Here is a 46,768-nt window from a genome sequence, read left to right as displayed (position 1 = left end):
CGCCCGCGAACGCATCCGGCTTGAAGGTGGAGGCTATCGCCGCGACCACCTGCGCGCGCTGGCACAGCGCGTCGAGGTCGCAGAGGGCGAGGTTCGTATCATGGGATCGAAGTCCCGTCTGCTACAGACGCTTGTGGCGGGCGTTGGCGTAAACTCAGTGCCCACTCAGGGATTGAATGGCGGGCCGAAGCCGACGAAACGGAGAACTACACCTACGCTATAACCCTCTAAATAAGGCCCGAGCGAATGGCTCCGGTGGAGTGCGAAGCGGTCGGCAGGCTTCAGGCTGCTGCGTAGGGTCGGCAGCCCGTCATCTGGTTTACGGCCTCGTAGGCAACACAACGATATTTGCGACAGCGAGGCCAGCCGCTCAGCAGCCAAAGCTTGATTGTCGATGTTCCGCGCTACGAGTTCAGTAGGTAGTTTTGTTGCGGAAATGTTCTGACTTCTCTATACAGCGACAGAAACGGTGAACTCCGCACAGGCGATTGGTTCACCATCATTTCCGCGTGTGCGAGGGGCGAATGGAGCATGTGCTTGTAGCCGATACGAATCTCTTTTTCGAGTGCAAGCGCCTAGAAGAGCTTCCTTGGTCTGACCTCGCCGTAGATCCGGTTGTGATCGCACTGACCAAACCCGTTTTGGCGGAGATCGACAAGCACAAAAAGGGCGGCGGCAGAACACGCAAGCGGGCAATCGAGATTTCGGGGCGCATACGTGGAATGCTTGCGGCCCTTCCGCCGGAAGTCGTTATTCAGGAAGCCGGACCACGCGTCCTGCTCCGGCTGATGCCCATCATCCAGCCCGCCCCCGAACTCGCGAGCTCACTTGACTACGGCATCAACGACGACCGGATCGTCGGAACTGTCGCCACCCTTTCGAAGGACGAAACATTCGCCTCCGTCAAGATGCTCACAGATGACAGTGTTGCGGCGTCCACCGCGCAGGGACTTGGGGTTTCCTTCTTTCTGATCCCGGAGAGTTGGAAGCGACCGCCGGAACAGACGACCGAAGCAAAGCGGATCAAGGAACTCGAAAAAGATCTATCGATCTATAGATCGCAGGAGCCTGTCATTAGCATCGCGAACGTCTCAGGCGAGGCAACAGCGGCTAATGTGGTCCGCCGGATCGCATTGGCACTTGAGCCCTCCGAAATTGACCGACTGATCGACAAACTAAAAGCGCGTCACCCCCCAACGGAGGATTTCTCTGCTCCGGAAGCCGAGATTCAGGCCGATGGAACCGAAATTTCCTACGAAGCGCCGGATGCTGAAGCGATCAGGAAATACTCTTCCGCAGCCTACCCAAAATGGATCGACGCGTGCCGCTCAATCTTTGAATCGCTGCATAAGGGCCGCGTCGAACCTGAGGCCGAAGTGGCGCTAACATTTGGGGTCGCCAACGGTGGAACTCGACCGGCCTCGAAGATGCGCGTCTCGTTTGAGGCTGTCGGCAACATCGATTTGAGCCGTGACGCAGATGATCCAGACGATCATGAGGATGGGAATGATGACGATGGGCAACCCACACTTCCCCCCATTCCTAGGCTGCCCGCACCGCCTGTTCCGCCAGCGGTTCGACGCATCGTGAAGCGGCCGCCTTCTGCGACGAAAGGTGTTGATATCGCTACACTGAGAATGCCCGGCAGTGGTCTGAGGATTTCTGAGTTGGAGAAGGCTTCGCGCGGAGTGATGAGCGGTCTCGGTCCCCAACTGGCAGCGATACGTAGCGCGCAGTCGATGTTTGACAACCTTCACGGCACAGGAGCGCTCGCTGACCTAGCGCGTGGCATAGGGCCAATGTCGGACATCATGAGAATGGCAGAGGAGCATGACCGCCTGCGTAGATCGCTTATTCAACCCACCGGCATTGCTAGGTCAACATATATCGATGTCCCTGCTTTCCGTATGCCGTTGATGCCCGAGAAGCACGATCCGGAGGGATTTTACTACGACCGGTGGCCAAAAGGGAAGCCGACCAAGCGTGGCGCTCTGACTTGTGATCTGTTCCGCCATCAGCGCGGAGAGGAGTTTTTCGAGATCGACGTACTGTTTCCTGACGAAGGAGACGTCACTGGCGCAGTGCGGTGTACAGTCGAAGCCGAAAACCTCACTAAACCGGTGGAGCTTCTGATCCCTGTCAGCAGAAAGGTTGAAGCATACAATCTCATGGTGATTGCGGATGAGATCGTCGAGCACTGCGGCCGCTAGTTCGCTCCTTATCTTGCTCGCCCGCTACTGAAGTAACCGATTCTGGGGGAAGCGTTGGCAGGACTCAAAGATATCATCGGCAGCATAATCGCCGAATTGAAAGCGATACAGGTTGAGGACGAATTTCCCGGCCCAAATCACGGATTTCCCGGCCTGATTGACGGGGGCGACCGTGGCTCGCTGCTCGTGAACGAAAACATTGAGCGTTCAATCACCGAACTATCGAAGTTGCTTCTTGAGAACGATACCGCCGCAACGCGTCAATTTTCCAATGCCGAATGGCGAGCGCTGGTTCGGAAGTCGCTCGGGCCGCCTTTGGCGTCGATTGACCTGGACGATCCCCTTGCGGTTGACACCGTGAGGAAGGAGTTGCGTAAGGCACTGGACGAGGCAAGGTCGAAGAATGGGGATCGGGAATACGCGGTAGGCTGCACGCTGTTTGAAAGCAACGATGACATCGAGCCCATCCGCGTCGGCCCGGTTGTTATTGAGGCTCGCCACCAGTGGCTGGGCCGCATGGAGACCGAGCAGAAAATCGGCAAGGTTACGGCCAAAAGGATCAGGAGAAAGTGGGCGGGTGGCAAGCTCGCCAAGCGGAAGGATGTCGTTGACCAGATCAGGGAGAAGGACGTTCTAGCTGTCGTCGGTGCATGCCCATTCGTGTGTAGTGTAAAGACCAAGGGACTTCCGCCCGAATCCGGAAAGCAGAAGGCGATCACTGCGGCGCGAATGGCACTCGCCATTGTCGCCCTTGCTTGGGACAAACCCTCTTCGGCTCTTGACGGGTTCCGGCTCCTTATCGACCAGAATTTCCGGCAGGTTCGTGTCCTGACATTTGAACCGGGCAAGATCACGCTCGCTGGCTCAAAGCTCTCGCATCTACCTTCGGGGTACACTTTCAAGCCCGGTGAATGGCAAGTTCAGGCCAAGAGGCTGGCCCCGCTGTTTGGTGCTGCGGGCGAAGTGTTGGACTTCGTTACTCACGCGACAGGGCGGGTTTCTCGCCCCGCCCTGAACAATGTGCTCATGCAGGCGGTACTCTGGTTTCACGAAGCATGCCGTGAAGCTGTCGATGCAATGGCAGTCGTCAAGTTTGTCGCGGTACTGGATGGGCTGGCCTGTGGCAACGGCGAGCCAGAGATTCGAGCACTGTTAACGGCACGAGTGGGATGGGACGATGACGACAACATCTACAGGAGCGGCGGACCCACATTGAAGCAAGCTGTCGCCCGGCTATATGGCGAAGGGCGCAGCCGAACTGTCCATGGAACCAGCGAACGGTTGGCGCAGGATTGGTCGGAAATGCGCGGGCTGGCAGAAACCCTTTCCCGGCTGGCGTTGCTAGGCTGCCTAAACTGGTTCGAAAAGAACGCGTCAGGTGATGATCCGGCGCAGTTGAGGGTACGTTAAAGTGATCGATATTGCGTGGTGTCTTGCTCGTCAGCCTTTAGGCGGCCGAATGCGTAATCCAACGTTCAACCAGCCCATTTTCGTCTAGTGCCCTAGGATGGTCTGCATCCTGCCTTGAAGCGTAGCAGTTAGAGCGCCGCGCCCTTCGACATTGTTAAGGTAACGGACATGGCGAAGGTGTCGTAGATCGAACGGAATATCGTGCTCGCTCTGCGTGATAAGAATCACCTCACGCCCAAGCGTGTGCGCAATGCCCGCCTCATAGAACACGTTTGGGTTTCTGCCGGTGCAGTCGCATACAACGACGCGCGAACGGTCGATGAGGGAAACCACGTCCTGAATGATTGCCGGGTTCTCCCAAATATCGTCCGCCCGCCTGCAACGAAGGCCAGCATTGCCAGCACCAAGTTGGATGGCAGCATAGACATCATTGAAGCCCGCATCGAACGGCATCATCACTGATGCTAAGGCAGGCTCGATGTTTTCATGTTCGGGGATTTGGAACACGGCCGGGCGCTGACGGCGGGGACGCACGTTGCGGAGCAAGAATCGGTAGAGGTCTACGTCCTTCACCGCCCAGTGATTCCGCGAAAACTCGAAGTCGTGAGGCATGTGCAACTCTGCCCGGTTCGCATGAATCATGCTGTTTTGTAGCGGTGGCACTTCCCCGTCGAAGTTGACTTCAAGAGACACATCCCTGCCGACGATGCGCGCGCGGTTGATCTGACCGACATAAGCGGCTTCATCCGTCGTGCCCTCTTCGCAGAACAAACACGGCAGAGCGGCGAGACGATCTAGAAGAGGGTTCCCGCCTTCACGGAACTGTTCGGTTATGTGGTCATCCGTGTATTCAAACATCCGCCCCACCGGAACGGTGACTCTGCCCGAGTGCCAATCGACGTTGAACATCAAGAGATTGAACATTGCTCCCCCAAGCAATTTGGAATGGGCTTAGCTTCAACGCTTCTTGTAGAGGCCTGCCCTGATCCAATCAGCTTGCATCGAACTGCGCATAGTGCCTAGCGCCACCGTTCCTATCAGCGTAGCTGAGCCGGCTAAACTCGCTCGGCCAGTTAGCCATCGCGTGCTTCAATGCAGAAAGCTTATATGGGATGTGAACGACACAGCCCTTGTCGCGAATGATTGCGGGACATCTGTTGCTATCTTGTCGATTGGTTTCATTCAAATTTGCCGCAATGATCGGCAGGCCAAGCTCAAGGGCAAGCTCCAATTCCCATCGCACATACTTGTATAGATTTTTTGTTTTTTCACCTATCAAGACAACAACAGCGGACGACTGCCTCATTCTCTCGCGCAGCTTCGACTTGACGTATTGCTCATCTTGGGCGCGACCCGTCATTGTATCCAGATCGTGCGCATTCTGATACGTGAAATCTATATTTCTGTTGGCCTTCCAGCCGTTCATATAGGCGTACGCCCATTTATCATTGTCGCCGTCAAATACGACATAAGCAGCGCCAGACATCTATTCCCCCTTAGTCCGATTGCCTTGCAAGCCACAAGGTATGTTCTCTTGAAAATGCTTTTTCCGCATCATTCACAAATTCTGAGAACTGGCCATCAGATTTCATGTCGTCTATTAGTGCTTTAATCAAGCCGATTTCATGTGCGGTTACTGTGTAAGCGGCAGATAACTCATTAAATTTTTTAATTTGCATCCACCCTACGATTGAAGCTGCGACGACAATGAGCGGCTCTATTGGCCAATACTGCCAACTTGGTAAAGCGATACGACTCAAGGCCATCGAACCCGCGATGACGTAACAGGCACCACTCACCCATACCCACATCCGGGAAGCATTGCGATTAGCCTTAGATTTTCGCCTATACCAACTCCGCTGATCCTCGACACGATGCTTTATATAATACGCCATTCTGTCTTCGCGAGTTTTAACTCGCACGGCGTCCATAGCCCGGGTGATTTGGTCATTTCCAGACCAATCGTCCGTGATGCGTTTCGCGGTTTCTATGTTTTCGCGAAAAATTGCATTCAACTGGTCTCGAAACTGCACCCTTGCTTGTGCATCTTCTCCCTCGAACGGCGCGGCGTGCATCATATACCGCCAAGTCAATGTTTTGACGCTTTCGGCTAATGCACGACACCTATACCACCACTGCTCCGGTTTACTTTGTGCGCGAGCTATGAGGATGACTAGTCCAACAACAAAAACTCCCGCGTAAAGCACGTAGTAGATGATATCATTCATGAAGCTCATAGAAAATATAGCTGCAAAAAACAACGCAACGTATTCGCCACGTATGAGCCGCAGAAACGTTCTTTGATACATATTGGAAGCGTTGTCTGCGTCTAGAAACAGCGCAGGGTAATCGTCGTGCTTCATCATGCCCCTCCCGTCACCGTCGCAAATATTATTGTTGCGTCCTGCGCGCAGAGGCAAGCGCCATCGCGACAGTCCCCTAGAAATGCCAGAAGATTCTGGCATGTCCATCCCCCGGCGCTCCGCGCCGCTGGCTGCCCTCCGGCTCTCTACGGCGCAATATGGAAGCGCGTTCGCCTCCGGGCAGGCGCGGCTATCGCCGCATGACCCTCAACAGGTTTGCTAAGGGCTTTGCCCTCGCGCCAGCAAGGTAAGTGGAACCGTCCGGGGCGGTATCCCCAGCCTTCCGCGCTTCCGCTTGTGCAGGCCGGGTGATCCCCCTCCGCCCCGACCGCCCTTGCTCGTTGCTACCCCAGTCTCGGCGACGGCCAGAAGGTCAGGCGCGGCGTTCCGCTTCGCTGACCTTCAGACCCGAGGATCAGAGACATGACCAAGGTATCCGACAGCAAACCCCGCATCTATGTTGCCTGCCTTGCCGCCTACAATAACGGCTATCTGCACGGGGCTTGGATCGACGCGGATCAGGCCGCCGACGAGATCAGGGACGGGATTGCCGCGATGCTTGCCCGTTCCCCCGTTGAGGATGCGGAGGAATACGCCATTCACGACTATGAGGGCTTCGAGGGCGTCGACATCTCGGAATATGCCGACATCGACAGGGTGGCGAGGATGGCCGCTTTCATCGCAGAACATGGCACACTCGGCGCCGGCCTGTTGGAGCAGTTCAGGGGCGACATAGACCAAGCCGAAACCGCTTTGCAGGACTGCTATCATGGTCAGTTCGCCAGCCTCGCCGACTACATGGAGGAATTGACCACCGAGAGCGTCACGATCCCCGAGGCACTACGCTACTATGTCGATTGGCAGGCGATGGCGCGCGACGCTGAGATGGCCGGCGACCTGTTCACCGTCGAAACTGCGCACGGTGAGGTGCATGTGTTTTCCAACAGGTGAAAACATGACTGCGTGTTCGTGCTCATACGGGCACGCGTCGCGGAATCACCGGCTGTCGCCAAGCCAAAAATACCAAAAATGATCGGGTTAGCCGCTTAAGGTATCTGCTTTGAGCGGCTTCTATATTTCCAGTGATGATTGAACCTCTTCTTGCCGGGCGCTGCCCAGCATCCCGGCTCGGGGAGGTGACGCCATGCTCAACATCGATTGGCGATCACCGGCGGCATACGGGCACACAAAGCACATCCCTGCCGCTGGGTTCGCTTGGGAATACCTGCGCCGCAACGACGAATATCGCCGGGACTGCCAGACCATCGCATTGACCGGAGGGGCGGCTGCCCGCGACCTCGAAGAGTTCGCGCATCGCTGGGGTTTGCGATTTCCCGTGCGATCCCGACGCGCCGCATGATCGGCAATCGCCGATCTGGAGTCCGCGCCTTCAACCGCAAGCCGTGATGTTGTCGCCAGTCAATCACAAGGACGACGACACCGAACCGGTACTGACGTTGGCGCATCTCGACGGCCTCGATATGCGCCGCGCTGCCGATGGCTGGCACGGCATCTGGCAGGCGGACGGCGTTGCGCATCAATTCTGGCTACCCGTGGCCGTGCCGGACACCGCCGCGTTTTACGCCGTCACGCTACCGATGGACGCCTTTCTGGAGCTGCGCGCTCACGCTGTCCGTCGATTCTGGCGGTCCCTCAATGGCCGCGCGCCCGGTCCCGACTTCCGGGCGATCCCCGCCCAGCTTCGGCTATGGCACATCCTGTCCCTGCGTGCGCTCGACGCACGGTTGCGCGGCGAAAGCTACCGCACCATCGCCAAAGTCCTGCTCGGCTTTCGCGGCAGGAAGGAGGATTTTGAGAACGACCCGCGCAAGAACAAGGCCCGCCGCCTAGTTGCGCATGGCATCAAGATGATGCGCGGCGGCTATCGCCTGTTACTTCATTACCCGATCAAACCCTGCAAGCGTTAATCGTTTGCGAGCGCTATCTGTCGAAAATCATGTCGCAAATTTGTGCCGCTTACGACAAAGACATGCAGCACGGAAACCCTGCTTCTCCGAGACCGGCCGATCTGTTGGAGAATTTTAGAAATTGCGTGACGGTGATGGTATTTGCCGGTCAGATCAATAGGGGCCGTTAAAATAGCACTTACGCTTCTCGCCCCCTATCTCGCAAGGGATGCAATTTCGAGAATGACGGAGTTTGGTGGTTCTGCCACTGCCAGCCTGTGTTTCATTTGCCGTGGTAGCTGTCGTCTAATATCAAAAAAGCTCGTCCAACATCAGGTGGAATAGCAGCTTGCTTGGATCTGGCTTAGGAACGCCGTACCGGGCGAGAAACCTGTCCTGTAACGCCTCATCGAACTCTCCGAGACAGTTCCAGAGTATCGCCAAATCTTGGTAGCGGTCGGCAATACCGACACGGCCTGCGTCGATACAGCCGATTACCACACCATCCACCATAAGAAGGTTGTCGAGCGAGAAGTCCCCATGTGTGACAACCTGATCGGCCATGAAAGGCAGGTGCCGATGCATTTCCTGCCAAACCTGTTCTGCTGTCCAGCCTTCGCGTTCCTCATCGAAATCGTCTTCTTCGACCAAGCCGGCGTCGATCCGTTTGCGCGCCAGTCCGAGTCGATAGCTATGATCGCTGGTAAATGGACATTCGCTGATCGGAATTGCATGTAGCGTCCGAAGGAAGTCCGCCAGCGCATCAATAATGGTCGTTCTCTCCTCTGGACGCGCTTCCAGAGCCTGATATGCGGTTTCACCTGCCAAGGCCGTCATAAGGAGCCAGGCTTCGTCGGTAGTGCTGACGAAATGCGTGACGGTGGGAACCGCTATGTGGTTGGCCATCCAACGCAGTCTAACCATCTCATCCACGAGATCATTGGCAACGGTATCGCGACCATGCTTCAGGAAGAGATCGGGTGCACCTGCCTTGCCGTAGAGCCGATATACCACTCCCCCGGACTCACCGACATTATTCCGCGCCCACGAATATCCCTTCACCTCTTCCGATAAACCCGCCGGCACTGGCATCTCCGCGCAGTTTACTTCCCTATATTCATCCATAGCTTGCCTATATTCATCCATAGCTTGCGTGAACCTACTTGCGGGTAGTTGTCGCAACAATCCCGAAATCTGCGACAAGAAACAAGCTGAAATTATCTCCGATCTTCATACCTTGTTGGCTACCGCCTGCTCCAGAATCTTCCGATAGCCTTCACGCGACAGCCATTGCGCGCGTTCGAGATGGCTTTGCCAACAACGATAGGTCCGAAGTTCCTCGGCGACCGGATCGCGGTGCAGCACGATCCGCGCGACCTCCTTCCAGTCCGCATCTTCGGCCTTCGCATCGAGAAGGCGCAGATACGTCACGAAATGCCGTTCGTCATAGACGGTTATGTTGTCGCCTGTCGGCGCGATGTCGTCCACATCGGGATCGAGTTCGACGGGAACCCGCATAGTCATTCCCCGTATCCGAGAGAGCTTGTCTGCGGTGCGCCCCCGCAAACGATTCTCTCTGACTCTTGGTGATCGGGGAGTTCGAAACCGTCACGAAACGGCCCCATGGCCTTTAGCTCGGAAAGCCTGTTGTATACGCCACAGGCTCCCCGACCATAGGTCAAGGAGTTGGTGCCGTTCTGGCCAGCACCAGCCATTCGTGAGGGGTTTCGACGCCCCGGAGCAGCGCGTCTGCTCCACCGACATTCTTAGCCGAACCGCGTGCGAATGTCTTCGCCTATTCGGCCCGGCAGGCGATGAGCCGCTGAAATCCTTCCGTTATTAGCCCGAAACACGCCCGCAGGGGGTGCCGTCAGCGCATAGGCGCAAATGCGGCACGCTACGCGCCGCCGATGCCTCGCCATGGTTCGCCACAGTCCGCTGCCGCCCCCGGCAGCCCAATCCCGACTGGAGGTGATCCATGCCCAACCCGCTTGCGGGCCTGCCGCCGCGCCTGCTGCGCACCAAGGAAGCTGCACGCTTCCTCGGCATATCCATCCGAACCCTTGAGAAACATCGCACCTACGGCACCGGGCCGACCTATCGCAAGGTCGGCGGGCGCGTCCTCTACACCGTCCGCGATCTGGAAGACTGGAGCGCGGCCGGCGAGCGCAAATCCACCCGCGACAAGACCGCCGGCACGGTCTTTCCCGCGCGTCCGCTCACGCCCGAAGAACGGGGCGACTGCTAGATGCTGCGCGAGGACGATCACGCCCCTGCGCAGCCGGCCGAGGACAGCGAGCGCAGCCGCCTGGACCCCTTCGTGGTCGCAACGGGCGACGCGCCGCCGCGCGACCAGCGCGACTTGATGGAACGGCCGTTCTTCTCGCTGGCGAAGACCCCGCGCATCAAGCCGATTCTCTACAAGGCCGCCGACATAGAGGTGCAGGTGTTCGGGATGCCCGAGCATGGGATGGCGACCATTTGGGACGCCGATGTGCTGATATGGGCTGCCTCGCAGATCGTCGCGGCCGAGAACAACGGCCTCACCACGTCGCGCTTTGTCCGGTTTACGCCTTACCATCTGTTGCGCGCCATCGGACGACCGACCGGCAATCAGCAATACCGGCTTTTGAAAGCTGCGCTGGCGCGGCTGCAATCGACCGTCATCGCCACCACCATTCGCAACGGCCCGCATTGGCGTCGCCGCCAGTTTTCTTGGATCAACGAATGGGAGGAAATGACGACGCGCGCCGGCCGCGTTGAGGGCATGGAGTTCGTCCTGCCCGAATGGTTCTACAACAGCGTCATCGACCGCTCGCTGGTCCTGACCATCGACCCGGCCTATTTCCGGCTGACTGGCGGCATCGAGCGATGGCTTTACCGCGTCGCCCGAAAGCACGCCGGACACCAGCGTCATGGCTGGAGTTTCGAGGTCGCGCACCTTCATCAGAAGTCCGGCAGCCTCGCACGGCCGTCCGACTTCGCGCTTGACCTACGCCGGATCGCGGCCCGTCAGCAACTCCCCGGCTACCGCCTCCAGATCGAGCGGGAAGACAGCCGTGAGCTGCTGCGCATCCGCCCCGATAATTCGTCAACAGGCACTGTTGATAACCCTGTTAATGCCATCGGCAGATCAGGCGCACGGGGTATCGGCACATCAGGCGCACGACTATCGGCAGATCAGGCGCACGAACCGCAGCTAACGCTTTGGCCTGAAAAGCGGAATCCGACCGCTAACTTATCTAACAGAGAATCTAACTCTTTTTCTTTGACGCGCGCGCACGCGAAGCGTGGTGCCGGTTCTGCCGGGAGCGGCGAGCCATGACCCACGCCGTTGACGCAGCGCACGCGCGCACTCCCCACCAGCACATCGCCGGAGACGCACAATGACCCGTCGCGCCCATCGCAGCGCGCACGGCCGTCCGCTGCCGGACGGGCCTGCGCCCTTCACCACGTTGGTTGAGCTGACCTTCGAGAAGCGCAAGGTCGAGCACTGGATACGCTTCGGCCGCAAGAGCTACGAGCAGATCATCGACCGCCGCCGCAGTCTCGTCGGCTTCGCGCCGGGCAGCGTCTTTGCTTTCGTGCGATGGGCGAAGGGCGAGCACGGCACTGTCGTTTCGCGCATTGACATTGTGCGCGCCATCGGGCGCGGCGAGCCGTTCCAGACATTGCCGTTCGTGCGCCCCGGCGGCGAAATCCTGTTGCGCCTCGATAGCTGGTCCAAGGTGCAGCGTGCACTTGCCGCCATCGACGCCGTGGAATCGCTCGGCCTCGATCCGGCCGACGCCTCGCCGGACCACTGGCGGCACGTCCACAACCGTTTGACCGCCAATCTGGAGCCGCACGCCTACACCCCCGAGCGACATGCCGCTTGGCTTCATCGCCGAAGGATCGACCCATGACGCGCCGCCGCACCCTCGCGGTGACGGCGCTCGCCGTCATCGGCATCGCCGCCACCAGCGCCTCCCATTGGCCCGCAAAACTCATCTGGAACGCCACGGCAAGCGCGCCGGTCGGCTTCTACACGGTAGAGCCGGCCGACGCGCTCGACGTGCCCGAGCTGGTCGCCATCATGCCGCCCGAACCGCTGGCCGCCTTCATGGTCGAGCGCGGCTATATCGCGCGCGGCGTCCCGCTGTTGAAGCGCGTCTTGGGCCTGCCTGGACAGCGGGTTTGCCGCACCGGCCGCACGATCACGGTGAACGGGATCGACATGGGCGAGGCGCTGGAGCGTGACAGCCTCGGCCGCGATCTGCCCGTCTGGCAGGGCTGCCGCGTCATCGGCGACGACCAGCTTTTCCTCATGAATTGGGAAGTCCGCGACAGCCTCGACGGCCGGTATTTCGGACCCATCCCCGCAGTTTCCGTCATCGGCCGAGCGGTCCCGCTCTGGACCGATGAGGAAGGCGTCGGCCGCTACGAGTGGCGCGCGCCGACGCACTGAAATTCCCCCCGAGAACCAACCGCAGGAGATTTCCATGGCAGAAATAGGCACCTTCACCCGCACCGAAACCGGCTATGCGGGAGTGCTTCATTCGTTCGGCCTCCACGAAAAGCTGTTCATCGTCCCGGCCAAACCGAGCGACGTGAAAAACGCCCCCGACTATCGCGTGCGCCTCGATAGCGGGGACGGCCCGGACGCCGGACCCGCATGGAAAGACTCCAGCGAGAACGCTGGCGAGTTCGTTTCGATGCGATTGGAGGGACCAATCTTCCCGTTCCCGATCCGCGCCAAACTGTTCCAGTCCAACGACGATCCTTCGGTCTGGACCCTGCGTTGGAAGCACGCCCGGAAGATCGAGGATGACGAATGACGGCCGCGCGCGTCCGGCCCGCCATCCGGTCCAAGATCGTCATCCCTTTGTTCGCGGAAAAGCCGTCTCATCCCTTCGTTCCGCTCGGCCACCGGACGGCCGGCGCGCACAGCGAAGGTCAGGGGCGGCCATCGGCCGGCGCTTGCGCCTTGCCCTTGACCGCAGCGAGCACGCTGGCAGGCTGGTGTCGAAGCGGAGACAGGACTGCATGGCATTATGCCGTCCTGATACTGGCCGGCGCGCTTTTCGCCTGCGCGGGATCGGGCGTCGCTGTCGCGCAATCCGCGTCGGTTGAGCGCCCGGCTGCCGCCCAGCCCTATGCGGCGCACATCGCCGAGGCGTCGCAGCGTTTCGGCATCCCAGAGCACTGGATTCGCGCCGTGCTGCACGCCGAGAGCGCGGGCGATGTGCGCGCGATTTCGTCGGCCGGGGCGATGGGATTGATGCAGGTGATGCCCGACACATGGGCGGGCCTGCGCGTCCGCCATGGCCTCGGCCGTGATCCCTATGACCCGCGCGACAACATCCTCGCAGGCACCGCTTATCTGCGCGAGATGTTCGACCGCTACGGCAATGTCGGCGCAATGCTTGCGGCCTTTAACGCCGGCCCCGGCCGCTATGACGAGCACCGCGCGACGGGCCGCCCGCTTGCCGCCATCCTCATGCGCGAGGGCGTCGCCATCACGCCCGAGGTCAAAGAGTATCTTTGGACGGCGCTGACTTCGCTCGCCTCCGCGCCGGTCGAGGAACGCACGATCACGGGCCTCAGCGTTCTGCTGCAATCCAACGAGCTGAAACAGGCGCTCCGGCCGTTCTGCGTCGGCGGTGCCTATGGCCGGCTGCTCGACGCCGAAGCCGAACACCTCGGCTCGGCCGATGTGCAGGCGTTCGAGATCGAGGGCCTTGTCGGGACCGGCGCGGCCCCGGCCGTGCTCGCCTATCTGTTCCATCGCATCGGCGACCGGCTCGATGGGCGGCCGACGCTTCTTATCATAGATGAAGGCTGGCTTGCGCTGGACGACGAGGGGTTCGCCGGTCAGCTCCGGGAGTGGCTAAAAACGCTGCGCAAGAAGAACGCCAGCGTCATCTTCGCCACGCAAAGCCTGGGCGCTGGTGGTGCTGGCGTTTTTCATCCTCGCCAACCGGCCTGATCGCCGCTTGGTCGGTCGCCCCTTCTAATAAGCCGGGCTTCGGCGCGAATCTGGTGACCACGAAGTCGCCGCTATCGTCATTGACCTCGGCCTGCCAAATGCCCCACTCGCCAATGTGAAGGCTCGACTGCGGCGGAACAGGGTGAAGCTCCGACTCCATCTCGCCGATGTCTCTGTTCCACCAAATCCGACGCATGTCGCGATTGCGCTCGTGGTGGTACCAGGCTGGCCACTCTCCGAGTTGTCCCATCCACGATTCACCGCGCGCTCGGCTTCGCTTGGCAATGGCCACACATTCCGCCCGCGTCGGAACCGCAATCGAGATATGAAACGGCGGCTTTGGTTGGTCGGCCGGCGGTCTAAGATAGGCATAATTCTTGGTTTGCTTGATGAGCGTCCAGCCACGGCGAAGAAGAATCACGCTCAGCGTCAGCGCCGCACCGAAACGGTAGACCCCGTCGCCATGGGACTTCGGCGCCTTGCCGCTTGGTTCGAACTCAATCAACTCGATCGGCCAACCAGGCGGCGTATGATTGTTTTCCGCCGCCTCGATTATCTTGGTCTTTTCAACCATGCTTGATCCGAATCGCGATCGATCATCACTTCCCTCGCTCACTTGCTGCCAGAGTGGACGCCACGCGGTGGCAGGTGCGCCACGCTGATGGTGCGAGAGGCGTTGCGATCCAACCGCCAAAGCAGCACGATGAGTGTTGCACAGCGGGCTTTTTGCCAAAAGCAGAAAGATCATTCGGCATGATATTGAGGTAAAATAAATGGAATTGGACAGCCAAGTCCATTTCGGGACCAATGCACAGCATGAAGCAATCCAGCACATTGAAATATTGTGCAAAGCGCGCTTGCTTGCCTCCGATGACGGATTGTACTTTGTGATTGGGGATGGCGCTGTGACGTCGGTGGGGATTCGTGGAACTAAGTGCGTTAAAGAAGCAACTTCAGGAACACCTTGGCGATGGTCTGGTTCTGATAGTCGGCTCAGGACTGTCCTGTGCAGAGGGCGTTCCCGGCATGGGCGCGCTCGGGCATCATCTGGTGACACACATACCAGCCAGTCTTTCCCCGGAAGACACGAAACTCTGGGAAGAGATCCATCCCCTCATCGAAACCGATGGTCTGGAAGCGGCGCTGCTGAAACACGCGCCTACCCCGTCCCTTGAGGCGGCTATCGTACAGAGCACCGGAGACTTCATCGCCGCCTCCGAGGCAAACATCATCGCGGAGGTATTCAACAATACGAGGACGCTTCGGCTCACCAAGCTCATCCCGCACCTGTTGAAACCAGGCACCGGCATTCCAATCGTAACGACGAACTATGATCGTCTTGCTGAGCTGGCCTGCGAGGAAGCCGGACTGGGCGTCGATACGATGTTTTGCGGCCATTTCGCTGCTCGACTCGATCCCGAGGACAGCTACTGGAGCTTCTGCCGCCACGTGAAGCTAGTAGGCAAGAACGTGCGATACAAGTTTGCCTCAAAGGCCAATGTCTTCAAGCCTCACGGCAGCCTGGACTGGTACCATCGCGAGGGTAATCCGGTCCGCTATGCAGGAACACTGCCGTTGCCGCGGTTGATCATCACGCCCGGACTGAATAAGTTCCGCAGCGGGTACGAGAGTCCGTTCGACAAGCACCGGGAAAAAGGGAACGACGCCATCGACAAGGCGCGCCGCTTTCTCATCGTAGGCTACGGATTCAACGACGATCACTTGGAAACCCATCTCACGCCACGCATCAAATCGGGCGTGAAGACCGTGATCCTGACCTATGCGCTTTCCGCCAAGGCGCGAGAAATAGCGATCGAAAACAAAAACGTGGTTGCGGCGGAATTCCACGAAGACGGTGGAAATGTCGGCGCCCGAATCATCGTCGATGGAGCGGAGATTTTCTACCCCGGTATCGACTACTGGGATCTCGATGGTTTTGTGAAGGGAGTTCTGACGGCATGAGTGGCCCGGCACTTGAGTTTACGGAGAACGATCAGATTGGGCGCGTGGCCGGTGTCGACACCAGTCGCGTGGCCATAGACGTCACCAATTCCGAAATGCTGACGCGCGTTGGGATCGGTCAACTCATCGCCATCAAAGGCGCGACACAGGCGGAATTTCTGATCGGGATGACCGACCGGGTCACTCGCTCACTTCGCGAAGAGCTCCCTGACCCAGAAGGTGGCGAATTCGGCGCGCTGACCGTTTCGCCTGCGGATCACATGCAGGCCTTTGTAATCGGCACCTACCGAACCGTTGATGGTGACAAGGTCGACACCTTCAAGCGCGGCGCGGACAGTTTTCCGCAGATCGACCGCGATTGTTTTGTCATCGAGGGCGGCAACCTCCAGCGGTTCATGGGGATCCTGGGCGCCGGCTTTTCTGACGACGAGCGCTTGAAGCTCGGCACATTTGTCGCTGATCGAAGCGCTGAAGCGATCGCAAGTGGTGATCGCTTCTTCCAGCGTCACGCTGCAATTCTCGGCAGCACCGGCTCTGGTAAGAGCTGGGCAGTCGCCCTCATCCTCGAGAGAGCAGCCAAGCTCAAATACCCTAATCTCGTTGTATTTGATATGCATGGCGAGTACGCCCCCCTTGCTGATAAGAGTAAAGGTGGCTTCGCGCAGCGCTTCAGAATTGCCGGCCCTGGTGACCTCGCCGCATCGAAAGACGACTCTCTCTTTCTACCATATTGGCTCCTGAACCGCGATGAGATGCTGTCGATGATCTTGGATCGCAGCGATCAAAACGCGCCAAATCAGGCCTCACGCTTCACGCTCCATGTCCGCGAGCTAAAAGGCGCAACGCTGGACATGGCGAAAAAGGCTACGGTCAAGGAAACCTTCACCGTCGATTCTCCAATCCCCTACGCCATCTCGGAGTTGGTCGACCGCTTGAAGACCGACAACACGGCTAAAGGAGTCGGTAAGAACGGTGCCGCGATCAAGGGAGATTGGGAAGATAAGCTGACGCGCTTCATCTCCCGCCTGGAAGCGAAGCTCGATGATCGCCGATATGGGTTTATGTTCTCGCCGCCTACTGAAGCGCTCGACTATGGGTGGCTCGCGAAGCAGATCGTGAAACTGCTGCGGGCCGACTCAGGCAATGGCATCAAGATCATCGACTTCTCCGAGGTTCCCGCCGATGTGCTGCCGGTCGTGACCGGCACGCTTGCCCGCCTGCTCTACGACGTCCAATTCTGGATGAACGCGGAGTCACGCACACCAATTACACTGCTGTGCGATGAGGCGCATCTCTATCTTCCAGTGAAGGACGATGCCGACGCCGTACAACGGCAGGCCCTGTGGTCGTTTGAGCGCATTGCCAAGGAAGGCCGAAAGTACGGCTTCTCTCTTCTTGTGGTGAGCCAACGCCCCTCCGACGTGAGCCGAACAATCCTTTCCCAGTGCAACAACTTCCTTGCCCTGCGGCTTACAAATGACAGCGATCAGAACGTCATCAAGCGGTTGATGCCGGATTCTCTCGTCGGTTTGACGGCAATGCTTCCGCTTCTCGACACCGGCGAAGCACTTTTGCTCGGCGATGCGGTCCTACTTCCCACGCGGATTAAGTTGGATCAGCCGCAGGTGAAGCCTGACAGCGCTACGCGAGACTTCTGGAAGGAGTGGGGCACATTGCAACCCGATGAGAAGCTACTTGAAGCAGCGGTCGAGTGCCTGCGTAGCCAGACCCGGTCGAACTAGGTCGCTTCGAAGGCGACTGTCAGCAGGATCTCAGCCGCCGTTCTCGCTACTGCAGCGAGACCGATTAAAGAATGGCAGGTTTCAGGGTCGCGACGAATAGGCTGAACGACTTAGATGAAGGCGCTTTGCAGTCGAAGCCTATTCGCGTGATCAATGACAGGCTTCCCGGCATAGTCACCCGAAACCGGCCAGTCCGTTTCCCACCCCATACGAGACATCTATATCTGCCCTACAGGACCGGCAGCTTCTCAGAGTCACAAACTGGTGCGGCTAACGAACAATATGAAGGCGCGCAGCTGACTTTCAGTCCACTGCCGAACACTACTCTATCCAAAAAATTTGTCATGATAATAGTGTCCTGAGCCGAGACTCTAGCCTGGCTGCTGCTCGCCGATAATTCGACGGTTGGAGGCGCGATTTGGCCTACGTTCTGACAACATCCAGGAAATGCCTGATATCCATCAGCCATTCCCGCTGATCGGCATGATAGCTGTCGTGCACCGACCGCGGCAGCACCAGCTGCAATGAGCTCGCCTGCATCTCGCTCGTTTGCGTTCTCGAGATCGAAGGCTCAAGCGTAAGCAGGTGTTTTGACCTGATGCGGTCCGCTTCTGCCAGAACCTGACGCCAGCGATCCTTGCAGGTGGTCTTGACCGCAAGCATCCGGAGACCGGCAGCTGAAAACTCCGGATCTGCGTACTCTGCCTCACCGGGAAAGAGAAAGTCTGCGGCGTTACGCTTTTCAGTCGTGGCTTCGCGCTTGTAGCGGACATCCCATGCCTTCAGCACAGCTTCGACATGATGCGCGAAGGCATATCCTGCGCGTGACTTCCGACGGTTCTGCACGCTCAATGAAAAAGACAGGAAGCCATCGACATCGGCATTGTCTCCATCAAGGAAACCGGCCTTCAGCCGCTCGGCGACCACGACACGCTCCAGATGCCGGAACAGAGCTTCCTCATGTTCCATCCATGCAACCAGAGCAGCATCCGGGTCAGCGAGGGGATCAATGCCTTTGAGGGTTTTGCGCGCGAAGGCCGAGAATGCAGCAGTTCCGGGAAACGTCGTTCCGAACCGGGCGACCAGCTGACCGAGTGCGTCAGGCTCGGGTTCTTCCGCTTCAATGCCGAGCTCGTCGAGGATGAACCTCGCAGCGATGTCTATGTCGCGCCCGCCATCACCCGCGATATCGCGCTGCGTCAGCGCGTAATCATCGGTCAGCTGAAGCCCAAACAGCCACAGCAGCTTCTGCTCAGCTGAACTGCCAGACGGACACAGGATTGCCAGAACCCTTCGCTCTGCCGTCATGCAGAGGAAGAGCGTATCTCCGGCCTTCGCGCGATACACGACGCTCTCTGCTGCTGCCGGATAATAGAGACGGTATTCAGGCGATCGATGCGGCTGGTTCTGTCTGCTGTTGTACCAGGTCCCGGTCAGTTCGAGCCTGAGCGGCGCCTCCCGCTCGTCATCCATCCAGAGGTAGGTAACGGGAATTTTCTCGCGTTCATCCGGTGTGCCCACGAAAGCCCGGAAGATGTCGACGCCCTGGAACTCATGCCCGCGGGACACGGTGGGATCGACCTCGGTCCCCCGCAGAATTTTTGCGCCGGCGCCAATGAAGTAACCGGACAGATAGCCCCTTCCCGCCACGTCAGAATCGCCCCTCTTCTTCAAGCACAGCACGCTCCCCAAGCTCGAGCACTTCGCGATCAGAGGAAAGCCATTCGCTCAGAGCGTCAATCACCTCTTGGCTTCCTCTGCGACGCTTTCCTTTAAGTGAGCACTCCCACACCACAGCAACGCGCCACCCCGCAGAACGAAGTGCTGTAAGGCTTGCGGTATCCCGCGCGACATTGCCTGCGATCTTTTCGCGCCAGAATTCTTCACGCGTTGCGGGCCAGCGGAACAGCGAGCACTCATGACGATGCCAGAAGCAGCCATTGGCAAAGATGACCGCGTGATACCTTGGAAGGACAAGGTCAGGCTTCCCAGGCAGCTTCTTCTCGTGCAGTCTGAAGCGGAAGCCACGGGCATGCAGGCCTTTGCGCAATATCAGTTCGGGCTTTGTGTTGCTTCCCCTGATCGCAGCCATGTTGCGGCTGCGGGTAGCCGTATCGTGAACGTCAGCCAACTTTGCGGATATCCGCCTGCGCGTCGGCCATGATTGCGGCGATGTGTGGTGCCATCAGACGGGCGACCTCTGCAAAAACAGGCACTGCGACGGAGTTGCCAAACTGCTTGTAGGCCTGCGTATCGGAGACAGGGATCCGGAACGTATCATCATAGCCCATGAGACGCGCGCATTCGCGTGGTGTGAGGCGGCGGGGATTTTTTCTTTTGCCCCGGCTGATCAGGATCTCGGAGCCGTCCTTGTAGTAACGTGCCGAGAGTGTGCGGGCGATGTCGTCCGGACCGAACAAACCAAAGCCAAAGCCGTTGCCTTTGGCACGGTGTTTGGCGGCGTAGTCCTGCAGATACTGCCAGAGCTTATCGGAGAGCGTGTATTTTTCACTGACCTCGGCGCGACGTCCGACCGTGAAGTGGGCCTCCGGATTCTCGGTGCCATCCTCGGGGTGAAGAATAGTGTTCAGGCGGCGGGACCCGTAAGCGGGCAGTTCCAGATCGTCAAAACTGAAGTCGACGGAATCCCGGAAACCGACAATGACAATCCGCTCGCGATGCTGCGGCACGAAATGCCCCGCATCAATGATCCGGGTGTGCACGCAATAGCCCAGTTCTTCTTCAAGCTTGCGGCGGATGACGGAGAATGTCCGGCCCTTGTCGTGGCTTCTGAGGTTTTTTACGTTCTCCAGCATGAAGGCCGCCGGCCGATTGTGCTTCAGGATACGCAGCACATCGAAGAACAATGTGCCCTGCGTTTCGTCCTGGAACCCGTGCAGGCGGCCAAGGGCGTTCTTCTTGGAGACCCCTGCGATCGAGAATGGCTGGCAGGGAAAGCCTGCGACCAGCACATCGTGCTCCGGAACGTCTTCTTCCGCGACCTCACGAATATCACCTGCGATCGGACGATTGTCTGGGAAGTTCGCCAGATAGGTTTTCTGAGCGTATTTATCCCACTCCGAGGTGAAGACGCACCGCCCACCGGCGCTTTCCATGGCCCGGCGCAATCCCCCGATGCCGGCAAACAGATCGATAAAGGTAAATGCGTTGCTTCCTGCAGACGGGGCGCGTCGTTCCACCTCCATCTGAAGAACTGTGAGCACGGCTTCGCGCGGGGTTTCCTCCCCCCTCTTCCACCGGTAGATGTGGCCCTCGGAATAGCCGAGCTTCGCTGACGCCTCTGCGACTGACCAGCCCGTCCGCTGCAGCAGGCTGTCAAATTCTGTGTACATTCCGGAACCCCGCCACCAGATTCTAATCTGGGAATCTTTCTGACACTATGTCTTCAGGCGACCCTTCAGGCAAGAACAAAGAGAAAACAGGGGCGCATATTCTGAGGATAAGGCTGGCCTGTGTGATCTGCATCGGTAAAAGAGAATCCTGAACTCCTCCTACCCTGCAATCAGCAACTCACCGGACTGATGAAGACGCCTGTCGGAAACCTGAGAGATCTGGACCTTTCGGACCACGATGTCTGCCAGCGCATACTGGCCCTGGACAAGCACAGGCTTGCAGAAGGCCTCGTTGTTGAGAGCCTGTTCGATCAGTATCTGGCTGCATTTCCACAGAACGGGAATGACGCTCCTGTTCTCATCGATGCCGATACTGCGATCGCAGCCAATTCCGGCGGGCGGGACACCTATGCGTTTGTCTGGGATCGCGAAAGCCGGATTGGCCTTCGGCGCTATCTGATCGCACTGGGCCGACGATACGATACGTGGCTGGTCAGATTTGATGCCTCAGAGCACACCTTCGTCACCGCGCATGTAAAAGATGGAAAGCGCGTTTCTGACTGGGCCCCTCTCTATCAAACCGCGCGCGATCTGTCCGGTCGCGAGCATGAACACGATGTGGGCGTCGATCTGTCGGTACGCCACGCGAAACGCATCAATCAGAGTTTCTGGGGCTACCTCTCGGCGCAATATGGAGATGCACTTGGCGAACGTGTGGTGCTGCCGAGGATATTCCTAAATTTCGGCATTCAGCCATGGTTCCGGTATGTGTGGAACATCGACCGTGTCTACCTGCAGGGCGATCAGATCTGGCATCTGGAGATCAAGCATAAGTACCCGATCACGGGCAGACAGCTGACATTCGGGCTGAACGATGGTGAGTTGCGGCTGATCACAGACGAGAGATTGTCTGAATTGCGCCTTGCATAACCAGAGATTACCCTCATTCATTCGGCTGTCGCCGCGCCTTTGCAACCCCCCGATCCGTGGCGATGAACCGCTCCAGCATAGGCACGATCAGCCTGATGGGATCGACGGCGGAATGGCCGCTCTCGCGGGCCAGCACCTCGGCATAGGCGACCAGATCGCGGTGAAGCGGCGCGGGCAGTTCCACCGTCACCTTGACGGGCTTGTCGTCGGGGAGCGGGCCGAGTTTCAGTTTGGTCATGGTCAGCCTCCTACCGGCTCGAACACAAGGTCGCGGGTGACGATGATCCTGACCGGGAACCCCAACTTCTTCGCGTCGGATTACCTGGTCGTCGATCATGATGGCCGGCTCTATCCGACTGATGAGGCACGCATGCTTTCGCGCATCGGCCGTATTGACCTCAGTATCGGCGATGTCGCGGCCGGAATCGACACGGCTAAGGTCGATGTCCTCAACGCCTCGTCTATAAACAATTTCGATCCCGACTGCATTCACTGTGCCTATCAGGCATTTTGTGGGACGGACGTCGTCGATGACCTCTCCCGATATGGGCGCATCGACATGCCGCGCGCGGACACCTGGTTCTGTGGCCGGCACACAGCGGTCTTCGACAAGGTCTTTGAGGTTCTTTACGCGCCCAGACCAGATAGTGGGTGAGCCCGCCTGCCCCGGTTACGAAACGCTTGGTGCCGCTGATGGACCAGCCCGATGCCGTGCGGCGCGCCAGCGTTGCCGGCAGCCCACCCCGGGAGGGCGAGCCCAGATCCGGCTCCACCCGCGCGGCATTCACCAGCACCAGCCCCTGCCTGGCCTGCGCCAGAAGCTGGCGATAGCGCTCTTCCGGCCAGAGCGGGGCATGGGCCTGCCTGTAATGGGCAAGCAAGGTCATCGCGCTGATGAGGGCAACCGAGGGGTCCCCCTCGCCCAGACGCGCCAGAAGCCGCGTCATCCCGCCCAGGGAGAGGCCGGCCCCGCCATAACGGGTGCCGACGGTGCGCTCCAGCACACCGCGCGCCTGCACGGCGCGAATGCCCGCCCATGGAAAAGAGCCGGTGGCATCGGCAGCCTGCGCCGCCTGCGCCAGTTCATGGACCAGATCGGTCAGGTCATCCTGACCATGGCCCCGGTGAGATGCGCCTTGCTCCGTCACGGCACACCTCAGGCGACAGCAGTTTGGGGAAGGCCGCGCCGGGCCAGCCCTGCCCGCACCAGAGGCAGCACATAACGCCCGTAATCTATGGCATCGTTCAGATTGTCATAGCCGCGGATGGAGATCAGCTCCGCACCAAGATCGACATAATCGAGCAGGGAATCCGCGATGGTCTGCGGCGAGCCGACAAGTGCCGTCGTCGCACCGCGTGCGCCCGTGGCCGTGACGGTCGGATACCACAGGGCGCGATCATGCACGTCACCACGCGCCGCAATTTCCAGCAGACGCTGGGAGCCGACATTCTGCGGCCCGCTCTCCGGCAGGGGGCGCACGGCGGCCTGCACGCCCGCATTCGCCTTCAGCTTGTCCAGCACACGATGGGCCTTTGCCCATGCCAGCTCATCCGTCTCGGCGATGATCGGGCGGAAGGTCACCCAGATGCGCGGCCTGTCCCTGCGGCCAGCGCGAGCCGCCTCCTCGTGGATACGCTGGATCTGCTGGCGCGTTTCGGCCAATGGCTCGCCCCACAGGCCGAAAATATCCGCCAGCTCTCCCCCGACCCGATAAGCCTCATCGGAAGACCCGCCGATAGAGACCGGAATGGTGCCCCGCACAGGCTGGACGGCATTGCGGAAATCCTTGATCTGATAGTATTTCCCATCAAAATCAAACGGTTCCGGAGATGCCCAGGCCCGGCGCAGGATGCGGATATATTCCGCCGTGCGGGCATAGCGCTCATTCTTGGGCAGGAAATCGCCCTCCCGCGCCTGCTCGGCATCATCCCCGCCGGCAATGAAATGCACGACGATCCGCCCGCCAGAAAGCTGGTCCAGGGTCGCCAGCGCCTTGGCGGCGACAGTTGGGTACACGGTGTTTGGCCGCAGCGCGACAATGGGGGCGATGTGATCGGTATGGGCGATCACGGTCGCCGCAAGGGTAAAGGGGTCAAAGGAATAAGAGGAATAGGGCAAAAGCGTATAGTTGAATCCGGCAGCATCCAGAGTGCGCGCATATCGGGCAAAATACTTCGGATCGACTGGCGCACCCGGATCCGGATCAAGATCCGTTGATGCATTCGGAAAGCTGACGCTGATAAATTCAACAGCCATTTCTGACTCCACTCCATGAAAGACGCGCCTGAGACCAGATGCAGAGCGCGAGCCCGGCCTGTCGAAGACCCGCCTCGGCACCACATCGCGCCCAATGAGACTGACCTGTCTTTCTTATGTTTATATTTTCGATAGAAATTATGTAAAGATATTTTTCCGGAAAAAGCAAAACAGGGGCTTGAAATGTGCCGGAATTTTTAGATTGTCATTTAATTTCAATATGTTGAATGCTATATATCGCACTTCACGCCAATCTCCGCCAATGGGGAATCAGGCGGAATCGACCAGACCCCGGCTTATTGACAGGCTGTTTTCTGGTGCGTATCTGGACAGGGCGTTCTGCCGCATTTCGTTTCAGCGCCACCTGCCAAATGGTGGCCCACTGAAACATCTGCACCGGCCTTATGAACATGCGAAAGACATGCGGAGCAGCTGTGACCCCTCAAAAAACCGCCTCGATACGCGATGACATTCTCGATATTGCCGGCACGCTTTTTTACCGGGAGGGCATCCGGGCTGTTGGCATTGACCGGATCGTGGCGGAGGCGAACATCGCGAAGGCCACGCTCTACCGCTATTTCCCGTCCAAGAATGATCTGGTCGCCAGTTATCTGAATGCACGGCACGAGCGGGTCATCCTGTCGCTCCACCATATTCTCCAGCTTCACCCCACCCCGCGCGCGCAACTGGCCGCCATTTTCGACATGCTGTTCGAGAAGGCCGACAACCCGGATTTTCGTGGCTGCGCCTTTGCGCTGGCCGTGGCGGAACACGGCGATTCCGAGCGGGTGGTGAATGTGGCGCGCACCCACAAGAATGCGGTGCGCACGCTTCTTGGCGCCATTCTGGCCCGGGCGGGGGTGCTGGAAACGCAGCCCGCCACCCATGTCGCCCTGCTCTATGAAGGGGCGCTGGCCACCGTCGCCGTCCACCACGATCCACAGGCTGTCCTTCAGGCCAAGGCTTGTGCGCTCTCCATATTCGACCTTGCCGTAGCCCATGCCGGAGCAGCCCATGACACACACACCGCCTGACACATCCGCCACGCCGAAGATTGAATATTATTTCTCCATCGGTTCACCATGGGCCTATATCGGGCTGGCCCCCTTCACCGCGCTGGCCGCCCAGCATGGTGTGGAGGTGCAGGCTTTCCCCATTTCCCTGATCGAGGAAAATGGCGGCATCTATGTGCGCAACCGTCCGGAAGCGCGCCGGGCCTACTGGCTGAAAGACCTTCACCGCTGGGCCGCGCATCGCGGCAAGGTGCTGAACATGAACAGGAATGGCCTTGCTGACCCGACCCCCGCAGCCCTTCTGGTGATTGCCGCCCAGCAGCAGGGGCTGGATGGGCTGGCCCTGGCTCGTGCCCTGCAGGAGGCGTTCTGGGAGCGGGCGGAAAATATTGGCGACCTCGCCATTTCCGCCGCCATCGCCGACAGGCTGGGTCTCCCCGGAGCCACGCTTGCCGCACAGGCCGGCAGCGCAAGCGTGGAAGCCCAGTGGCAGGCCAATTATGAGCGTGCGCGCGCCGCCGGTGTCTTCGGCGTGCCAAGCTTCCTGTATCAGGGCACTCTCTATTGGGGGCAGGACAGCCTCCCCTTTCTTGGGCACCACCTCCGCACCGGCCAGCCGCTGGCCTGATTGCGTACAGACAGAATGGGACAATCATGACGAGTCGCCTTGACCCGACCGTACTCGAAACGTTGCGCGCACGTTTCAAGGACCGCCTTTCAACCGGCATGGACCTGCGCGAGCAGCATGGGCGCGGGGAATCCCACCATGTCACGGCTTCTCCCGATGCGGTGGTGTTTGCACAGACCACGCAGGAGGTTTCGGACATTGTGCGCCTGTGTGCGGCCCATCATGTTCCTGTCATTCCCTATGGGGCGGGCACCTCGCTTGAGGGCCATCTGGCGGCCGTGCGGGGCGGCATTTCAATAGACCTGTCGCAGATGAACGCCATTGTGCGCGTGAGTGCGGAGGATCTGGACTGCACCGTCGAGGCCGGGGTCACCCGTGAGCAGCTCAATATCTGGTTGCGCGACAAGGGGCTGTTTTTCCCTATAGATCCGGGCGCGAATGCCTCGATAGGCGGCATGACGGCCACCCGCGCCTCCGGCACGAATGCGGTGCGCTATGGCACCATGCGCGAGAATGTGCTGGCCCTGACTGTCGTGCTGCCAGACGGGCAGATTGTGCATACGGGCGGCCGGGCGCGCAAATCCTCCGCCGGTTATGACCTCACCCGCCTTTTCGTCGGATCGGAAGGTACGCTTGGCATCATCACCGAGGTGACCCTGCGCCTGTATGGGCTGCCTGAAACGACATCTGTCGCCCTGTGCGCCTTTGACAGTGTGGAGCAGGCTATCAATACCGCCATCGCCGTGGTGCAGATGGGCATTCCCGTCGCCCGCATGGAATTGATGGACCGGGGGCTGATTGCGGCCGTCAACAGCTACTCCCATCTCACCCTGAAGGTGGCGGATACACTGGCTTTTGAGTTCCATGGCTCTGCCGCGAGTGTGCAGGAGCAGGTGGAGCAGGTACGCGCCCTTGCCGAAGAGAATGGCGCCGAGAATTTCGAATGGGCCAATACGCCGGAGGAGCGCACCCGCTTGTGGAAGGCCCGTCACAATGCCTTCTATGCGGTCCTCGCATCGCGCCCCAATGCCCGCGGCTGGCCCTCGGATGTCTGCGTGCCGGTGTCGCAACTGGGCGCCTCCATCATGCATACGCGCAAACTGCTGGAAACATGCAGCGTGCCGGCGGTCATTCTGGGGCATGTGGGTGATGGCAATTTCCATGTGGTCTTTGCGGTTGACCCGGAAAACCCGCAGGAAATGGAAGAGGTTGCCGCCATTAATGGCCAGATGGTGAAATTCGCCATCTCTGTTGGCGGCACCTGCACGGGCGAGCACGGCATCGGGCTGGGCAAGCGCGCCTATATGCGGGCCGAGCATGGCGATGCACTGGAGCTGATGGCCCGCCTGAAACAGGCCATTGATCCGCTCGGCATCATGAACCCCGGCAAGATCCTCCCGGAGGGGTGAGGCTGGCCGCATGGAAGGTCCATATCCCGCATCTGGCCGGACACGGGTGCCGGGGCTGGCGGGAGCGGTGGCACCGCACCATGGAGCCACCTTTTTCAGGAGAGCTTTTCACCATGGCGCTGCTTTATCTCCATGCACCGGAAAATGCGGGGATCTACCGGGAAGCTCTCGCCGCTGCATTCCCGCATCTGCGCTTTGAAACCGACCCGGACGCGCTCAGTCCGCAAGATGTGCGCTATATGGTGACATGGGCCGTGCCGCAGAATATCGCCCGATACTCCAATCTGGAGCTGCTTCTGGCGACAGGTGCGGGGGCGGACCAGTTCATTGCGGCCGATCTGCCACCCCGCACCCGCATCGTGCGGATGGTGAATGGCCATTTGGCCGGGATGATGCAGCAATATGTGACCCTTGCCGTGCTGGCGCTGCATCGTGACTTGCCCCATTATGTTGTCCGGCAGGCGCAGGGCGAGTGGATGCCGGTGGCGCCGCGCATGTCACAGCAAATCTGTGTGGGCGTCATGGGGCTGGGCCAGCTTGGCACCGCCGCCCTCTCCGCCCTGAAGCCCTTCGGTTTCAGGCTGGCGGGCTGGAGCCGAACCGCGCATGATCTTGAGGGCGTCTCATGCCACCATGGGCCTGATGGCCTTGAGAGATTTCTTTCCCTCAGCAATATCCTCGTGTGCCTGCTTCCGCTGACGGTGCAAACGCGCGGCATTCTGGATGCCGGCCTCTTCGCCAAACTGCCGCGTGGCGCCGCCCTCGTGCATGCCGGACGCGGACCGCAACTCAACCACAAGGCCCTGCTGGAGGCGCTGGACAGCGGCCATCTCAGGTCCGCCATGCTGGATGTGACCGACCCGGAGCCACTGCCAGCGGAACATCCGCTGTGGCGGCATCCAAAGGTCATCATCACACCGCACATTGCAACGGTCAGCCAGCCCGAAGCGGCGGTGGAACATATCATTCAGGCCATTGCCAGCCATGAGCGCAATGAGGATCCTGCGGGTCTCGTGAAGAGAGAGCGCGGCTACTAGATTCCCGCTCCCTGCCGGCCAATGGCGGCATCATCAGGGACGCATCATCTCTCCCCTGCCCTCCTGCCGGGCCGGGAAGCTGGAGCCTCTCACCTGCTCAACGGGATGCAGGCCCCGGTGATGGCCGCAAGCCCCGGACGGATGCGCGCATCATAGTCCTGCGGCGATGTCATGCTTCCGGTCCTCGGTTCCCGTGCTGGAGGCAGAGCGATGAGGACCGCCCGGCAGCGCTCAGCCGCCGGATGGTGCGGTGAGCCCCGGCCAGTAATAGGCATCATCCGTAGGGCGCGGGCCGAATATCGCCTGCCCCACCCGCACCACGCTCGCCCCCTCCTCGATGGCAAGTTCATAATCGCCAGACATGCCCATGGAGAGCTGCGTCACACCGGGGTGAAGCTTCACGACGCTGTCCCGCAATTCACGCAACAGGCGAAAACAGGGGCGCACCCGCTCGGCATCGGCACTGAAAAGAGCCAGCGTCATCAGCCCCCTGGGCTTGAGGCGCGGAAATTCCGGCAGCCGGTTCACAAAGGAGAGCAGATCATCCGGATGAAGACCGAACTTGCTGGCCTCCCCCGATGTATTCACCTGCACGAACACATCCAGATCACGCCCCAGCGCATCGAGCCGGCGGTTGAGCTCCTGCGCCAGACGCAAGCTGTCAAGCGCATGGAACTCCGATGCGAAGCGGACGAGATATTTCACCTTGTTGGTCTGGAGATGACCGATAATGTGCCAGCAGATCCCCAGATCCCCAAGCACCTCATGTTTTTCACGCGCTTCCTGCAGCTTGTTCTCACCAAAATCGGTGATTCCTGCGGCATGGGCATGCCGCAGGATGTGAGCAGGAACGGTCTTGGTCACCGGCAGAAGACGCACACCATCCGGGGGGCGGCCGGCACGGATGCAGGCCGCGGCGATGCGCCTTTTCACCTCCCGCAGATTGGCCGCAAAGGATTCGGCAGGGTTATTGCCGAAGCGGGCAATATCTTCCGGGCTGAAATCAGCGCTCAGGGATGCAGGCATACCGGATGTCACTCTCGCACGTGGTGGTCATAATAAGGCAGGGGAAAGCGGGCGCTGAGCTCCTGCACCGCGGCAAGAATCCCGCCGCGCGCGGTATCCAGCGTGTCCTTGCGGACAGCATGGAGCGTTTCGAGCATCAGGGCCGCGATCTGCCTGTATTCATCCGGACCGAAGCCGCGGGATGTGCCTGCCGCACTGCCCACCCTTATGCCGGATGTCACCATGGGCTTTTCCGGATCATGAGGAATGGCATTCTTGTTGAGCGTGATGCCAACGGACTCCAGCGCCTTTTCGGCAATATTGCCGGTGACGCCAAGCGGGCGCAGATCCACCACCGCCAGATGGCAATCCGTGCCCCCGGTGGTGATCGCCAGCCCGCCATCCATCAGCGCCTGCGCCAGAATGCGGCAATTCTCGACAACGCGTCGTGAATAGGTCCTGAAGGAGGGGTCAAGCGCCTCGCCGAACGCCACGGCCTTACCCGCGACCACATGCATGAGCGGGCCGCCCTGCAGGCCGGGAAAGATTGCGGAATTGATCTTCTTCGCAATGCCCTCATCATTGGTGAGCACGAAACCACCGCGTGGCCCGCGCAGGGTCTTGTGCGTGGTCGAGGTGACGACATGGGCGAAGGGCACCGGCGAGGGATAGACCCCGCCCGCGACAAGCCCGGCAAAATGGGCCATATCGACCAGCAGGATCGCGCCAACCTCATCGGCGATCTGGCGGAAACGGGCGAAATCCAGCGTGCGCGGATAGGCTGACCCGCCGGCAATCAGCAGTTTGGGGCGGTGCAGGCGCGCCATTTCGGCCACCTGTTCCATATCGATCAGATGGCTGTGCGGATCGACCCCATAGCTGACCACATTGAACCACCGGCCCGACATGTTGACCGCCGCCCCGTGGGTGAGATGGCCGCCCGCCTTCAGATCAAGGCCCAGTATGGTATCTCCCGGCGTCAGCAGCCCGAGAAAGACGGACTGGTTGGCCTGGCTTCCCGAATGCGGCTGCACATTCGCATAAGTGCTGCCAAAAAGCTGGTTGAGCCGCGAGATCGCCAGATCCTCGATGACATCGACATTGGCGCAGCCGCCATAATAGCGCCGGTGCGGATAGCCCTCGGCATATTTGTTGGTGAGCACAGAGCCCTGTGCCTCCATCACCGCCGGGCTGACGAAATTCTCGGAGGCGATCAGCTCGATACAGGTGCTCTGGCGTTCCTGTTCGCGGACAATGGCTGCAAACACGGCATCATCACGCCCGGCAAGGGAGGTGCGCCCGATGCTGCCTTCGGCAAGGGACATTTTGAGCGGGGCGGCTGTGCATGCTGTCATCGCAGGTCTCCTTCAAGGCCCGGCAGGAATGAGATGTGCACGGGGCATCAGGCACCGGCAGCTTCCTGTCCCTAACAGGAAATCGGCTGGATGATCCCTGCCATTATGAAAGCCATGACCAGACCAATTCAGCCTGCCCTGCCCGGCGAGAGACCAACCTCCTGCGCGAAAGCGTCCATCAGGATGAAGGCCCCTTCCTGACGCTGATGGGCATTGATGAGCGGGACCAGACGCCTGAAATGCGCGCTGGCGCAGTGGGCATCCAGCGCGGCCCGGTCCGGCCATTCCTCGATGAAGATGAAATGGCCCGGATCTTTCCGGTCGATGAAAAGATCATAGGAGATGCACAGAGGCTCCAGGCGTGTGTGCGCGACAAGCTCGCGATAGAGCGGGCGCACCGTCTCCAGGGCATCGAGGCGCATGAAATCCTCCGCGATGACTTTCAGCATGTCCTTCCTGCCCCTCGGGTTTCGAGATTATGTTCACTGTATGTTCCATATTCAGTGTCGCTGCAACCGTTTTATCCGCTCAGCTGCGCCGCACCGCCTTCAGCGCGCCGGCCAGCTTCAGCACCGCAGCCTCCAGCTCTTCCGGCGTATAGGCGGCAAAGCCCATGAGGAAGCCGGCCTGCGCCTTTCCTGTGGCATGAAGGCTCGAAAGGCCGAGCATCTCGATGCCCACCCGGCGCGCGGCCAGAACCGCCTCCTGTTCGGGGATATCACCGGTCAGCAGGCAGGGCATTTGCAGGCCGCCTATGGGCACCTGCGGCTCCACAAGGCCGGAAAGATGCCTGCGGACCAGACCGGCCAATATCTCCAGCCGCTCGGCATAGATGCCGCGCATGGTCCGGATATGCGCCCCGAAATGCCCCCCTTCCATGAACCGCGCCAGCGTGAGCTGGGCGATGGATGCGGTATGCCCGTCCAGCAGCGTGCGCGCCACCGTCATGGGCTTCACCAGTTGCGGCGGCAGCACGACATAGCCGATCCGCAGACCCGGAAAGAGAGACTTCGTGAAGGTGCCGATATAGATCGTCCGGTCATGCGCATCCAGCCCCTGCACGCAGGCCGTGGGCTTGCCGGCATAGTGGAACTCGCTGTCATAATCGTCCTCGATGATCCAGGCATGATGCCGCGAGGCCCAGTCGATCAGCGCCAGGCGGCGATCCAGCGCCAGTGTCGCTCCGGTTGGAAACTGGTGCGAGGGGGTGAGGAACACCGCCTTTGCACCCGTGGGATCATCAATGATCTTCTGGGCCATGATGCCCTGCCGGTCCACATCCACCGGCACACATTCAAGGCCGGCGGCGTCAAACGCCTTGCGCGCACCATAATAGACCGGCTCCTCGATGAAGATCCGCTCTCCGGGGTCCAGCAGCATGTTGGCGCAGAGCGTCATCGCCTGCTGTGAACTGGTCAGCACCAGCACCCGCTCCGCCGTGGCCCGCGCGCCGCGCTGGAGATTCACATAATCGGCAATGGCGTGGCGCAGCGCCTCAAGGCCCTGCGGGTCTCCATGATGCAGCGCCTGTGTCCCGGCCTCCCGCAGCACCTGTCGCTCCAGCCGCTCCCAGAGCTGGAGCGGAAAGGCGCGCGTTTCGGGCACGCCATGCGCAAATGGCCGGGGCTGGAGCATTTCGCGCACGCCACCGCTGTGGAACATGGCATTCCCGCGCCGGCTCAAATTGGGCGCCTGATTGCGCCGGAGGGCCTCACGGGTCGGCCGTCGATAGCCCGCGGTAAACTCCCCCATCCGGGCCACGAAACTGCCGCTGCCCACTCGTCTGTCGATGAAACCTTCGGCATGGAGCTGCGCATAGGCGGCCTCGACCGTATCACGCGAAACGCCCAGAGACTGGGCAAGGCCGCGTGTGGCCGGCAGGGGCTTGCCCGGCCCCAGCGCACCATCAAGGATCAGCTGCCGGATCGCCCGCTGTATCCGCGCATGCAGGGGCATGGCCGCATGGGCCGGATGCGCAAGCCACGCCTGCACCGTTTCAAGTTGGGAATGCCGGAACAATTGGCCTGCCCCTCTCCTCATCACCAGGCTGGATGATCCGGCCAGTTATCGGGCAGGAGCAAGAGCCTGTCCATGCCTGTGCCGCAACTTCACCGGATCTCCGCATGCAGCCGCGCCAGCCCCGGAGACGGCCTCCAGCGCCCGCATGGCATATCCCCCGGCAAGCGATGGTACGGGTGGTTGGAGGGATCGCAAAAATTGTCTACCGTGACAGCATGACGATGAATGCCGATGTGAGAATACGCGCCCTTCTGCAAGCTGCGGAAATGCTGAATGATGCGGGGCGCGCCGGTTCGGCCCGTGCCTTGATGGATGCCCGGAAGGAGCATCGGGTCGATCTTCCAACGCTGCGCCGGCTCCATGCCCTGTGGCGCACAACCCGGCATGAGGGCCAGCCACCCGGCGCCAGCGTCTGGGCGCGGGCGGGCGAGATCACCTCCGGCCTTCCCCGATGCCTGACCATTCTGGATGAGATCAGCGCTCTCAACTGGTCCACGGATTTTGACTGCACCCGCCTTGTGCGCGCCACGGCGGATGAGCAGATTTCAGCCGGCGATTATGATCTTGTCCTGATGGAAAGCGCATGGCGCGGGCATGGAGATGACTGGATCTACGCCTTCACATCCCCCGGCCTCACCCACCCCAATGCCCAGGCCCTTGTCGCCGCTCTGAAGCGCTTGCGCGAGACCTGCGACACACCCATCGTCATCATCAACAAGGAAGACCCTCTCCACTACGACAAGTTTCTCCCCGTGATGAAATATGCGGACCATATCTTCACCACGGATTCAGAAATGGTACCCCGGTATCGCGAACACACCGATGCCATCAGCGTCACCGCAATGCCCTTCGCCGCGAACCTTTCCATCACCAATCCCGTGGGGCGGGTGCGCGAGCCGCAGGAAGACCTGTGCTTTGCCGGTTCATACTATTCCGAGGGGCATGAGGAGCGCGCCCGGCAGATGAACTACATGCTGGAGCCAATCCTCGACGCGAAAGGCGCGATCTATGATCGCATGTCGGTGCATGACAATCCCCGCTACCATTTTCCCGAGCGGTTCCGCCCCTTCATTCGCCCGGCCGTCAGCTTTCAGGAGATGAATGACCTGTATCGGCGGTTCCGGGTTTTCCTGAACGTCAATACCATCACCACCTCCCCGACCATGATGTCGCGGCGGGTTTATGAGCTGCTGGCCAGCGGCACGCCTGTCGTTTCCGCGCCCTCACGCGCGCTGGAAGAGCAGTTCAGCGGCATTGTGCCCATGGCCAGCGATGCCGCAAGCGCCCGTGACGCCGTGCACCGCCTGCTGACAGATGACCGGCACTGGTGGAAAACCAGCCAGAAAGGCATCCGGGAAATCGCCCTCAGGCACCAGTACAAGCACCGCGCGGCGCTGATCCGCGCAACGGCTCTGGGGCAAAAAACCCGGCATGAGCCACCGCTTGTGACCATCGTCATGTCCACCAAACGCTGGACCTTTCTGGACAGGATCGTGGAGAATATCGCGCGGCAGGTCTATCCGCGCATCGAGGTGATTTTCGCGCTGCGTGACAACTGGCCTGCCGAAAAGATCAACGCGCTTGAAAAGCGGATTGCGGAATCCGGCAACATCAAGTCGATCAAGATCATGACCTTCCCTGAAACAGTGACCCTCGGCACCAAGCTGAATGCCGCGATTCAGGCCTCAACAGGCACGTTCATCGCCAAGTTCGATGATGATGACTGGTATTTCCCGAACTATCTCCAGGACATGATGCTGAGTTTCGAGTTCTCAGGCGCGGACCTGTGTGGAAAATGGACCTTCCCCGTCTGGCTTGAAAGCCGGGACAAACTGTTTCTGCGCAATCCCGGCCATGAACATAAAAGGGATGTGCCCTTTGTGGCCGGGGGCACACTCGTGGCGCGCAAGTCGCTGCTGCTGAGCCTGCCCTTTGCCGATCGCAGCCAGGGTGAGGATACAGACCTCATCAAGAGAATCCAGGCGACCGGCGGCGTCATCTATTCCGCCGACCACTTCAATCATATCCAGTACAGGTCTGCGGACACGTCCCACCATACATGGGCTGCCGATGACGACATGTTCGAGAAGACCGGAAAACATATCGGCACGCGCGCCGATATGGGGGACTGGGTGGTGTAGCCATCCCGTCAGGCCTGACCTGCCAGTCTACCAGGCGCAAAAGAATGGGAGATGACCGGGCGGACAGGCCCGGCATCTCCGCCCGGCCTGTTCTTCTTGGCCTCATCGGCCCCGCCTTCAGGTGAAGTGCCTCTCACTTCACCTTGCGCGCCGGGCGCCCCTCCGCCGCACCATACATCAGATAATGCAAGGCCGGGTCCATGCCCGAGGCGGCAACATCGGCATGATATGTCCGATACCAGTCCGGATCGACAATCCTGTTTTCAACCAGCAGCCTGACATGATCGGCGGTGGATACGCCCCGTCGCCACATCCCCTTGTTCGCTTCACTGAACAGGGCGCTCACAACCCGGCCGACCTCACGGGCAATCTCGTTTTCCAGATTCACCGCCATGTTCTTGCGCATGCGGTCAATCGCGGCATTGCGCTCCTGAAGCTCCCGGTTGAACTGCTCCGTCAAGACCGCAATGTCATCCAGACGCTGCTGGGCCTCTTCCTTCGCCGCTGCCAGCTCCTTGTCCCGGACAAGACGAAGGCTTTCCGCCTCCGTTTTCAGACGGGCATATTCCTCATTCGCCTTCTGGGCCTCGGCGGGCTTTTCAGCGACGGGCGCAGCCTGCGCACGCTTGATCTTGTGCGCCTCCAGCGCCTCGACCTTCGCCAGCGCGGCATTATAGGCGATCTCGGATTTTTCAAGGCGAAGCTGAAGGCTTCTCACCTGATGATGCAGGTTTTCGCTTTCCTGGTTCTTGTCCGACAAGACCAGCTCCAGCCGCGCCGCCTCCTTCTGGAGCGCGGCACGCTCTTCGCGGGCGGCGGTCTGGGCGGCCTCGAAATCCTGCAAGCCCTTCTTCAGATTGTCCAGCTCAAGCCGGCGCGCATCAATCTCGCGCTCCTTTTCCTGAAGGGATGAGAGCGCCAGATCCCGCTGCTTCTGCACGTCGCGAGCGCGCTGCATCTCCTCCAGCCCCTGCCCGAGGCGGTTGAACACCATGCGGGCGGCCAGATAGGCCGGATGGCCCTGCCGCAGGGAGGCCAGAGCCTGAAGACGCTCTGGCTGGTTGTTTCCATGCAGGATGACATCCAGCCGCGAACCGCCCAGAGAGACCGGCCCGGTGATGACACTCTGCCCCGGCTTTGAATCCAGCGCCTGCCTCAGGCGCTCATTGAGCAGGATCTGCCCCGGCTCACAGATGAGGATGACGGCGCGATCAGACAGCAGCGGCAGCCACTCATCCACCAGCCTGTCCATGCCCGCATCATCCAGCGCATCATGCAGCACGAGAAGGTCAATCGTGTCATGCACATAATGGATGCCAGCCTCCAGCGCATCACGCAGAAGGATGGAGAAATCCGTATATTGGGCATCATGCTGCTGGCGCAGCCCCTCATGAAGCTGGCCCTCCCGAAGCTCCAGCCCCAGGCAGGATGCGTGCAGGTTCAGCCGCTCGATCGCCTGACAAAGGGAAAGATAGACCACGCCATCTGCGGTCCCGATCTGCACCACCGATGTCGGGCGAATGGACTCCATCAGCCAGAAAAGAAAGGGAATCTGCGCCAGGAGCGGCGAGCTCTCCATGTGGCGGGGACGCCAATAGATCGCCTGGCTGGAGAGCGGAATGCGCAGGTCCTGGGCCGCCTTGTCGAATACGGCCTCGCTGGAGGCATCGCGCCGTGTCACGCTGCCTGCCCGCAGGACCAGATCAGCCGCATGGCGCGCTGTTTCGTTGTGGGTCATCCCATTGCTCCTACACTTCTGAAGCAGAAACGCACCCGTGGTGCGGCACCTGCCTGCTGATCGTCTGTCGGGTCTGGAAACATATGCATGCCAAGGGCCTAGCCGCCCGCTTTCAGGACAGCCAGCTCAGCCTCGATGATCTTGCGCTTGCCGCTTTGGCGGCGCACACGCTCCGCTGCCGCTCTCGACTTGCGCTGGAAGATGTCCGGGTTCTGCCACATCTCGACAATGGCCGCCGCCAGCCCGCCCGCATCTTCAGGATCAGCCAGATAGCCGCATGTTTCATCGACGAATTCCGGGATGGCCGCGACTCGCGATGTCACCGGAACAAGCCCTGAACTCATTGCCTCATCACGCGAGACGCCATGGCTGTCCCAGCGCGTGGGGTTGAGGAAAACCCCGTAGCCTTTCTGTATCTCGGCGATTTCGGCATGGCTGAGAAAGCGGTTGTCACAGATCACATTCGGCAAGCCGGCCAGAGGTGCGGTCACCTCCTCGAACAGGGGGCCACGACCAATGATGCAGAATTCCAGATCGGGAAAGAAATCATGTTTCTGAAGTTCGAGTATGGCTTTGACAGACAGGTCATTGGCATATTTTGGCGATGCGAACGGGCGGATCGAAAGGATCTTGCCCCGCAGGTCAGCTGACTTTTCCTGGTAGGCAAAGAGCTCATCATCAATGGGGTTGTGAATGATCCTGCACTGCTCGGCCGGGAAGCGGACCTGGAGATCCTCGAACACCTCGCTTGCAAAATATTCGGAGACAAACACGAAATCGAGATTGGCGGGCAGCGGGGCAAACAGGCTGCGCCAGAAGGCAAGGCGCTTGTCGCTGGCAAGCCTGGCCTTCTCCAGCTCTTCTTCGCTGGTGTAATTATAGCTGCGCCGCCACCAGGGCTGCACTTCCGCTCCATGCACCCATACGGTGACACGCAGACGGTCGATGTGGCGCGAGAGCACCTTCCACATGGCCTCATCCAGAAAATGGACCAGCACATGGTCATAATGACCATCCGCCAGCATCCGGTCGAGCTGCTCGGCGGAGCCTGTCATGCAGTCGATATTCTGGAACTCATGGGCCAGCGTCCCATGGTCCCCCTTCAGGCGGAACAGGTCCGGCTTCACGCCGCCCAGCTCCTGATAGGCCTTCATCCTGCTGTGGACGAAGCCGTTCCTGTAGAGATCCTCATATGAGGGATAGTGGTTTGTGAGCACCAGAATGCGCGAGCGGGCGATGATCTCGCGCGGGGCCGGATGATATTCGCCCAGAATGAGACCATGTACCCGGCAGCTTCCCGGCCCGCGAAAGCGGACACCGAAGCGGACAAACTCCGTGCCATCAGGCGGATCAAGGGTGTAGCTGCGATTTGGCGCCATGATCTGATGGGAGATCTTGTTCATGTTCCGATCGTGGAACACCGCGACCAGCAGAACATTCAGGCCTGTCCCGACATGGCCATGCACTTTCAGATCCGCGCCATTCAGGAGCTGGGCCAGGGGGCGGCCCTGTTTCTCGTAGAAATAATGGTGATCTTCCTCACCCAGCGCGCTGGTGACGATGCAGTCTCCCTGCTCACAGCTCCACTCCACCTTCCGGGTGGAGGTGGGCGGAATATCCGCGAACAGTTCGGCACCCGTAATCACCGGATCAGTGATCTCCACCGTCCCGGAGGGCGCCATTGCTTCGGCACGGGCGATGAGATCAGCCGCAGCAATACCGCAGTTCAGCTCCGGCAGATCATCCACCTGCGCGCTGACGATCGCCGTCGCAACCTCACCGGCCGCGCCATTCTCGCAATAATTGAAGGGATCGAGAGCCAGCTGCTTCCCGGCGCTCACATCCGCAGAAGGCAGTTCGTTCAGCCACTGGTCGAGACGCGCGGCGAGCGCGAGCTCTCCACGGATCAGCGCGCGGCGGGCAGGCAGGCGGGTGACGGGGCGATACACCTGTCCATCGACATAGTCCACAGCACCATTGCCGGCGCGGTAACAGGCGCTCTTTCCAAAAACGCTGGCATCGCTGTAGCGCGTCGCCAGCACCAGATCGTCCAGATAATGCGCGCCATAATGATCGGCAGCAACAAAGCCGGCCAGCCACTCGTCCGGCCCCACCAGATCTCCCAGCCTGAATGTGGCCGCCCGCCCCTCGGTGATGACCCGGACATCCAGCGGCAGGGCGACGTCGCGCGGGTCCGTTCCCTCCGGCACCACCAGCACGACACGTGCGATGGGCAGGGCCTGCCGGCTGATATGAGCCAGCAGCGCATCCAGCTCCGCCTTGTCATGGGCATGCGCCAGCACCACCACACCCGGCAGGATGGACGGGTCCGCCATCTCGATACCGGCCTTGCGGGCCACATAGGCGAGGCGGTGGCTATAGGTATGTTCGGAAAGAACCTTGCGCAGACCCTGCAGGCGAATGCGATCGGCATGGCCGGAGCTGTCCTGCTCACGGATCCTGCGCACCGCCTCCGCGCCGCTGTCCGTCGTGACCACCAGATCACCGAACATCAGGCGCAGGCCCCATGAATAATTGCTGACCACCCGCGTATTGGACGCCAGCAGCTCATACACCCGCCGCGCATACATGCTCTGCGAATGCTTCACGGAATTCAGATTGATGCCGAATCTGTAGCCCTTGTAGGCCTTGTCGATCTCGGTATGGGGCAACGTGCCGACAATGAACGGGTGATAGATCTCCGGGAACATGTAATCCGGATGATCCTTGCCGAAATTCCGGTCAAAGATCTCGATCGGACGATAGAGGGGCAGATTCTCGACAAAATCATCCAGATCGCGCGTCCGGTCCGGGTAGCGCACATAATAGGCGCCCGCGAAGCAGAAGGCATCCTTGCGCTCATAAAGCTCAATCGGGTTGTTCACTTCCGGCTGGCAGGCGAAGGGCAGCAGATACACATTGTCATGCCCCAGCGCCGCCTTGTAACGGGAGATGCAGTCAATATCCGTGGTGAAGATCAGGTCGAACTTCTCCGCGGTATTCAGGAAGGTCTCGAAATGGACCGGGTCTTCCTTGTTCCAGAAAGCTGTCGGCACATTGCGCGCCCGGCACCAGCTCAAGATGCCCTGGACCTCCACGCTCAGATGCCCAACCTTGGCACCCCACTCCTCATTCAGCCCGCGCCATGCGGATTCAATGAGCAGAAGCTGTGGCTTGAAGCTCTCCAGCTCGGCCTTCCAGCTGGCGACCGAGAGCTGCTGGAGATGGCATTCAGGCGCATAGCTTGCGGCGGTGAACTCGTCCATGATGGCCGCTACCCGCAAATTGCTGCGCACCGCCCGCGCCATGCATGCGGCCCCATCACCTTCCTGCGCCGTCCGCCGGGCAAGTGCGAGAGCCCGACGCTCCCAGGAGGAGAGATTCAGCTCGTCAATCGTCGCGGGCAGAATGGAAAGCGCCTCGGCGCTTTCCCCGGCATTGATCAGGGCAAAGCCAAGAGCGCGGGCGATGGCATGGTCGGCATGAAGCTGGTGCACCACGCGCAACAGGGCCAGCGCCTGTTCCGGCCGCTCCTGCTGAAGCCTGGAGGCCAGCCCGAGCCAGGCATGGGCGATGTCTTCCGCCGGCAGGGGAAGAGCCAGCGCCCAGCCGGCAAGGAAACCGGGATCAATCCGGCCATGCCCCCGGGCCGGCTGTGATGCGCCCCCCGACATGAGCTGCAACGGCCTATCCTCTCCCGGTGCGGCCGCCCCGGCAATCTGATGATGCAGGCGCGTCTTGAGGTCCTGAACATCAGCGCGCAATGTGTCGATCTGGGCCTTGGCGCGCGCAAGCTCCAGCTCCAGCTCATGCGCTGCCCGGGCATGATGCTGCCCGTTGAGGGCGCTTTCCTGCCTGGCCTGTTTCAGCGCGTCATGCAGGCGGGCCTTCTCCTCTTCCAGAGCCGCGACCTGCCCGGCTTGCGTCGCGTTCCGGACACGTGCGGCCTCCAGCTCCACCTTCAGGTTTCGGGCGACCTGAAAGCTGTCGCGCGCATCCTGCCGGCTTTTAGAGACCTGCCGCACCAGCTCCTGCTGTGTGAGATCATGATCCTGAAAGGCGGCGTGCAGGCTGGCTTTCTCAGCCTCCAGCTCCGCGATCCGCGCCTGCGCGGCCTGTGTTTCGCCACGGGCGGCCTCGATCTGCTCCTGCAACGGCACGGCAGACTGGGTGGCTTCCGAAAGCGCCTGCCGCGCTTCCACAAGCTGCTGGGTGACCCGGCGATATTTCAGATTGGCATTATGCAGATCCGCCCGGACCTGCTTGAGCTCAGCCTCGTTCCTGTAGGATTCAATAGCCTCGCGCACGCGCAGCTGAAGCAGCTGCATTTCCGGGGTCACCATGCCGCGCGGCAGGAAAACCTGCGTGGCGCTGGCATTGAATGTATCCCAGAACAGATAGCCCAGCTCCCCAAGCAGGGTGGAGATCTGGCGGAAATCGGCTTCCTTCAGGCACTCGGCATAGATGATCGGCTGGTCCCGGGCGATGAGGGCGCGCGCACCACGCAGCACGGCCATCTCCATGCCCTCGACATCGATCTTGATCATTTTAACGGGAGCATCGATCACAAGCCTGTCCAGCGTGATGACCGGAATATCGCCCCCTTCCACGGACAGGCTCTGGCTGCCCAGATTGTCCACGATCTCCGCATCGAAACGCGCCCAGCCCGGCTCCTCGCCCACTCCATTGGTGAAGACCTGAACCTGGTCCTGCAAACCATTCAGGCGGGCGCTGTGGCGAATGGCATCGGCCAGATGGGCATTCGGCTCGAAGGCCCAAACCCGCACCCCGCTGATGGCCGCCAGATAAAGCGTGTGATTGCCGACATTGGCCCCGACATCGAAAACCAGATCCCCGGCGGAAAGGCGGGAGGCCATGTCATTGAGCATGTCCAGCTCATAGGGAAGACCAGTCTCGCGGATCTTTTTCTGGATATAGTCCGTGGCGTTGTCGGGCAGAAAGATGCGGTAGGACCGGCCACGATCCGAAATCATGACCTCATCCGGGCCTGCGGGCGTTTCTGCCTGAACCTGCTTGCTCTCGCTCATCGCCCCTGCCCATCTCCCATTCCGCTCAGATGGTCTCAGGCCATGTGGAAAGAGATCTCGGAGACTGAGCGGACAATATCGGCCCTACCTGTCACGGATTCATCCTGCCCCTGCCCGCGCGATATACGCGCCAGCGGGCTGCAGCAGCTGATGCCAGCGCAGATGAAACCGCCCTAGGCCCATACAAGACCCGGGGCATTCCGAAAAGGGGAAAATGCATTCATTTAAAGTTCATCATGCCCTATTCTCGCCATTCTGCACCACTTCCGGGCATGTGAAGATGTAGAGCTACGCCAACTGATTACAAAAAACAGAGCCTGCCCGCATTTTCCGCAGGCCACAAACTTTCACTTAAGGGAGATTTGCTGATCTTTTGGTCACTATGGGGCCGGAAATGTGGATGATTTCAATTCCTCAACTCTGAAATATCAACCATTGATTGCACAATCTTCTGGTGGAACCATCCCCTCCGGCCTGCACCCCCGAGAGGAAAGGCGCCCTCAAGACCCTGTGAATTCAGGAAAAAGAGAATGGCGAGGAGAACATCTCCGCCCCACATGGGTCCACCTTGAACCAAGCTCCTCCCAAGCGCGCACAATTCAGGATTGCATGCCTTCCCGGAAGCCTTCGCTTTCCAGATCCATCAGATGGCCAGCATCTGTCCCTCCTGCCCAGCCAACCCGAAGCCAGCGCGCAGGAGCAGCGGGCCGTGGGTGGACTGAGGGATAAAACGGTAGCGTGATCCCGCATCCGGGGCCGGGCCTATGACATGGCTACCGGCATATTGCAGGTGCAGCCGGGCGCGGGCCAGCCAGCCGGCCGGAGGCAGATGGGCGGGGGCTTGCAGCAGAATATGGTCCGTCCCGATACCGCCCGCCCGTGCGCCATGGCTCTGCTGTTCCAGATCCCGCAAAGGCGTCACATCCAGCCCTTCGGCGCGCAGGTCCATGAGCGCCCCGAGATCGCGCGCCGGCATCCCATCCTGCGCCACAAGCAGCAACCTGTCGCCGCCGGCATCCGCCTCCTGACGGAACCACTCCCGCGCCCGCTGCGCATCCACACCGTTCTGGACGGGCCAGGCGATGGTCACCGTCTCCCGCGCCGGCTGGAAGGGAAAGCCGATCAGGCTCAGGATCTGCTCCCAGCGATGCCGATATGTATGACGTGAGAGGACGAGATTGAGATTGCGCTCGCGCATGGCGTCAATCTCGGCATCACCCAATGCCTTCAGTCGGCCCGGCTCCCGGTCGCAGAATACCACATCGCGCCCGAACATCTCCTCCATCCCCACCGAGTGATTGGACAGCACCAGCGTGTTCGATGACATCAGCTCGAACACCCGGCGGGCAAACATGGTGCGGGACTGTGTGACCGTATTGATATTGAGCCCGAAGCGCCCTGCCTTGTAGATGCGGAAGATCTCGGCATGCGGAACAGCCGGATGCAGATAGGGGGCATAGATTTCGGGCCAGATATGCTTGGGGTCCGTGGCCCCGTGAAAGCGGTCATAAATCTTCAGCCGGAAACCGCCCGCGAGCAAACTGTCCAGCATGTGGTGCATGGCGATGGAGCGCGCCTCATGATGCGCATACCAGCTTCCGGCAAAGGTCACGACATCTGTACGCGCCTGTATTTCGACCGGGGAAAAGAGAGCGGGGTTGGTGGCGAAAGGCAAGGCATGCACATGTACAAGCCCATATTCCGCCCTGTAATCCGGCACACACTCCTGCGCCGTGGTGAAGACATGATCGAAAGCCGTGGCGGTCTTCACGAAATCATGCGCCCTGTCACCATAATGGGTCGGGTCTTCCTTGTTCCAGAACACGGAAACAATGCCCTGCCGGCGACAATAGGCCAGAATGTCCAGCAGGATCTGCCTGTTCTCATGCGCCACACGGTTGCTGGCATGCACCCGCCCGCTCCAGTGGCGCCTTTCAGTATCCGGCCCGGTCCATGCGGACTCACACAGGAATATCTGCGGCTTTTCCGCCTCGAACTGGCTTTGCCAGCACTCGGGCAAAAGGGCGGTACCGCGGAAGGAATCCGCGAAACTGTTGGTGGAAAATGCATCCAGAATGGTGGCGACCCGGATGCGGGATGAGCGCTCTTTCCCCTGCGCATCCCGGTTCACGGGGCATGCGGCCAGAGCCAGAAGCAGACGCTCACGCTCCAGCCCCCGCCGCAGGGCACCCGCGGAAGCGCTGCGCCCGGCCCCTTCAAGAAGGGTGGCAGCCTGCAACAGAGCTTTTGCGCGCCTGAAATCGTTCCTCATCGTCATTCTGCCAGCCCGCGCCCCGCATGGAAGATGCAGGACGCGCGCCGGTGCCTTCAGCGCGGACGCCCCACCCACAGGCCCCGCGTATCCACAAGCCGGACAGACCCGTCCACCGGCACCGGCGTGACCTTGAAGGCATCATGATCCACCAGAAGAACGGCAATGTCCGTATCCTCGAACGCGCCCTTTTCCGCGATCAGCTCCGCCTTGCTCTCGAACCCCTCCGGCAGCGCCTTGATGAAGGGCTCCACGACCCGCACCTGCCCCGGATAGAAATCGGCCAGCTTGCGGGTGATGGACAAGGCCGGGCTTTCGCGCAGATCATCGATATTGGGCTTGAATGACAGGCCGAAGCAGGTGATGCGGGGCGCGCGGCCCGTCTCGGCCAGATGCTCGGCCACAGCCTGATGCACCTTGGCCAGCACCCATTCCGGCTTGCCATCATTGATCTCGCGGGCAGCGCGGATGATGCGTGCCTCATCTGGCGCCTGACTGACGATGAACCATGGATCAACGGCAATGCAATGGCCGCCGACACCGGGACCGGGCTGGAGGATATTCACCCGCGGATGACGGTTGGCCAGACGGATCAGCTCCCACACATTGATGTCGAGCCGGTCGCAGATCAGCGAGAGCTCATTGGCGAAGGCGATATTCACATCACGGAAGCTGTTCTCCGTCAGCTTCGCCATTTCCGCCGTGCGGCTGGTGGTTTCGATGCAGTCCCCCTCCACCACCAGCTTGTAGAGCTGGCGGGCACGGCTGGCACAGGCCTCGGTCATGCCGCCAATGATGCGATCATTGGTGACAAGCTCCACCAGGGCATGGCCCGGCAGGATGCGCTCCGGGCAATGGGCGACACGGATATCGGAGTCCGGCCCATGGGCCTGGGGAAAGGTCAGGTCCGGGCGTTCCTCGGCCAGCCATTCCGCCATCTGCTCGGTGGCGCCGACAGGGCTGGTGGATTCCAGAACCACCAGATCCCCCTTTTTCAGCACCGGGGCGATGGAGCGGCTGGCGGCCTCGACAAAGCGCATGTCCGGCTCATGCCCATTGCCGCGGGCAAGGAAGGGTGTGGGCACCGCAATCAGGAAGGCATCGGCGGCTTCCGGCGTCGTGGTGGCCCGCAAATGGCCGGCGGCGACCGTGCGCTGCAAGGCCTCCTGAAGGCCGGGCTCGACGATGTGGGACTCGCCGCGATTGATGGAATCAACCGCCTTCTGGTTCACATCAAGCCCCAGAACATTCACCCCCCGCAGGGCGAAAACGACAGCCGTGGGCAAGCCGATATAACCCAGGCCCACAAGGCAGACCGTACCGAAAGGCGGGCTGAAAGGCGCATTCATCGGGCAGTCTTCCACTGTATGAGTGCATCGAGGATGCGGGAAACCGCCTTGCCATCGCCATAGGGATTATGGGCGTAGCTCATTTCGTCATAGGCGGATTGCTCTGTGAGCAGGCGGGTGGTCCATTCCACGATCTTGTCTGTATCCGTGCCCACCAGCCGCACCGTACCGGCCGAAACGGCCTCCGGGCGCTCGGTTGTCTCGCGCATCACCAGCACCGGCTTGCCGAGGGAGGGCGCCTCTTCCTGAACGCCCCCGGAATCCGTGACGATCACATGCGCCCGGCTCATCAGCCACACGAAGGGCAGATAATCCTGCGGCTCGATCAGATGGATATTGGACGCCCCGCCCAGAATGCGCTGCACCGGCTCGCGCACATTGGGGTTCATATGCATGGGATAGACCACATCCACATCCGGGAAGCGCTCGGAAATGCGGCGCAGCGCCTGACAGATGCGCTCGAAACCGCCGCCGAAGCTCTCCCGCCGATGACCCGTCACCAGCACCATGCGGTGCCCGGCCCGCAGAAAGCTGAAGCGCTCCTCCATCCCCGCACGGAAGGGGGCATCGGAGCGGATCCGCTCCACCACATTCAGAAGGGCGTCGATCACGGTATTGCCGGTGACAACGATGCTCTCTTCCGGCACATTTTCACGCACCAGCGCCTGCCGGGATGTTTCCGTGGGCGCGAAATGCAGGGCCGCCAGAACGCCGGTGACCCGGCGGCTCCCCTCTTCGGGCCAGGGCGAATAGAGATTTCCGGTGCGCAACCCGGCCTCGACATGGCCCACCGGAATGCGGGCATAATAGGAGGCCAGTGTTGCCGCCAGAGTGGTCGCCGTATCGCCATGCACCAGAACCATGTCCGGGCGGGCACTCTCCAGCACCGGCTTGAGGCCGTTCAGAATGGCTGTGGTGACGCCGTAAAGGTCCTGCCCGGAGGTCATGACATTCAGATCATAATCCGGAGAAATACCAAACAGATCAATCACCTGATCAAGCATCTGGCGATGTTGGGCGGTGATGCAGACCTGGCTCTGAAACCTTGGATCGGCTGCAAGCCCGAGAACGAGCGGCGCCATCTTGATGGCTTCTGGTCGCGTTCCGAAAACTGTCAGGATTCGCATGTCACGCATCTTCACGGGCTATGGACTGAAACATTCCGCGCGCGCCGTCTCAAACCTTCCGCACCCCGAAGCGGGAGGATTTCAGAACATATCCGGCGCACCTCACTCGAAATGGCCGCAAAAGTTCATATTCTTAAGCGCCGCGGTCCAATAGCAGAGTAAAACTGCACTGCCGATATATTGAAAATTGTATTTTCTTGTTTTCACAATCAAAAATTGCATTCGATTCAGATGAAGGATGCCTGCCTTAAACAGGATATTATTGAATCCTGACACAAAATCGGGGAAATAGGGCGAATTGAAAATCATCGCCGCAGAACTCGAAAGTTGCAGGGCGCACGGTGTCTGTCCTCAACCCGCCCTGATGCCTGCCAGGCAGCGGCGCGGCAAGATGAATTGATTCCTCCGTCGGAGGTGTTGCCGGTAGAGAAGGTAAAGGCTGCTGCCCTGATTCCCCTGAGGCGCGGCCGGCAAGTGGTGGAGCTTTGGCCTATGTGTGGGATTGTCGGTATTCTCGGGAAGGGT

The 46,768-nt window shown here is 60.3% G+C and carries 38 protein-coding genes and 3 pseudogenes; 20 read left to right on the top strand and 21 right to left on the bottom strand.

Features of this window, described 5'->3' with window-relative positions; all coding sequences use genetic code 11:
- The first annotated feature begins 524 nt into the window (after positions 1–524).
- Both ACT6QG_RS00765 and ACT6QG_RS00760 read left to right on the top strand, forming a co-directional pair.
- Entirely contained in the window at positions 525–2,210 is a 1,686-nt protein-coding gene (locus tag ACT6QG_RS00765; RefSeq protein ID WP_253120570.1) for a PIN domain-containing protein, read from the top strand.
- A 54-nt stretch (positions 2,211–2,264) separates the two neighbouring features.
- Positions 2,265–3,620: a hypothetical protein gene (locus ACT6QG_RS00760; protein ID WP_253120567.1), complete on the top strand. Its 1,356-nt coding sequence runs from the start codon at positions 2,265–2,267 to the stop codon at positions 3,618–3,620.
- Positions 3,621–3,704: 84 nt separating this feature from the next.
- Here the strand turns inward: ACT6QG_RS00760 and ACT6QG_RS00755 are convergent, their stop codons facing one another.
- The 3 genes from ACT6QG_RS00755 to ACT6QG_RS00745 all read right to left on the bottom strand — a co-directional run bounded on the left by ACT6QG_RS00755 (position 3,705) and on the right by ACT6QG_RS00745 (position 5,986).
- Positions 3,705–4,544 (bottom strand): hypothetical protein, encoded by an 840-nt coding sequence (locus ACT6QG_RS00755; protein ID WP_444975690.1) that lies wholly within the window; start codon positions 4,542–4,544, stop codon positions 3,705–3,707.
- A 67-nt stretch (positions 4,545–4,611) separates the two neighbouring features.
- On the bottom strand, positions 4,612–5,106 hold the full coding sequence (locus ACT6QG_RS00750) for a TIR domain-containing protein (RefSeq protein WP_075657195.1): 495 nt from the start codon (positions 5,104–5,106) through the stop codon (positions 4,612–4,614).
- 10 nt (positions 5,107–5,116) lie between these two features.
- On the bottom strand, positions 5,117–5,986 hold the full coding sequence (locus ACT6QG_RS00745; RefSeq protein ID WP_231771262.1) for a DUF4231 domain-containing protein: 870 nt from the start codon (positions 5,984–5,986) through the stop codon (positions 5,117–5,119).
- Positions 5,987–6,406: 420 nt separating this feature from the next.
- Between ACT6QG_RS00745 and ACT6QG_RS00740 the strand changes: the two genes are divergently transcribed.
- From ACT6QG_RS00740 to ACT6QG_RS00730, 3 genes are all read left to right on the top strand, one after another.
- Positions 6,407–6,934 carry an antirestriction protein ArdA gene (locus tag ACT6QG_RS00740; protein ID WP_258124068.1) on the top strand — a complete coding sequence of 176 codons (528 nt, stop codon included), beginning with the start codon at positions 6,407–6,409 and terminating at the stop codon, positions 6,932–6,934.
- 193 nt (positions 6,935–7,127) lie between these two features.
- On the top strand, positions 7,128–7,343 hold the full coding sequence (locus ACT6QG_RS00735) for a transcriptional regulator domain-containing protein (protein ID WP_231771260.1): 216 nt from the start codon (positions 7,128–7,130) through the stop codon (positions 7,341–7,343).
- A gap of 46 nt (positions 7,344–7,389) precedes the next feature.
- The gene (locus ACT6QG_RS00730) at positions 7,390–7,911 is read left to right on the top strand and encodes a DUF2285 domain-containing protein (RefSeq protein ID WP_253120562.1); all 522 of its coding nucleotides are present in this window, start codon (positions 7,390–7,392) and stop codon (positions 7,909–7,911) included.
- Between the two features lie 291 nt (positions 7,912–8,202).
- Here the strand turns inward: ACT6QG_RS00730 and ACT6QG_RS00725 are convergent, their stop codons facing one another.
- Entirely contained in the window at positions 8,203–9,015 is an 813-nt protein-coding gene (locus ACT6QG_RS00725; protein WP_258124095.1) for an APH(3')-I family aminoglycoside O-phosphotransferase, read from the bottom strand.
- Positions 9,016–9,120: 105 nt separating this feature from the next.
- On the bottom strand, positions 9,121–9,408 hold the full coding sequence (locus tag ACT6QG_RS00720) for a DNA -binding domain-containing protein (RefSeq protein WP_253120560.1): 288 nt from the start codon (positions 9,406–9,408) through the stop codon (positions 9,121–9,123).
- 460 nt (positions 9,409–9,868) lie between these two features.
- Here ACT6QG_RS00720 and ACT6QG_RS00715 point away from each other — a divergent pair, with 460 nt between their 5' ends.
- From ACT6QG_RS00715 to ACT6QG_RS00685, 7 genes and pseudogenes are all read left to right on the top strand, one after another.
- Positions 9,869–10,138 (top strand): helix-turn-helix transcriptional regulator, encoded by a 270-nt coding sequence (locus tag ACT6QG_RS00715; protein WP_018426335.1) that lies wholly within the window; start codon positions 9,869–9,871, stop codon positions 10,136–10,138.
- Positions 10,139–11,215, top strand: coding sequence for a replication initiator protein A (locus ACT6QG_RS00710; protein ID WP_444975689.1), 1,077 nt, complete (start codon positions 10,139–10,141; stop codon positions 11,213–11,215).
- Between the two features lie 61 nt (positions 11,216–11,276).
- Positions 11,277–11,795, top strand: coding sequence for a DUF2840 domain-containing protein (locus ACT6QG_RS00705; protein WP_198877219.1), 519 nt, complete (start codon positions 11,277–11,279; stop codon positions 11,793–11,795).
- On the top strand, positions 11,792–12,337 hold the full coding sequence (locus tag ACT6QG_RS00700; protein WP_108437627.1) for a S26 family signal peptidase: 546 nt from the start codon (positions 11,792–11,794) through the stop codon (positions 12,335–12,337). Before ACT6QG_RS00705 ends, ACT6QG_RS00700 begins: the two co-directional genes overlap by 4 nt.
- A gap of 34 nt (positions 12,338–12,371) precedes the next feature.
- The gene (locus ACT6QG_RS00695) at positions 12,372–12,707 is read left to right on the top strand and encodes a DUF736 domain-containing protein (RefSeq protein WP_102906887.1); all 336 of its coding nucleotides are present in this window, start codon (positions 12,372–12,374) and stop codon (positions 12,705–12,707) included.
- A pseudogene (locus ACT6QG_RS00690) lies at positions 12,704–13,276 on the top strand (lytic transglycosylase domain-containing protein); the annotation flags it as partial. The gene ACT6QG_RS00695 and the pseudogene ACT6QG_RS00690, both read left to right, overlap by 4 nt.
- 78 nt (positions 13,277–13,354) lie before the next feature.
- Positions 13,355–13,813, top strand: a pseudogene (locus ACT6QG_RS00685) (conjugal transfer protein TrbE); the annotation flags it as partial.
- Here ACT6QG_RS00685 and ACT6QG_RS00680 read toward each other — a convergent pair.
- On the bottom strand, positions 13,791–14,606 hold the full coding sequence (locus tag ACT6QG_RS00680; protein WP_444975688.1) for a hypothetical protein: 816 nt from the start codon (positions 14,604–14,606) through the stop codon (positions 13,791–13,793). The pseudogene ACT6QG_RS00685 and the gene ACT6QG_RS00680 sit on opposite strands and share 23 nt — an antisense overlap.
- A gap of 176 nt (positions 14,607–14,782) precedes the next feature.
- On the opposite strand from ACT6QG_RS00680, the gene ACT6QG_RS00675 reads away from it, so the two are divergent.
- Both ACT6QG_RS00675 and ACT6QG_RS00670 read left to right on the top strand, forming a co-directional pair.
- Positions 14,783–15,820, top strand: coding sequence for an SIR2 family protein (locus tag ACT6QG_RS00675; RefSeq protein ID WP_444975687.1), 1,038 nt, complete (start codon positions 14,783–14,785; stop codon positions 15,818–15,820).
- Positions 15,817–17,562: an ATP-binding protein gene (locus ACT6QG_RS00670; RefSeq protein WP_444975686.1), complete on the top strand. Its 1,746-nt coding sequence runs from the start codon at positions 15,817–15,819 to the stop codon at positions 17,560–17,562. Before ACT6QG_RS00675 ends, ACT6QG_RS00670 begins: the two co-directional genes overlap by 4 nt.
- Before the next feature lie 423 nt (positions 17,563–17,985).
- Here ACT6QG_RS00670 and ACT6QG_RS00665 read toward each other — a convergent pair whose 3' ends face one another.
- The 3 genes from ACT6QG_RS00665 to dcm are packed head-to-tail and all read right to left on the bottom strand — an operon-like array spanning position 17,986 to position 20,915.
- Positions 17,986–19,236 (bottom strand): type II restriction endonuclease, encoded by a 1,251-nt coding sequence (locus ACT6QG_RS00665; protein WP_444975685.1) that lies wholly within the window; start codon positions 19,234–19,236, stop codon positions 17,986–17,988.
- Positions 19,214–19,693 (bottom strand): very short patch repair endonuclease, encoded by a 480-nt coding sequence (locus tag ACT6QG_RS00660; RefSeq protein ID WP_444975684.1) that lies wholly within the window; start codon positions 19,691–19,693, stop codon positions 19,214–19,216. Before ACT6QG_RS00660 ends, ACT6QG_RS00665 begins: the two co-directional genes overlap by 23 nt.
- A complete protein-coding gene (gene dcm / locus ACT6QG_RS00655) occupies positions 19,686–20,915 on the bottom strand; it encodes a DNA (cytosine-5-)-methyltransferase (RefSeq protein WP_444975683.1) in 1,230 nt (409 codons plus the stop codon). The genes ACT6QG_RS00660 and dcm overlap by 8 nt, the downstream gene beginning before the upstream one ends.
- A gap of 189 nt (positions 20,916–21,104) precedes the next feature.
- Between dcm and ACT6QG_RS00650 the strand changes: the two genes are divergently transcribed.
- The gene (locus ACT6QG_RS00650) at positions 21,105–21,845 is read left to right on the top strand and encodes a hypothetical protein (protein ID WP_444975682.1); all 741 of its coding nucleotides are present in this window, start codon (positions 21,105–21,107) and stop codon (positions 21,843–21,845) included.
- Positions 21,846–21,858: 13 nt separating this feature from the next.
- Here the strand turns inward: ACT6QG_RS00650 and ACT6QG_RS00645 are convergent, their stop codons facing one another.
- The 3 genes and pseudogenes from ACT6QG_RS00645 to ACT6QG_RS00635 all read right to left on the bottom strand — a co-directional run bounded on the left by ACT6QG_RS00645 (position 21,859) and on the right by ACT6QG_RS00635 (position 24,102).
- Positions 21,859–22,083 carry a DUF2274 domain-containing protein gene (locus tag ACT6QG_RS00645; protein WP_444975681.1) on the bottom strand — a complete coding sequence of 75 codons (225 nt, stop codon included), beginning with the start codon at positions 22,081–22,083 and terminating at the stop codon, positions 21,859–21,861.
- Between the two features lie 367 nt (positions 22,084–22,450).
- Positions 22,451–22,948 (bottom strand): annotated as a pseudogene (locus ACT6QG_RS00640) (acyl-CoA dehydrogenase family protein); the annotation flags it as partial.
- Between the two features lie 53 nt (positions 22,949–23,001).
- Positions 23,002–24,102, bottom strand: coding sequence for an LLM class flavin-dependent oxidoreductase (locus tag ACT6QG_RS00635; RefSeq protein ID WP_444975680.1), 1,101 nt, complete (start codon positions 24,100–24,102; stop codon positions 23,002–23,004).
- A gap of 434 nt (positions 24,103–24,536) precedes the next feature.
- On the opposite strand from ACT6QG_RS00635, the gene ACT6QG_RS00630 reads away from it, so the two are divergent.
- The 4 genes from ACT6QG_RS00630 to ACT6QG_RS00615 all read left to right on the top strand — a co-directional run bounded on the left by ACT6QG_RS00630 (position 24,537) and on the right by ACT6QG_RS00615 (position 28,189).
- Positions 24,537–25,136, top strand: a complete 600-nt coding sequence (locus tag ACT6QG_RS00630) for a TetR/AcrR family transcriptional regulator (RefSeq protein WP_444975679.1) — start codon at positions 24,537–24,539, stop codon at positions 25,134–25,136.
- Complete coding sequence (locus ACT6QG_RS00625) at positions 25,117–25,743, top strand: 2-hydroxychromene-2-carboxylate isomerase (protein ID WP_444975678.1); 627 nt, start codon at positions 25,117–25,119, stop codon at positions 25,741–25,743. The genes ACT6QG_RS00630 and ACT6QG_RS00625 overlap by 20 nt, the downstream gene beginning before the upstream one ends.
- Positions 25,744–25,769: 26 nt before the next feature.
- Positions 25,770–27,152 (top strand): FAD-binding oxidoreductase, encoded by a 1,383-nt coding sequence (locus tag ACT6QG_RS00620; RefSeq protein WP_444975677.1) that lies wholly within the window; start codon positions 25,770–25,772, stop codon positions 27,150–27,152.
- Between the two features lie 113 nt (positions 27,153–27,265).
- A complete protein-coding gene (locus tag ACT6QG_RS00615) occupies positions 27,266–28,189 on the top strand; it encodes a 2-hydroxyacid dehydrogenase (RefSeq protein ID WP_444975676.1) in 924 nt (307 codons plus the stop codon).
- A gap of 231 nt (positions 28,190–28,420) precedes the next feature.
- Here the strand turns inward: ACT6QG_RS00615 and ACT6QG_RS00610 are convergent, their stop codons facing one another.
- The 4 genes from ACT6QG_RS00610 to pdxR all read right to left on the bottom strand — a co-directional run bounded on the left by ACT6QG_RS00610 (position 28,421) and on the right by pdxR (position 32,568).
- A complete protein-coding gene (locus ACT6QG_RS00610) occupies positions 28,421–29,215 on the bottom strand; it encodes a YggS family pyridoxal phosphate-dependent enzyme (protein WP_444975675.1) in 795 nt (264 codons plus the stop codon).
- 8 nt (positions 29,216–29,223) lie between these two features.
- Positions 29,224–30,519 (bottom strand): serine hydroxymethyltransferase, encoded by a 1,296-nt coding sequence (locus ACT6QG_RS00605; protein ID WP_444975691.1) that lies wholly within the window; start codon positions 30,517–30,519, stop codon positions 29,224–29,226.
- A gap of 158 nt (positions 30,520–30,677) precedes the next feature.
- Complete coding sequence (locus ACT6QG_RS00600; protein ID WP_444975674.1) at positions 30,678–30,998, bottom strand: putative quinol monooxygenase; 321 nt, start codon at positions 30,996–30,998, stop codon at positions 30,678–30,680.
- A 79-nt stretch (positions 30,999–31,077) separates the two neighbouring features.
- Complete coding sequence (pdxR, locus tag ACT6QG_RS00595; protein WP_444975673.1) at positions 31,078–32,568, bottom strand: MocR-like pyridoxine biosynthesis transcription factor PdxR; 1,491 nt, start codon at positions 32,566–32,568, stop codon at positions 31,078–31,080.
- 215 nt (positions 32,569–32,783) lie between these two features.
- On the opposite strand from pdxR, the gene ACT6QG_RS00590 reads away from it, so the two are divergent.
- Positions 32,784–34,709, top strand: a complete 1,926-nt coding sequence (locus ACT6QG_RS00590; protein ID WP_444975672.1) for a glycosyltransferase family protein — start codon at positions 32,784–32,786, stop codon at positions 34,707–34,709.
- A gap of 133 nt (positions 34,710–34,842) precedes the next feature.
- On the opposite strand, the gene ACT6QG_RS00585 is transcribed toward ACT6QG_RS00590, so the two are convergent.
- The 5 genes from ACT6QG_RS00585 to wecB form a co-directional block, all read right to left on the bottom strand.
- Positions 34,843–36,447 (bottom strand): class I SAM-dependent methyltransferase, encoded by a 1,605-nt coding sequence (locus ACT6QG_RS00585; protein ID WP_444975671.1) that lies wholly within the window; start codon positions 36,445–36,447, stop codon positions 34,843–34,845.
- Between the two features lie 98 nt (positions 36,448–36,545).
- The gene (locus tag ACT6QG_RS00580) at positions 36,546–41,495 is read right to left on the bottom strand and encodes an FkbM family methyltransferase (protein ID WP_444975670.1); all 4,950 of its coding nucleotides are present in this window, start codon (positions 41,493–41,495) and stop codon (positions 36,546–36,548) included.
- 643 nt (positions 41,496–42,138) lie between these two features.
- On the bottom strand, positions 42,139–43,767 hold the full coding sequence (locus ACT6QG_RS00575; RefSeq protein ID WP_444975669.1) for a CgeB family protein: 1,629 nt from the start codon (positions 43,765–43,767) through the stop codon (positions 42,139–42,141).
- A 56-nt stretch (positions 43,768–43,823) separates the two neighbouring features.
- Positions 43,824–45,116 (bottom strand): UDP-N-acetyl-D-mannosamine dehydrogenase, encoded by a 1,293-nt coding sequence (wecC, locus tag ACT6QG_RS00570; protein WP_444975668.1) that lies wholly within the window; start codon positions 45,114–45,116, stop codon positions 43,824–43,826.
- Positions 45,113–46,243 (bottom strand): non-hydrolyzing UDP-N-acetylglucosamine 2-epimerase, encoded by a 1,131-nt coding sequence (wecB, locus tag ACT6QG_RS00565; RefSeq protein ID WP_444975667.1) that lies wholly within the window; start codon positions 46,241–46,243, stop codon positions 45,113–45,115. Before wecB ends, wecC begins: the two co-directional genes overlap by 4 nt.
- Positions 46,244–46,768: the final 525 nt, after the last annotated feature.

Source organism: Haloleucobacter ellipsoideus (genome assembly GCF_052491725.1).
The sequence above is the reverse complement of the archived record's forward strand: the minus strand, read 5'-3'. Positions and strand labels throughout refer to the sequence as shown.

Coding starts and splice junctions, on each gene's coding strand:
- ACT6QG_RS00765 (WP_253120570.1), top strand. CDS start 525: ATGGAGCATGTGCTTGTAGCCGATACGAATCTCTTTTTCGAGTGCAAG.
- ACT6QG_RS00755 (WP_444975690.1), bottom strand. CDS start 4,544: ATGTTCAATCTCTTGATGTTCAACGTCGATTGGCACTCGGGCAGAGTC.
- ACT6QG_RS00750 (WP_075657195.1), bottom strand. CDS start 5,106: ATGTCTGGCGCTGCTTATGTCGTATTTGACGGCGACAATGATAAATGG.
- ACT6QG_RS00745 (WP_231771262.1), bottom strand. CDS start 5,986: ATGATGAAGCACGACGATTACCCTGCGCTGTTTCTAGACGCAGACAAC.
- ACT6QG_RS00740 (WP_258124068.1), top strand. CDS start 6,407: ATGACCAAGGTATCCGACAGCAAACCCCGCATCTATGTTGCCTGCCTT.
- ACT6QG_RS00735 (WP_231771260.1), top strand. CDS start 7,128: ATGCTCAACATCGATTGGCGATCACCGGCGGCATACGGGCACACAAAG.
- ACT6QG_RS00730 (WP_253120562.1), top strand. CDS start 7,390: ATGTTGTCGCCAGTCAATCACAAGGACGACGACACCGAACCGGTACTG.
- ACT6QG_RS00725 (WP_258124095.1), bottom strand. CDS start 9,015: ATGGATGAATATAGGGAAGTAAACTGCGCGGAGATGCCAGTGCCGGCG.
- ACT6QG_RS00720 (WP_253120560.1), bottom strand. CDS start 9,408: ATGCGGGTTCCCGTCGAACTCGATCCCGATGTGGACGACATCGCGCCG.
- ACT6QG_RS00715 (WP_018426335.1), top strand. CDS start 9,869: ATGCCCAACCCGCTTGCGGGCCTGCCGCCGCGCCTGCTGCGCACCAAG.
- ACT6QG_RS00710 (WP_444975689.1), top strand. CDS start 10,139: ATGCTGCGCGAGGACGATCACGCCCCTGCGCAGCCGGCCGAGGACAGC.
- ACT6QG_RS00705 (WP_198877219.1), top strand. CDS start 11,277: ATGACCCGTCGCGCCCATCGCAGCGCGCACGGCCGTCCGCTGCCGGAC.
- ACT6QG_RS00700 (WP_108437627.1), top strand. CDS start 11,792: ATGACGCGCCGCCGCACCCTCGCGGTGACGGCGCTCGCCGTCATCGGC.
- ACT6QG_RS00695 (WP_102906887.1), top strand. CDS start 12,372: ATGGCAGAAATAGGCACCTTCACCCGCACCGAAACCGGCTATGCGGGA.
- ACT6QG_RS00680 (WP_444975688.1), bottom strand. CDS start 14,606: ATGATCTTTCTGCTTTTGGCAAAAAGCCCGCTGTGCAACACTCATCGT.
- ACT6QG_RS00670 (WP_444975686.1), top strand. CDS start 15,817: ATGAGTGGCCCGGCACTTGAGTTTACGGAGAACGATCAGATTGGGCGC.
- dcm (WP_444975683.1), bottom strand. CDS start 20,915: ATGTACACAGAATTTGACAGCCTGCTGCAGCGGACGGGCTGGTCAGTC.
- ACT6QG_RS00650 (WP_444975682.1), top strand. CDS start 21,105: ATGAAGACGCCTGTCGGAAACCTGAGAGATCTGGACCTTTCGGACCAC.
- ACT6QG_RS00645 (WP_444975681.1), bottom strand. CDS start 22,083: ATGACCAAACTGAAACTCGGCCCGCTCCCCGACGACAAGCCCGTCAAG.
- ACT6QG_RS00635 (WP_444975680.1), bottom strand. CDS start 24,102: ATGGCTGTTGAATTTATCAGCGTCAGCTTTCCGAATGCATCAACGGAT.
- ACT6QG_RS00625 (WP_444975678.1), top strand. CDS start 25,117: ATGACACACACACCGCCTGACACATCCGCCACGCCGAAGATTGAATAT.
- ACT6QG_RS00620 (WP_444975677.1), top strand. CDS start 25,770: ATGACGAGTCGCCTTGACCCGACCGTACTCGAAACGTTGCGCGCACGT.
- ACT6QG_RS00615 (WP_444975676.1), top strand. CDS start 27,266: ATGGCGCTGCTTTATCTCCATGCACCGGAAAATGCGGGGATCTACCGG.
- ACT6QG_RS00610 (WP_444975675.1), bottom strand. CDS start 29,215: ATGCCTGCATCCCTGAGCGCTGATTTCAGCCCGGAAGATATTGCCCGC.
- ACT6QG_RS00605 (WP_444975691.1), bottom strand. CDS start 30,519: ATGTCCCTTGCCGAAGGCAGCATCGGGCGCACCTCCCTTGCCGGGCGT.
- ACT6QG_RS00600 (WP_444975674.1), bottom strand. CDS start 30,998: ATGCTGAAAGTCATCGCGGAGGATTTCATGCGCCTCGATGCCCTGGAG.
- ACT6QG_RS00590 (WP_444975672.1), top strand. CDS start 32,784: ATGACGATGAATGCCGATGTGAGAATACGCGCCCTTCTGCAAGCTGCG.
- ACT6QG_RS00585 (WP_444975671.1), bottom strand. CDS start 36,447: ATGACCCACAACGAAACAGCGCGCCATGCGGCTGATCTGGTCCTGCGG.
- ACT6QG_RS00580 (WP_444975670.1), bottom strand. CDS start 41,495: ATGAGCGAGAGCAAGCAGGTTCAGGCAGAAACGCCCGCAGGCCCGGAT.
- ACT6QG_RS00575 (WP_444975669.1), bottom strand. CDS start 43,767: ATGAGGAACGATTTCAGGCGCGCAAAAGCTCTGTTGCAGGCTGCCACC.
- wecC (WP_444975668.1), bottom strand. CDS start 45,116: ATGAATGCGCCTTTCAGCCCGCCTTTCGGTACGGTCTGCCTTGTGGGC.
- wecB (WP_444975667.1), bottom strand. CDS start 46,243: ATGCGAATCCTGACAGTTTTCGGAACGCGACCAGAAGCCATCAAGATG.